Annotated in this window: 56 protein-coding genes and 2 tRNA genes (2 of these 58 cut by a window edge); 9 read left to right on the top strand and 49 right to left on the bottom strand. The window is 45.3% G+C overall.

What is annotated here, in order from left to right; all coding sequences use genetic code 11:
• Window positions 1-180 carry the 5' end (the start) of a glycine betaine ABC transporter substrate-binding protein gene (locus A8806_RS26870; protein ID WP_109730953.1) on the bottom strand. It extends 1413 nt beyond the left edge of the window, so the window shows 180 of its 1593 coding nt (coding positions 1-180); it begins with the start codon at window positions 178-180; its stop codon lies beyond the left edge, outside the window.
• A gap of 292 nt (window positions 181-472) precedes the next feature.
• The gene (locus A8806_RS09485; RefSeq protein ID WP_109730952.1) at window positions 473-1297 is read right to left on the bottom strand and encodes an AraC family transcriptional regulator; all 825 of its coding nucleotides are present in this window, start codon (window positions 1295-1297) and stop codon (window positions 473-475) included.
• 172 nt (window positions 1298-1469) lie between these two features.
• On the opposite strand from A8806_RS09485, the gene A8806_RS26150 reads away from it, so the two are divergent.
• On the top strand, window positions 1470-1646 hold the full coding sequence (locus A8806_RS26150; protein ID WP_181368647.1) for a hypothetical protein: 177 nt from the start codon (window positions 1470-1472) through the stop codon (window positions 1644-1646).
• A gap of 103 nt (window positions 1647-1749) precedes the next feature.
• Here A8806_RS26150 and A8806_RS09480 read toward each other — a convergent pair whose 3' ends face one another.
• Window positions 1750-2541, bottom strand: coding sequence for a nitroreductase family protein (locus A8806_RS09480; protein ID WP_109730951.1), 792 nt, complete (start codon window positions 2539-2541; stop codon window positions 1750-1752).
• 192 nt (window positions 2542-2733) lie between these two features.
• Here A8806_RS09480 and A8806_RS26145 point away from each other — a divergent pair, with 192 nt between their 5' ends.
• The 3 genes from A8806_RS26145 to A8806_RS09470 all read left to right on the top strand — a co-directional run bounded on the left by A8806_RS26145 (window position 2734) and on the right by A8806_RS09470 (window position 4298).
• Window positions 2734-2910 (top strand): hypothetical protein, encoded by a 177-nt coding sequence (locus A8806_RS26145; RefSeq protein WP_181368646.1) that lies wholly within the window; start codon window positions 2734-2736, stop codon window positions 2908-2910.
• Between the two features lie 257 nt (window positions 2911-3167).
• Window positions 3168-3356 (top strand): ferredoxin, encoded by a 189-nt coding sequence (locus A8806_RS09475; RefSeq protein WP_109730950.1) that lies wholly within the window; start codon window positions 3168-3170, stop codon window positions 3354-3356.
• Between the two features lie 192 nt (window positions 3357-3548).
• Window positions 3549-4298, top strand: a complete 750-nt coding sequence (locus A8806_RS09470) for an ABC transporter ATP-binding protein (protein ID WP_109730949.1) — start codon at window positions 3549-3551, stop codon at window positions 4296-4298.
• A 31-nt stretch (window positions 4299-4329) separates the two neighbouring features.
• Here the strand turns inward: A8806_RS09470 and A8806_RS09465 are convergent, their stop codons facing one another.
• The 12 genes from A8806_RS09465 to A8806_RS09410 form a co-directional block, all read right to left on the bottom strand.
• On the bottom strand, window positions 4330-6570 hold the full coding sequence (locus tag A8806_RS09465; protein ID WP_109730948.1) for a bifunctional diguanylate cyclase/phosphodiesterase: 2241 nt from the start codon (window positions 6568-6570) through the stop codon (window positions 4330-4332).
• A 121-nt stretch (window positions 6571-6691) separates the two neighbouring features.
• The gene (locus A8806_RS09460) at window positions 6692-7543 is read right to left on the bottom strand and encodes a class II fructose-bisphosphate aldolase (protein WP_109730947.1); all 852 of its coding nucleotides are present in this window, start codon (window positions 7541-7543) and stop codon (window positions 6692-6694) included.
• A gap of 20 nt (window positions 7544-7563) precedes the next feature.
• Entirely contained in the window at window positions 7564-8511 is a 948-nt protein-coding gene (gene pfkB, locus A8806_RS09455; RefSeq protein ID WP_109730946.1) for a 1-phosphofructokinase, read from the bottom strand.
• Between the two features lie 5 nt (window positions 8512-8516).
• Window positions 8517-9566, bottom strand: coding sequence for a galactitol-1-phosphate 5-dehydrogenase (locus tag A8806_RS09450; RefSeq protein ID WP_109730945.1), 1050 nt, complete (start codon window positions 9564-9566; stop codon window positions 8517-8519).
• Window positions 9567-9582: 16 nt separating this feature from the next.
• Window positions 9583-10941 (bottom strand): PTS galactitol transporter subunit IIC, encoded by a 1359-nt coding sequence (locus A8806_RS09445; RefSeq protein ID WP_109730944.1) that lies wholly within the window; start codon window positions 10939-10941, stop codon window positions 9583-9585.
• A 33-nt stretch (window positions 10942-10974) separates the two neighbouring features.
• Entirely contained in the window at window positions 10975-11256 is a 282-nt protein-coding gene (gatB, locus tag A8806_RS09440) for a PTS galactitol transporter subunit IIB (RefSeq protein ID WP_109730943.1), read from the bottom strand.
• Window positions 11253-11720: a PTS sugar transporter subunit IIA gene (locus A8806_RS09435; protein ID WP_109730942.1), complete on the bottom strand. Its 468-nt coding sequence runs from the start codon at window positions 11718-11720 to the stop codon at window positions 11253-11255. Before A8806_RS09435 ends, gatB begins: the two co-directional genes overlap by 4 nt.
• A gap of 211 nt (window positions 11721-11931) precedes the next feature.
• Window positions 11932-14019 carry a BglG family transcription antiterminator gene (locus tag A8806_RS09430; RefSeq protein WP_109730941.1) on the bottom strand — a complete coding sequence of 696 codons (2088 nt, stop codon included), beginning with the start codon at window positions 14017-14019 and terminating at the stop codon, window positions 11932-11934.
• A 36-nt stretch (window positions 14020-14055) separates the two neighbouring features.
• Entirely contained in the window at window positions 14056-14682 is a 627-nt protein-coding gene (locus A8806_RS09425) for an HAD family hydrolase (protein WP_109730940.1), read from the bottom strand.
• A 102-nt stretch (window positions 14683-14784) separates the two neighbouring features.
• Window positions 14785-15222: a hypothetical protein gene (locus A8806_RS09420; protein ID WP_146203270.1), complete on the bottom strand. Its 438-nt coding sequence runs from the start codon at window positions 15220-15222 to the stop codon at window positions 14785-14787.
• 49 nt (window positions 15223-15271) lie between these two features.
• Window positions 15272-15907, bottom strand: coding sequence for a DUF1847 domain-containing protein (locus A8806_RS09415; RefSeq protein ID WP_109730938.1), 636 nt, complete (start codon window positions 15905-15907; stop codon window positions 15272-15274).
• A gap of 19 nt (window positions 15908-15926) precedes the next feature.
• Window positions 15927-16427 (bottom strand): O-acetyl-ADP-ribose deacetylase, encoded by a 501-nt coding sequence (locus tag A8806_RS09410; RefSeq protein ID WP_109730937.1) that lies wholly within the window; start codon window positions 16425-16427, stop codon window positions 15927-15929.
• A gap of 257 nt (window positions 16428-16684) precedes the next feature.
• Here A8806_RS09410 and A8806_RS09405 point away from each other — a divergent pair, with 257 nt between their 5' ends.
• Window positions 16685-16900 carry a helix-turn-helix domain-containing protein gene (locus A8806_RS09405; protein WP_181368645.1) on the top strand — a complete coding sequence of 72 codons (216 nt, stop codon included), beginning with the start codon at window positions 16685-16687 and terminating at the stop codon, window positions 16898-16900.
• A gap of 53 nt (window positions 16901-16953) precedes the next feature.
• Here A8806_RS09405 and A8806_RS09400 read toward each other — a convergent pair whose 3' ends face one another.
• The 8 genes from A8806_RS09400 to A8806_RS09365 all read right to left on the bottom strand — a co-directional run bounded on the left by A8806_RS09400 (window position 16954) and on the right by A8806_RS09365 (window position 25058).
• Window positions 16954-17151 carry a hypothetical protein gene (locus tag A8806_RS09400; protein ID WP_109730935.1) on the bottom strand — a complete coding sequence of 66 codons (198 nt, stop codon included), beginning with the start codon at window positions 17149-17151 and terminating at the stop codon, window positions 16954-16956.
• Window positions 17152-17214: 63 nt separating this feature from the next.
• The gene (locus tag A8806_RS09395) at window positions 17215-17694 is read right to left on the bottom strand and encodes an MGMT family protein (protein ID WP_109730934.1); all 480 of its coding nucleotides are present in this window, start codon (window positions 17692-17694) and stop codon (window positions 17215-17217) included.
• A gap of 502 nt (window positions 17695-18196) precedes the next feature.
• On the bottom strand, window positions 18197-19402 hold the full coding sequence (locus A8806_RS09390) for an ROK family protein (RefSeq protein ID WP_181368644.1): 1206 nt from the start codon (window positions 19400-19402) through the stop codon (window positions 18197-18199).
• 167 nt (window positions 19403-19569) lie between these two features.
• On the bottom strand, window positions 19570-20400 hold the full coding sequence (locus tag A8806_RS09385; RefSeq protein WP_109730932.1) for a carbohydrate ABC transporter permease: 831 nt from the start codon (window positions 20398-20400) through the stop codon (window positions 19570-19572).
• Window positions 20401-20403: 3 nt separating this feature from the next.
• Window positions 20404-21318: a carbohydrate ABC transporter permease gene (locus A8806_RS09380; RefSeq protein ID WP_109730931.1), complete on the bottom strand. Its 915-nt coding sequence runs from the start codon at window positions 21316-21318 to the stop codon at window positions 20404-20406.
• A gap of 96 nt (window positions 21319-21414) precedes the next feature.
• Entirely contained in the window at window positions 21415-22755 is a 1341-nt protein-coding gene (locus tag A8806_RS09375) for an ABC transporter substrate-binding protein (RefSeq protein WP_181368643.1), read from the bottom strand.
• A gap of 79 nt (window positions 22756-22834) precedes the next feature.
• A complete protein-coding gene (locus tag A8806_RS09370) occupies window positions 22835-23533 on the bottom strand; it encodes a class II aldolase/adducin family protein (protein ID WP_242996023.1) in 699 nt (232 codons plus the stop codon).
• 40 nt (window positions 23534-23573) lie between these two features.
• Window positions 23574-25058, bottom strand: coding sequence for a rhamnulokinase (locus tag A8806_RS09365; protein WP_109730929.1), 1485 nt, complete (start codon window positions 25056-25058; stop codon window positions 23574-23576).
• A gap of 188 nt (window positions 25059-25246) precedes the next feature.
• Between A8806_RS09365 and A8806_RS09360 the strand changes: the two genes are divergently transcribed.
• Window positions 25247-26095, top strand: a complete 849-nt coding sequence (locus tag A8806_RS09360) for a class II fructose-bisphosphate aldolase (protein ID WP_181368642.1) — start codon at window positions 25247-25249, stop codon at window positions 26093-26095.
• 81 nt (window positions 26096-26176) lie between these two features.
• Here A8806_RS09360 and A8806_RS09355 read toward each other — a convergent pair whose 3' ends face one another.
• From A8806_RS09355 to A8806_RS09300, 12 genes are all read right to left on the bottom strand, one after another.
• Complete coding sequence (locus A8806_RS09355; protein WP_109730927.1) at window positions 26177-26671, bottom strand: hypothetical protein; 495 nt, start codon at window positions 26669-26671, stop codon at window positions 26177-26179.
• A gap of 66 nt (window positions 26672-26737) precedes the next feature.
• A complete protein-coding gene (locus tag A8806_RS09350) occupies window positions 26738-27274 on the bottom strand; it encodes an FUSC family protein (RefSeq protein WP_109730926.1) in 537 nt (178 codons plus the stop codon).
• 12 nt (window positions 27275-27286) lie between these two features.
• The gene (locus tag A8806_RS09345; protein WP_242996022.1) at window positions 27287-28660 is read right to left on the bottom strand and encodes an MATE family efflux transporter; all 1374 of its coding nucleotides are present in this window, start codon (window positions 28658-28660) and stop codon (window positions 27287-27289) included.
• 27 nt (window positions 28661-28687) lie between these two features.
• Entirely contained in the window at window positions 28688-29527 is an 840-nt protein-coding gene (locus A8806_RS09340) for a DAPG hydrolase family protein (protein WP_109730925.1), read from the bottom strand.
• A 45-nt stretch (window positions 29528-29572) separates the two neighbouring features.
• On the bottom strand, window positions 29573-30787 hold the full coding sequence (locus A8806_RS09335; RefSeq protein WP_181368641.1) for a lactonase family protein: 1215 nt from the start codon (window positions 30785-30787) through the stop codon (window positions 29573-29575).
• Window positions 30788-30819: 32 nt separating this feature from the next.
• The gene (locus A8806_RS09330) at window positions 30820-31701 is read right to left on the bottom strand and encodes an alpha/beta hydrolase (protein WP_109730923.1); all 882 of its coding nucleotides are present in this window, start codon (window positions 31699-31701) and stop codon (window positions 30820-30822) included.
• On the bottom strand, window positions 31688-33043 hold the full coding sequence (locus A8806_RS09325; RefSeq protein WP_109730922.1) for a hypothetical protein: 1356 nt from the start codon (window positions 33041-33043) through the stop codon (window positions 31688-31690). Before A8806_RS09325 ends, A8806_RS09330 begins: the two co-directional genes overlap by 14 nt.
• A 37-nt stretch (window positions 33044-33080) precedes the next feature.
• Window positions 33081-34034: an ABC transporter ATP-binding protein gene (locus A8806_RS09320; protein WP_109730921.1), complete on the bottom strand. Its 954-nt coding sequence runs from the start codon at window positions 34032-34034 to the stop codon at window positions 33081-33083.
• On the bottom strand, window positions 34022-35014 hold the full coding sequence (locus A8806_RS09315) for an ABC transporter ATP-binding protein (RefSeq protein WP_109730920.1): 993 nt from the start codon (window positions 35012-35014) through the stop codon (window positions 34022-34024). The genes A8806_RS09320 and A8806_RS09315 overlap by 13 nt, the downstream gene beginning before the upstream one ends.
• 11 nt (window positions 35015-35025) lie before the next feature.
• Window positions 35026-35913: an ABC transporter permease gene (locus A8806_RS09310; protein WP_109730919.1), complete on the bottom strand. Its 888-nt coding sequence runs from the start codon at window positions 35911-35913 to the stop codon at window positions 35026-35028.
• Window positions 35910-36866: an ABC transporter permease gene (locus A8806_RS09305; protein WP_109731112.1), complete on the bottom strand. Its 957-nt coding sequence runs from the start codon at window positions 36864-36866 to the stop codon at window positions 35910-35912. Before A8806_RS09305 ends, A8806_RS09310 begins: the two co-directional genes overlap by 4 nt.
• A 165-nt stretch (window positions 36867-37031) precedes the next feature.
• Window positions 37032-38669 carry an ABC transporter substrate-binding protein gene (locus A8806_RS09300; RefSeq protein ID WP_109730918.1) on the bottom strand — a complete coding sequence of 546 codons (1638 nt, stop codon included), beginning with the start codon at window positions 38667-38669 and terminating at the stop codon, window positions 37032-37034.
• A gap of 179 nt (window positions 38670-38848) precedes the next feature.
• Here A8806_RS09300 and A8806_RS09295 point away from each other — a divergent pair, with 179 nt between their 5' ends.
• A complete protein-coding gene (locus tag A8806_RS09295; RefSeq protein ID WP_109730917.1) occupies window positions 38849-39796 on the top strand; it encodes a LysR family transcriptional regulator in 948 nt (315 codons plus the stop codon).
• A 399-nt stretch (window positions 39797-40195) separates the two neighbouring features.
• Here the strand turns inward: A8806_RS09295 and A8806_RS09290 are convergent, their stop codons facing one another.
• Window positions 40196-41551, bottom strand: a complete 1356-nt coding sequence (locus tag A8806_RS09290; RefSeq protein WP_109730916.1) for an ATP-binding protein — start codon at window positions 41549-41551, stop codon at window positions 40196-40198.
• 391 nt (window positions 41552-41942) lie between these two features.
• Here A8806_RS09290 and A8806_RS27115 point away from each other — a divergent pair, with 391 nt between their 5' ends.
• Window positions 41943-42236 (top strand): tyrosine-type recombinase/integrase, encoded by a 294-nt coding sequence (locus tag A8806_RS27115; protein WP_109730915.1) that lies wholly within the window; start codon window positions 41943-41945, stop codon window positions 42234-42236.
• Between the two features lie 1424 nt (window positions 42237-43660).
• On the opposite strand, the gene A8806_RS09270 is transcribed toward A8806_RS27115, so the two are convergent.
• The 13 genes from A8806_RS09270 to A8806_RS09210 form a co-directional block, all read right to left on the bottom strand.
• Window positions 43661-43734: transfer RNA gene (locus A8806_RS09270), tRNA-Pro, on the bottom strand.
• A gap of 62 nt (window positions 43735-43796) precedes the next feature.
• Window positions 43797-43867: transfer RNA gene (locus A8806_RS09265), tRNA-Gln, on the bottom strand.
• A gap of 169 nt (window positions 43868-44036) precedes the next feature.
• The gene (locus A8806_RS09260; protein ID WP_109730913.1) at window positions 44037-45251 is read right to left on the bottom strand and encodes an LL-diaminopimelate aminotransferase; all 1215 of its coding nucleotides are present in this window, start codon (window positions 45249-45251) and stop codon (window positions 44037-44039) included.
• A gap of 16 nt (window positions 45252-45267) precedes the next feature.
• The gene (dapF, locus tag A8806_RS09255; RefSeq protein WP_109730912.1) at window positions 45268-46101 is read right to left on the bottom strand and encodes a diaminopimelate epimerase; all 834 of its coding nucleotides are present in this window, start codon (window positions 46099-46101) and stop codon (window positions 45268-45270) included.
• A 27-nt stretch (window positions 46102-46128) separates the two neighbouring features.
• Window positions 46129-46677 (bottom strand): ANTAR domain-containing response regulator, encoded by a 549-nt coding sequence (locus tag A8806_RS09250; protein ID WP_109730911.1) that lies wholly within the window; start codon window positions 46675-46677, stop codon window positions 46129-46131.
• Window positions 46678-46757: 80 nt separating this feature from the next.
• Window positions 46758-48089: a glutamine synthetase family protein gene (locus A8806_RS09245; RefSeq protein WP_109730910.1), complete on the bottom strand. Its 1332-nt coding sequence runs from the start codon at window positions 48087-48089 to the stop codon at window positions 46758-46760.
• A gap of 165 nt (window positions 48090-48254) precedes the next feature.
• Window positions 48255-48503: an HPr family phosphocarrier protein gene (locus tag A8806_RS09240; RefSeq protein ID WP_109730909.1), complete on the bottom strand. Its 249-nt coding sequence runs from the start codon at window positions 48501-48503 to the stop codon at window positions 48255-48257.
• A gap of 229 nt (window positions 48504-48732) precedes the next feature.
• Entirely contained in the window at window positions 48733-49491 is a 759-nt protein-coding gene (locus A8806_RS09235; protein ID WP_109730908.1) for a polysaccharide deacetylase family protein, read from the bottom strand.
• A gap of 94 nt (window positions 49492-49585) precedes the next feature.
• Window positions 49586-51421 (bottom strand): alpha-amylase family protein, encoded by a 1836-nt coding sequence (locus A8806_RS09230; protein ID WP_109730907.1) that lies wholly within the window; start codon window positions 51419-51421, stop codon window positions 49586-49588.
• Window positions 51411-53627 (bottom strand): alpha-galactosidase, encoded by a 2217-nt coding sequence (locus tag A8806_RS09225; RefSeq protein WP_109731111.1) that lies wholly within the window; start codon window positions 53625-53627, stop codon window positions 51411-51413. Before A8806_RS09225 ends, A8806_RS09230 begins: the two co-directional genes overlap by 11 nt.
• Window positions 53628-53705: 78 nt before the next feature.
• On the bottom strand, window positions 53706-54557 hold the full coding sequence (locus A8806_RS09220; protein ID WP_109730906.1) for a carbohydrate ABC transporter permease: 852 nt from the start codon (window positions 54555-54557) through the stop codon (window positions 53706-53708).
• Entirely contained in the window at window positions 54554-55420 is an 867-nt protein-coding gene (locus tag A8806_RS09215; RefSeq protein ID WP_109730905.1) for a carbohydrate ABC transporter permease, read from the bottom strand. Before A8806_RS09215 ends, A8806_RS09220 begins: the two co-directional genes overlap by 4 nt.
• A 15-nt stretch (window positions 55421-55435) precedes the next feature.
• Window positions 55436-56728 carry an ABC transporter substrate-binding protein gene (locus tag A8806_RS09210; protein ID WP_109730904.1) on the bottom strand — a complete coding sequence of 431 codons (1293 nt, stop codon included), beginning with the start codon at window positions 56726-56728 and terminating at the stop codon, window positions 55436-55438.
• A gap of 322 nt (window positions 56729-57050) precedes the next feature.
• Here A8806_RS09210 and A8806_RS09200 point away from each other — a divergent pair, with 322 nt between their 5' ends.
• Window positions 57051-57671: the 5' portion of an AraC family transcriptional regulator gene (locus A8806_RS09200; protein ID WP_109730902.1), read on the top strand. Its footprint extends 246 nt past the window's final position; only the first 621 of its 867 coding nucleotides appear in the window; the start codon lies at window positions 57051-57053; the stop codon falls past the right edge of the window.

The raw sequence follows: 57671 nt of genomic DNA, 5'->3' as shown, positions 1-57671 counted from the left end.
ACCGACGATCCATCTTCTGGACTTCCCATACCTGATGCAAAGGTATCCCAGAGGAATTCCTATCAGCATAGCGACAACCAGAGCCATCAGGCTGATACTGATATGTTCCCACAGACAGGTCAGGTATTCATCCATACGGTTCGAAAAATATGACTGTATATTTGTCAAAACTTCATTCATTCAACCAGTTCCTCTGTCTTTCGTAATTCTTCATATAGGATGTACTTTCCTCGTATGAAATAAGATGACAGGCTTATCTGTCAAAATACTTCACGGCACTTCTGAATATTATCTGCAGAAATCCCGCTATGATGTGTCTGTTCATCCAAATATCTTATAAATCGACAACAGACTGTAAGTGTAGTATAAAACATCTCCTTCCTGAAAGCAAGAAAATATTCGAATATATGTTCTTTTCCACATTCTCTTTAATGTAGCTTTCTGACCTGCCCGGCAGGAGTCAGACAAAAGCCTACTTCTGCCGCACCTCTCTCGGAGAACATCCGTATATCTCATGGAACATCCGGTTAAACAATTTATAATTCGTGAAGCCATGTTTTTCTGCCAGTTCCATAATCCCATCACCTGTATTACAGATATCATAATAAATATGCATCAGCCTGACCTGGTTCACATATCTGGAGAACGTAACCCCCATATTCTTTTTGAAAAATCTGCTGAAATACTCGCGGCTCAGGTAAAAATGAGAAGAAATGTCTTCAAGCAGAATCTGTTCTTTATAATGTTCTTCTATATAATCTGTAATCTCGGCAAGACGGTCCAGACCAGAATCTTTCTCAGTAACCGCAGAATCCTGCCTGCGTTCTGCAAAATGGTTGATTACCTCAAACAGGACCTCCATAGCAACTGCCTGACTCTGGAGATAATACCCCAGGGGCTGTGTAACATAGAGCGGGGGAAGACGTTTTAATAGATTACATATATCAAGGTATGCCTCCAGCTTCTCCTTTTCCAGATTTTCCCTTGTACATGAGATCTGCATTTCATCAATATCCTCCACATAGTTTTTCATCCGGTTTTTTGAATACTGGATAGCCACCATCATAGATGCCTTGGCACACTTCATCTCATGAATCTGGTTAGAGTCAACAAGCATAAACTCTCCGGCCACCATAGGATGATCCTTCCCGTCAAAGATTACATTGCCAATACCGTTCAGTATATAGATCAGTTCCACCGCTGCATGCCAGTGAGCCGGAACATATTTCCCCTTATTTGTATGATACTGAATGTCAATCCCTGTCTTCTCCAGCCTGTATAACGGTTCATATAACATTTCTTAATTCCTCCCTTCCGGTAAACTTTTATGTTCCTACCATATCAGACTATTCAAGTAATGTCAATTTTGACATAATAAAAAGTCAAATTCTTATCTAACATCCTTTAAACACGCATGATATCATTATAACTGTCAAAAGGAAATGTCAATAATGAAAGGAGAATGCAATATGAGTAACACATGTGCAGCAACAATGAATACAAGGACTTCTGTAAACTACGAGAAGAAGGCTACTTTACGTGAACGTATTAAAAAATACTTATCTGAAAACAGTGAAATGATCTGTTCCGGTCTCGTATCATTGAACGGCGGTATTTATATCCCATCAAGATATTCCGACAGATAGTGTGAACGAATATGAATCGGGAAAAAGCAGTCAAAAAACAGAAGAAAGAATAAACAGCAGGTACTCCTCAATCAGGGAACCTGCTGTTTTTCATTTACCAGTTTTATTTCCAGATAATGTCGCCCTTCTTCCTCGGAGCCGTCCTTAAATATGTAACTGCCGGATAGCCAAGAAGCATACAGCACGCCACAGGTTTATCACCAATGCCGAGCCATTCCTTCAATTCCGGGCTTTTGCTGATAATTCGCATCATATACCCGTTATATAGGGCCCCGACCCCCTCGGCTGCTGCTACATTTTCTATATTCGCCGCAGCAATCCCTCCATCCAGCTGGTTGTCTGATGTTATCACGAGAAATGCCGGAGCATTGAATAACAGTTTATCCTTTTGTGGATTTGCCTTCCACTGTGAATAAAACAATCCAAAAACCCTGCCATACAGAGGCGCCTCTTTTTTTAACCGTTCCACAATGGACGGCATCACTTCCCATACCAGTTTCCGGAATTCATCCATCCCATCCTGGACAAACGTAAATGTACACCCTTGTTGGTTTTTAGCCGTGGCAGAATACCTGCCGGCATCCAGAATACGCCCCGCCTTATCTTTTTCTATTTTGGCGGGCTTATATCTGCGGATACTTCTCCTGAACTTTACCGCATGGAGCATATTCTCCGGGTTTACATGAAAAGTCCCGGGATGATATTCTTCCACATCATCCATATCATATTCCGGAATTGACACCGCACAGACAGGACACAATGCCACACAGTGTCCGCACTCAATACAGCGTTTCGTAACTTCTGCCTTCCCGTCCTTCACAATGATTACATCGCCGACACAATCCTCCTCACAGGCCCTGCACCCTATACATAACTCCTGGTCAATATTAACCATAGCCGCACCCCCTCTTTTTTTCCATATTATACCACCATATCCTTATTTCCGCCATTCTCAATCCAGAGCAGTAACTTCTATGTCAATTCCGCCCTAATAAAAAGTCAAAAACTTATCTAATAACCGAAAAATGCATGTGATAATATAATTACTGTAATCAAGAATTCTAAAAGATCGAAAGGAGATTATATCATGAGCAATACATGTACAGCAGCAATGACTAGGGAAAATGCTTCCGTAAACTATAAAAAGAAACCTTCTTTAAAAGAACGTTTTGTCAAATATATCTTAGACAATCAGGAGTGCATCCTCGGAGGCCTTTCCGCATTAAACGGACACATCTACATTCCCGACCGTACCAGACGATAATAAGAAATGAATAAGAAACATTTAAATGGATAAAACAGCAGGATTCCCCGAATCAGGAACCTGCTGTTTTTGCGTTACTGCTTACGGGTTTCCTGAAAATGTTAACGTTTTTCTATATACAGGCTTATACTCCTTTCATTCCTTTTTATAACTTTCCATATACTGGGTATACTATATCTGAACACGCAATTTAACTGTATACTATTTCGTTTTATATACAGAAGTGCCGTGTATCATTTTGAAGGGAGAACTATTACATGAAAGCAATCATTGACAGAGATGGATGTATCGGATGCGGACTCTGCGCCGGAACATGCCCGGAAGTATTCAGTATGGCAGACGACGGACTCGCCGAGGTAATCAGTGAAGTCAATTCAGATACCGAAGAAGGGGCAAAAGAAGCAGCAGACGGATGTCCCGTAAGCGTCATAGCAATTAAGGACTAATTAATGGACTTTAAGCCAACAGAGACTGCCCCGCCGGATTCTGGACTTGCGTTGCCATCGGCGTCCACATCCTCCCACGAACCCAAAGCGCTCTCTGGTTTTCGATTTTCTTGAAGTTTGACCTGTAAACGTGTTATAGTTATTTCAGTATATGTTTTCTGTTTAAATTCAGGAAACGGACCGGAGGCAGGTATGGAGACTATTATTGAGGTTAAGGATCTGGAAAGAGATTACAATGACGGTAAGATAGAAGTTTTGAAGGGAATCAGCTTCTCTGCGGGTGGAGGGGAGTTTATTACGATTATGGGGCGTTCCGGCGGGGGAAAGAGTACTTTTCTGAAGGTTCTGGGGCTGGTGGACAGGCCTACGGATGGAAAGGTTTATTTCCGGGGTGAGGATTCGGAAGATTTATGGGATTCCCAACTCGCTGATATCCGGCGCCGCCAGATCGGTTATGTGCATCAGGACGCCCGGCTGATGGATTGTCTGACCGTTGCACAGAACATCAAGCTTCCTATGATTCTGGATAAAAAGGACACAAAGACCATGCAGGCGCGGATGGAAGAATTGGCAGAACATTTCGATATCCTGCATCTGGCCGGGAAATATCCCGGTGAGCTGTCCGGCGGGGAAAAGCAGCGGGCAGCAATCTGCCGGGCGCTGATTAATAACCCGGATATCATTCTGGCTGATGAGCCTACCGGCAATCTCGACAGCCAGTCCGGTGAAATCGTTATTCACGCACTGGAGGAGATTAATGAGGATATGGGGAAAACGATTATCCTTGTGACACACGATCCTAAGCTTGCAAGCTACAGCAGCAAGACCGTTCTGCTGAAGGACGGTTTGATTCTGGAGACACTAATCCGCCCGCAGGGAGAAAAAAGTGAAACTCAGCAGATATTTTATGACATGATCATGAAAAAAATGGAGGAGCTATGACGATGGGCTCCTCCGTTCGTTTTTTATCAATCTATTCGTTTTGCTCTCTATTATTCTTTATCCGCTTCTCATATTCGGAAACAGGCATCGGTTTAGCATACAGATACCCCTGCGCCGTGGTACACCCTACCTCTTTCAGAAGCGCTGCCTGATTTTCCGTCTCCACACCTTCGACTACAACTGACATGTTAAGCCCCTTCGCCAGCTCGACCACATTCTTTAGAACAATCCATGCACGCTGGTTGGTCTCTGCATTATTTAAAAATGCCCTGTCTATCTTCAGCACATCTGCACAAATATCCTTGATCAGGTTCAGCGATGAATAGCCACTGCCAAAATCATCAATACAAACAAGTATCCCGTTCTGCCCGAGTTCTTCTGTTATCTTCTGCAATGCATCGATATTGTCATGTATCAGGCTTTCCAGCAGTTCAATTTCAATCAGATTCGGCGGCAGGTCGTATCTGCGGACAATATTAAGTACTTTCTGTACATAATCTTTCCCGTAAACCAGAGGTTTTGACTGGTTCACGGAAACAGCAGGTGGATTGAATCCCATATCCAGCCAGTATCTCTGCATTCGGCATACCTCTTCCAGTGTATACAGATCCAGATTCACAATGAATCCGTTTCTTTCAAACACCGGGATAAAATCCGACGGGTACATCACCCTGCCGTCCCTCATCCAGCGCACAAGCGCCTCTGCACCTTCAATGGCTCCGGTATTCATATTGCACTTTGGCTGCAGGTAAACCTGAAACTCTTTTCTACTGAGGGCTCCGTGCATAACGTCCTCTATATCCTTGATACGCACAGCTTCTTCTCTCATAGTATCATTGTAGAAGCATATCTTACATTCGCTGTTCATCTGCTTTGCCCTGCGGTGGGCCATTGTTGTACGGTCGATGATTTTCCCGATATCAGTCTCATCCGGCGTAATCTTGTAAACACCTGTCGTAAATATAACATTATATCGTTTTCCACGGTTATTCTGCTGCTCCCGGAAACGCTCCCGGAAACATGCATCTCTGTTCCTTACCTCTTCATCATCTTTACAGCATACCAGACACAGAAAATTGTCATTACTCATACGCCCGTATATATCATCCGTTGATATGATCTCCGATATCATCCTGTTCATATCGAGCAGGATGGCATCTCCTTCCTGATATCCATACATATCATTAATTAATTTAAAATTATCGATATCCACCCAGACCATATACAGGGAATCAACTCCCTTTTCGATTCTTCTGGCTGCAAGCATCTTGAATCTGTTCAGGTTATTGCCCCCGGTAAATGAATCCACATATGCCAGATAAGAGAGTTTCTTATCACTTTTATAATTCTGCAATACAATCAGCACGCACAGCGCCGTGAGAAGCACTGTAGTAATCATCGCCATCTGGCGGTTTCGTACGACGATACGATCCGTATTCTCATAGACCGATGCCCTTGGCACAACAGTTACAACATACCAGTCGTTAATACCGATCTTTCTGTAGGCCCCTACTGTCGGAACATCATCCATACTATACTCTATAATGCCGTCATCGTTCTGTTCCATATCCTGTTTCATCTGGGCGATCTCAGATTCTTCCACCCCGCTTTTGTCAAGCTCCGCAAACAAATTATCAAATTGGCGGAAATCCGCTTTTCCTGCACTAAATACTACTGGTGTTCCGTCTTTCTGTATGATATAGGAATACCCCTCTCCATAAAAAGTACGGAAATTAAGAATCTCTGAGAATAAGTCCGTCTCGTTTGTTGCTATAATCACCCCGGTTAATTTCTCTGCATGATAGAGCGGCACCGCATAGACATTAATATACCCTCCCCCGATCTTATCAACAATCACATCAGAAACATTGCTTTCTCCATTCAGGGCTTTATGATAATACTCCCTGTCCTGTACGCTGAATACTTCACTGTCTGTCGAAACAGCATATCCATCCGGCGGGATATAGGCAAGCCTCTTAAAGTTGCTGCTGTGGAACTCTGCATCCAATACACTCATCGTGTAATCCATACTGAATTCATCCTGATTGCCAATAATATTCGCAATGGACTCGATATTTTCCAACTGCATGCTGACTGTATTCTTAATTGCCTGGGCACTCTGGATTGCCAGTTCAGTCAGATACTGCCGGTTCTGTTCGTCCACATCCTTTTGGGTGCCCGAGACAAAGTCACGCCCCAGCCATATAATCACTAAAATAATAATAACAAACGCAGTCCCCGGTATGAGCCATTTTGAATTTTTCCCTTCCATACCTGCCCTCCCACTATGCCATTGCCTGTGAATATTATCTTACCATTATTTATGTAAAAAGAAAAGATGAAAGAAAAAAGCAGCAGTAAAGTTATCCAGTGATAACCTACTGCTGCTGGCATTACGCCCTGTTTTGGCTCATGCAGACTTTTATTTTCTCCATTACATACTGCTTAACCTGTTCCCTGCCTGCCGCATTATATTTTTTGGGATCAATCGTATCCGGGTCAGTATCGAACACGGACCGTACGCCCTTTGTAAATGCAATCCGCAGATCCGTGGCATAATTCACTTTGCAGATTCCCCTTCTGATACACTCCTGCACCGTTTCATCCGGAACCCCGGATGTCCCGTGGAGGACCAATGGAATGGAAACAGCCTGTCTGATCTCGGAAAGCCGCTCCACATCCAGCTTCGGAATTCCTTTGTAAACTCCGTGTGCCGTCCCGATTGCAACTGCCAGTGAATCTACTTTTGTCAATTCTACAAAACGCGCCGCTTCATCTGGGTCTGTATACGGATTCCCCTCCCCTGCCTCCAAATCATCTTCTTTTCCGCCGACTTTTCCCAGTTCCGCTTCCACCGGGATTCCTGACGGATGACAGGCATTGGCCACGGCCCTGCTGACCTCTATATTTTCCTCAAAATTTCCGTGTGACCCGTCTATCATGATCGAAGTATATCCGGTTCGATATGCCTGCATGGCGAGTTCATAGCTGCTGCCGTGATCCAGATGCATGACAATGGGGACGCCTGCCTTCTCTGCCGCTGCCCTGACATTTGCATAAAAATAATCCAGACCGGCATACCTGACCGTGGAAGGCGTGGTCTGCATGATGACCGGAGATCTAAGTTCCTCTGCCGCCGCTGCCACCGCCTGCACCATTTCCATATTCTCTACATTGAATGCGCCGACAGCATATCCATTTGCCTGCGCATCCAGTAATAATTCCTTTGTTGTCACTAATGGCATTTTTCTACCTCATTTCTTTCTTATATCCTGACCTTACTTTCTATCGTTTCTATCTGTATCCGGCCAGCCAGTTCCTGTTGTACTGATTCCTCAAAGCTTCCGGTCCCCGGGGAGAGCGCAGCTGCCGTCGCAGTTGCCACTGCATATTTCAAGGCTTCCTGCGGACTGTAGTTTCTTTCCAAAGCCACCGCAAAGGCGCCTACCATCGAATCCCCGCATCCTACGGTATTGACTGCCTTTACTTCCGGCGGCCTTCCCTGAAAGATGCCTTCACTGCAGACGAGAAGGGCCCCGTCTCTTCCCAAAGAAATCACTACATAAGGGATTCCCATCCCATAGATTTTCCCGGCATAACTGACGACATCCTCAAAACCGTTTACCTGAATGCCGAACAATGCTTCGATCTCATCCTTGTTTGGCTTCACCATATCCGGGCATGCTTTAAGCCCATTTTTAAGAAGCTCTCCGCTCGTATCCAGAATCACCTTCCGGCTCGCTTCCTTTGCACAGCGAATCATTTTTTCATAGATATCCTTCGAAACTCCCTGTGGCACACTACCCGATATGGTTACAACTTCGCTATCCTTAATAATTTCAGGAAAGCGTTTTAAAAACTCTTCTTCCTCTTCTTTCGTGACAGGGCACCCCGGTTCCAGATATTCCGTAGATCCATATCCTTCATCCAGAATATTGATGCAGCTTCTTGTCTCACCTTGTATATGTACAAACTGTTTAGAAATCCCATCCTGTTCCAGCATGGATTCCAGATACGCGCCGTTGAATCCCCCTGCCAGCCCGGCCGCCTGCACGTTTTCCCCGCAGAGCTTTATGATACGCGCCACGTTTAAGCCTTTGCCTCCCGCGGTATTGCGGCAGGAGGCCACACGCATTACGGTCCCGTTTTCAATCCTGCCGTCCATGAAATATGCTTTATCAATGGATGCATTCAATGTTACTGTCGTAATCATATCTGTTACCTCTCGCTGTCAATTAGTATCTTGCCTTTCACGGTTCCCGGCGTCTTAAACAGTTCAAACGCTTCTGCAATCTGACTGAGCGGCATCTTCCTGAAAATAAAGGAATCGTCAAATTTTAACGCTCCGCTTTTAAAATAATGTGCCGCAAGCTCCCATTCCTCACCCGGAAACGGGGCACTGTAGGACATCCATGATCCAGTCAGCATAAATTCTTTCCGGTTCATATTCTCCCACTCTGCGACAGAAAAACTCAGCTCTTTTGTCGGTGTCCCTACAAAGCAGACATGGGCTTTATTTGCAGCCAGTGCGAACGCCATTTTCATAGTAGCCGTGTTTCCGGCTGTTTCATATACATAGTCAAATCCTTTTCCATCTGTGAGGGCAAGCGCTTTTTCCATAAAATCCTCATCGAGCGTATTCACTCCTGCGGATGCACCAAGCCTGTTTCCCAGTTCCAGCCGTTCCTGAGCGATATCAAATACAACAGTCTTTTTGGCGCCAAATATCTTCGCCCACTGCATCACGAACATTCCGATAGTCCCGCCGCCGAGAATGGCAACCGTCTTTCCGCCTTCATAGGGAACCCTTTTTAACCCGTGCAGTGCAACCGTCGCAGGTTCAAAAAACGCCCCCTGTTCAAAGGATACCGCGTCTTCAAAAGGAACCGCATTCTGTTCCGGAACCACGACATATTCCGCAAAACTTCCAAATTCACGGGAACCGATGAAACTGTAATTTCTGCACAGGGAGTAATTTCCCTTCTGGCAGTCCTCACATTTCATGCACGGTACAAGGGGGACCCCTGCAACCCTGCTGCCGGGAGCCACTTTCGTGACACCTTCTCCGATGGCCTCCACAATACCGGAAAATTCATGTCCGAGAACATTCGGGAAAAAGTGGCATGCATTTCCATTCACCCTCGGCACATCGGAACCACAGATCCCTGTATATTTTACCTTAATCAGCACCTGCCCCTCCTTCGGGACAGGTTTTTCAATCTCTTCATAACGAATATCATTCTTTGCGTGAACAACTCCTGCTTTCATCCACTTAAACCTCCTTTCAGGCTTCTTCATTCAGCTCGGCTGCTCTTTTTCGGGAACAGCGCACTGCGAAGACCATGCAGAAAATATAACCGATCAGAATTACTGCCATACCTGCCAGATTTTCTCTTGCAAAGATCTGGGTAAATACATATGTAATCGGACATCCGCCCTGATCCATCGCCGCCATCAGGCTGCTGCCATCTGTGGATCCCGTCGTCACGGCCAGTTTCGTCAGCCACGGTATTGTCTGGTTTGTAATCCAGATGGTGATAAACATAATGGCACTTCCTGAAATTAATGTGCGGAAAAGATTTCCTTTATGTACCGCTACAGCAATTGCAATGAAGAAACCGATTGTTGCAAGGTCACCAAACGGAAGCACCTTATTACCCGGTACGATTACCGCAATCAGCAGAGTCAGCGGGATAAAGATCAGTCCGGCTGTGACTACCTGTGCATCCCCGAGCAGGATTGCAGGATCGAGGCCGATATAATACTGTGAGTTACCAAATCTTTTATTCATCAATTCTTTGGCTCTCTCTGAAATCGGCATCAGACCTTCCATAATACATTTTACGATCTTCGGCATCAGCACCATGACAGCTGACATCTTTACACCCAGCGGAAGTGCGGCCTGCGGGCCGTAGCCTGCCAAAAATCCGACAACTGTACCGAGTATCCCTCCGATTACGATCGGTTCGCCCAGTACACCAACTTTTTCCTGGAGAGTATCGGCTGTCAGGTCAATCTTCTTCACGCCGGGAATCTTGTCAATCACAGCGTCAATCACACAGGCAACCGGCGCCATGTAAGCCGATGTCCCGTGGGGAACCGTCAGGCCGTCCAGCTCGAAGTAGTCAGACATGAGCGGTGCCCAGATATCTCCCAGCTTATAAGCAATTGCTGCGTGTACGGCAACCCCGAGAATACCAATCCAGAAATTTCCTGTCACCGCATATGCGATAGCCCCTGTAAACGTCATGTGCCAGATATTCCAGATATCAATATTTACTGTTCTTGTAAGCTTTGTCACGAGCATGATAATATTTACCAGAATAGCAACCGGTATGGCAACCGTTGCGATATTAGAGGACCACGTAATCGGAGACGCCCCCGGCCAGCCGATATCAACGACGCTTAAGGACAGCCCGAATCTCTCGGACATTGCCTGTGCCGCAGGCCCTAACTGGGCATTCATCATATCTACGATCAGGCTGAGTCCCACGAATCCGACGCCGATCATAAGCCCGGAACGGATTGCCTTGCCCACTTTAATTCCTAAACAAACACTGATAATTGCAATTACAATCGGAAGCATAACCGATGCTCCCATATCTATAATGTAATTAATCCCATTTCCTATCATTTCCAACATGATTCTTCATCCTCCAGATTATTCTATTTTGGCTCAGGCTTTCAATACATCCAGTATTGCGGCCTCTGTCTTCTCCACTCCTACACCGGAGATGAAAGGCATTCCGGTAATCAGCGGCACACCATAGTCTCTTTTTACTTTAGATGTTGTAACGATCAGGCTCGTGCCCGGAAGATTGGATTCTATCTCTGAAATACGGATCTGGCAGATTTCTACGTCAATCCCGTTTTTCTTACATAACTCTACGACCTTATTTGCTGCGATTGTTGAAGTTGCCACTGCTCCTCCGCATGCTACGATAACTTTCTTTTTCATAATGAATTCTCCTTCTCTTTTATGATTTTGATGATTTCTTTTTTCTCAGTTACTTCTAATAATTTTTTCAATACTTCTGTATCCTGAATGATTGCTATAATCTGCTGGAGATTTTCCAGATGTGCATTCGGGTCCTTTACAGCCAGCATGAATACCAGCTTCACTTGTGTTATCTCGTCATCCGTCCCCATCTGTATAAATGTCACCGGGTCCGTAAGTACCGCGATTGCAATTCCCGGTTCGTTCACATGGCTTACATCCGTATGCGGGATAGCCACCCCGATCCCGTCCACATCCAGCCCTGTTGGAAATTCTTTTTCCCGGGCAATCAATGCTTCCACATATGTTTCTTTACAATACCCCTCATTTATGAAAGCCGCTCCCAGCTGCCTCATGACATCGTCTGATGTCTCTGCCTGAAGCCCTGTGAAAATCAGGGAGTCCTTCAACTCTTCCCAAATCATATATCTTCCTCCATTCTTATGTTTTGTCTTTTAAACCTCTTTTACTTATGAAAGAATTTTGCTTGCCGGCTGTCTCTTTCTTTATATATATCCTAGCATGGTGCCCATGAGAAAAACAGTCAAAGGTCTTTCACATTTTTTGCAAAAAAATAGAACGGTCAAAATCCTTTCACAGACTCTGGAAAAGATTTTGACCATTCCTCCTAAACCTTTAGTACTCGGCCGTTCTGTATTCATAATCCTCAATAATATGTGCCGCTTCTGAAGGGGACGAACAGCTTTTGAGCTTTTCTTTAAATTCGCTGTTCTGCAGCATATTGACCAGATTGAAAAACGCTTTCAGGTGTGTCTTGTGATCCACTGCGCTTAGACAGCATACAAATTCCACCGGATCGTTTTCTTCATCGTCAAATGGAACTGGCGTCTTCAGACGGATCAGGTTCATCCCTACCTTGACACTGCCCTGTTCCAGCCCCTCGTGAGGAACCGCAAAGCCTTTGGAGATGACTACATAGGGACCGTTTTCTTCTATATTAGTAATCATTGCATCAATGTACCGCTCCTCTATATAGCCTTCTTCCAGAAGCTTCTTCGCCGACTTCTGCACAGCGTCTTTCCAGTCAGAGCATTCTATATCCAGCTGAATGTGGCTTTCCATCAAAAGGTGATGCAGGTCCGGGGAAAATATCTCCGCATCCGCCTCGGCAGACTGTTTGAAATAAGTCCTGACTACTCTGCGGATTTCTTTCATCAGCGTCTGCGCATTCTCCGGTGAAGTCTGATAGACAACCGGGGCCAGCTGCTCCAGCAGCCCTTTGGCCGTCAGTTCCCTGCTTTCCACACGGGACGGCAGATGACGGCTGTTGCGAAGGGCGTCAATCTTATTTCCCACACGGATATAGTCTTCATCATTGAGTATGGCAGAAACAATCACATATTCCAGACGGCAATCCGGAAGGGGCACCGTTGAAATAATAAAATCTGCCTGATCCGCTGTTATATTTTTTGCCTCGTGAGAAGAAATAATATCAACAATCTGGAAATTAAAGTGTTTCTTCAATTTCTCCATAAGAAGCTGTGAAGTCCCGATTCCTCCGTGGCAGGCTACGATCACATGAAACGCGATCTCTTTATTCTTCTTGCGCTCCAGCGCCGCGCATACATGAATCGTAATGTATGCGGTTTCATCCTCCGTAAGGGTTCTTCCTACATGCTGGCTGAGACTTCCGAGCTGGTTTTTTACCACCTCGAGTACATCCTGGTTATCCTCCAGCACTTCTTTAATCAGTGGGTTCTCCGGATAGACTGCCGGTTCTGCCGTAAATACGGACTCCAGATGGTTCGACAAATTCTCAAAGAAATCATAATCGCTGTTTAGATTAATCTCCAGTTCTTCGGATATTGATTCGATGAATGCCCGGGTGATCAGCTGAATCTTTACGGCCTCACGTTCCGTTGACTTCTGTTTCATATAACGAGCCATCAGCAGCATTTCGCTCAGGAACTGTACCTCATCCTCCGTTGTGTTGATCTGGCAGTACTGCGAAATATACTTCAGAATGTCCTGTGCCATCCGGTACTTGCTGTTATCCTTTTTCTTTCTGACTTCCATGTACTCTCCCTGAAGATTCCGGTTCACCATGATTCCCAGATACAGCAGAAGCTTCTGGAAGGAGTCATCGGTCAGGAAGCTTTTATGCAGATGCTCCTGCTCCCCGACAATCTTCTGGATCGTAATTTTATTTCCAGCCTGCACGCTGATATATTTCGATGCCGCATCATCCGCGTTCTGCGAATCCGCGGAATCTCCCAGATTCATAAGAAACAGACGCTTGTCACTCTCCTTGCCGTCTACGCGCAGCCCTTTATTCGGGTGGGACAGCACTTCCAGATTTCCTGACCGGATATAGTTCTTAATGTCGTCGAGGTCATTGATCACAGTAGCCCTGCTCACAAACAGATTGTCCGCAATCGTCGACAATGTGATGTATTCTGAAGAACTGATCAGCATGGCCGCCGCAATCTTCTTCCTCTCTTCTTTGGAAAGCCTGTATACATAATAGTCTTTTTCAGAAACCAGCTCCAATATCTGTCCGAAATCGTTACCTCTTTGGATTAGGCCGCCGCCCTTGAGTTCCAGCGGCATGAGATCATTTTCCTGCAGAATTTCATTAATCGCATTCAGGTCATTTCGTATCGTCCGCTGCGATACCTGAAACTGCTCCGCCAGATCACAGATCTGTACCTGTCTGTCTGGCTGATTCAATTCATTTATAATCGCCACAGTCCTTTTGTTCATTTTACGAAACCTCTCTTATTATATGTACACAGCCTTCTATACCAGCTCCATTACAGCTCCTGCAATCTCTCCCGCGTGCCTGACAACCCGGTCAGCCGAACTGATTTCATCCGGAGCATATCCATACGCACAGCCGATGACAGGAATGTGGTTCTCTCTGGCCGCCTCTATGTCAAATTTCCTGTCCCCCACCATACATGCAGATTCACAACCGAGCTTTTTAAGCAGTGCCCCCAGGACCTCCGGCTTGCTGCCGCCCATCAGCAGGGAGCCGATGACAGGAAAATACTGCCTTACCCCAATCATTTCCAACACACGCTCAATATGTTCAGGGAAGGCATTGGAACAGATTGCCAGTCCGTATCCCGCCTCCTGAAGTTTTTCCAGACTCTCTCTGACCCCCGGAAACGCCGCGGCATTTTTCTCCATTAATTCAAACTCACAGTCACGGATATCCTTCCTCCACTCTTTGAGTTCCTCATCCGGCAGACTATGGAAAAGTTTCTCTATGATCCCCGCCGGACTCAGTCCTATGCAGGAAATAATCTCACTGTCCTTAACCTCTCTCCCCCGCTTCTTCAGCGCCTTTTTATATGCCTCCAGAGCGTACAGCGCCGTCTGGTTGAGGGTACCGTCAATGTCGAAAATTACATATTTGTTCATATGGTCCTCCAGTCTTTTTGTTTTAAATATACCACGGGGCAGCAGAGATAAAAAAGCACAAATTACTGCAGTATATCTGGAAACGAAATATTCTAATATAAATTACCAGGTACTCATAAATGTAGTGATTTTGTCCCATAGCATATCGTAATTCTGAAATTTATAATATGTATCATTTACCTTGAAATATTGTCCGGGTCTCAATACATATTGTGTGCCATCCTTCATAGTAACTGTATATGTAATCGACGCCCCATTTGACTGGGCCTTTTTCTCAGATACCTTTTTTGTCAGTTTCACCTGATTCATGATCTCTATAAATTTCTCAATCTGTCCCCGCGTCAATTCAACACTGGAATCATTCTCCCCATTATATGAATCTGAGTAAAAATATCCGTGGATTTTTTCAATATCCTCACTTTTAAGCTTTGTTAAATTCAGCTCACTTTCCGGCATATTTATCTTCATGACCCTGCCTGTCCAGATTATAATAACTGCAAATACCAATAGAATTATGACAATTCGTTTTTTTCGTTTCATTTTCTGCCTCACACCATCGGATAATGTATTCATCCATATCCATTCTTCTTTAATCTTCCAGCAGACGATGATAATATGAATTCGCATTATAAAGTGCGGCTGCCGGATTATGCCCCAGCACCCTGTCTTTCACCACAAGTGTCGTTACCAGCGCCTCGGAGTACTTGTTAAACAGACTGTCGTGCCCCACACATAAACCCATCACAATGTTCAGTTCTGTTTTTTCCGCATTCAAACGCTTTGCCTGATGAATTGGGTTACACATATTTACCCCGGCCTTTTTACAGAACTCGTCTATCCCTACACGTGTTTTATCCACTGCGCCCGCCTTACATGCAACACCGAATACCTCGAATCCCTTCCTGCGTAAAATAGATGTCAGAATCCGGGATTCGTTGATCAAACCGACACAGGTGGCGATACCAAGCTTATGAAATCCCATTCTTGCAGCAAATTCGGCTGTCTCTTCCACTCTCGTCATGATGCCGTAATATTCGGCCTCCACATTGGCTGCCTGAATCATAACTCTGTGATTTTCCTCATCTTCATATAGTTTCAAAGACTCCTCTAAAATTTCTTCATCCAGATTTTCCGTTGTCAGGCAAAATGCGGGATATGATTTGTTTTGCTTACTGCAATTTATAACCCCGCAGTCAATACAGCTCCTTTTGATTTCCTTCTCCATACATCTTTCCTCTCTCACTTTACACTAAAATAGATTCATATATCTTTAAGCTCTCCTCATCAAATACGACAAAATATATATCCTCAACAGTCTCAGGAAACTGTTCCATAAACTTCTTTACCGTATCTACAGCGATCTTAGCCGCAGGCCTCTTCGGATATCCATATACTCCTGTCGAAATAGCAGGAAATGCAATCGACTTAATTTCGTTTTCCTTCGCAATGACCATTGAATTCCAGTAACATTTTCCCAGCAATTCCTCTTCTGACTTCTTACCGCCGTGCCATACCGGACCGACTGTATGTATCACATATTTACACGGAAGCTGATATGCTTTCGTAATCTTAGCCTCTCCGGTCTCACATCCGTTCAGAGTCCTGCATTCCTCTAATAATTCCTGCCCTGCCGCACGGTGAATAGCGCCGTCCACACCACCTCCGCCAAGCAGAGTCCTGTTTGCCGCATTCACAATCGCGTCTGTATTCACCTTTGTAATGTCGCCTTTTAACAACCGAATCATAAGTTTTTCCTCCTTTTATCCACCACTGCCGGACTGCCTGATCCGGACAACAGTGCCCCGTTTCCTCTGGTCTATGGGCACTCCAACCTTATAAAATATTATAACCTCTTTGCGGCTGCCCGGTAAAGCGAATTATAATAGAATGGAAAATTTTGCATTTTCACGTTATTATGTTCCTGTTCACGCTTTATTGTAGCATTTGTCGAATGATTATGATAGAATGAGAGTACTTTCAAACATACCAAGGAGTCATGACTATGGAGAACAAATTTGCTTCACGATTAAAAATTTTGAGAATGTCACACCGAATGACCCAGGATCAGGTTGCTAATTATCTGGGCGCCAGCAGACAGGCTATCGCCAACTACGAGCATGGAAAAAGAGAATGCGGAATAGACTCGCTGATTATGCTTTCCGATTTGTTCGGCGTTACCGTTGATTATCTGGTCGGACATTCTGACGAAAAAAATTGAGGGGGACCACAGACCGCTCTGTAATCCCCTTTCATGATGCAATATGTTGCTTTCTACTTTTCTTTCCTGAACAATGTACTGATCAAAGCAATCACCAAAATCGGCGGCCATAAAAAACACAATCCGCAGAGAAATCTGGTTACAAAACTCCATCCCGAACCTCCCAGTAATCCACAACCAATCACTGCTGCCAGTCCACTGAATATAAGGGCCGCGATGCTCAATACGATCTTTCCTGTTTTTGTACGCAAATAATTCTCCTTTCCGGATCGAAAATCTAATCCACTTTCCTGTCACTGCCCCCCAAAAATCTATCATAGTATTTCAAACATCGCCTCCTCGTAATCCTGAACGTAATATTTAATATTCTTACGCCCTCTCTGGATAACCGTATGTCCTTCCGCCTCCAGCTTCTCCTTCTGGGCTTCTATACCTCCCGGATACTTGGGATTCAATTCCCCATTCGCCTTCAGTGTCCGCCAGTATGGCGTCTCATCTTCTGTCCGCTGATAGCTCGCCCACGCTGCAATTGACACAAAGATACCTGCCGTTATCGGATCGGTAAAGTCTGCCTCATGATTCTTAGCAAGGTAAGAACGGATTTCCCCCACCGTAATAATCTTCCCATATGGTACTTTCTTCATAATCTCATCATACGTGCGGGGCGGGGCAAAGTACATCTTTTCACCGCCATATTTCTTAATCGTAGCCTCATCTGTGATAATCTGAATCTTAGGCATCCCATTGTCCTTCATCAGCATTGCATTAAAATTCTTTTTATCTTCATTTGCCATATGTATCACCTCCTGATTACAGGATAGACCATTTATAAAAGACATGCAATGAGACGGTTTTAAATATTCTCAGATTCCTTTAATCCTGCGATCAGTTCTTGAATCGTCTCAACAGATTCCTCCAGCTCGTCCGCAATTTCTTCCGGGCTTTTTCCTTTAGACAGCTTCTTTTATAACAGGCATAATCAAGCCCCTTCTTTATATAAACGGAACTCATCTGTTAATAATGAACTGATAATTTTGGGGGATTTCCCCTTCCAGATGGTCACTTCAGACCATTTGAATTTTTTGATTCTATGTTTTCACGGATAGAATTTCCGTAAGTAGATTTAGGATAGCATGCCTGCCGTCAAAATACAATATGCTTAGTTGATATTGAGCCAAGAAATTTGTTGGCAATGTGTTGATAACATGTGGATAATGAATGATAATAAAAAAACTGCTGTAAAATGCTTCTCTCTAAAATCCTTTAAGATAATCCACGTTTTACAACAGCTTTTCTTTATATCGTCTTCTCTACAAAGTCAAATTCTTCCTGCATAACCAGTGCCGCCGCACCTATGGCCCCTAAATCCCGGCCAAATTCAGAGCCAAGTATCTGCAGTCCTTTGTAATTTTCTTTCAGAGAGTTTTCTTTCACGCATTTTCTCAGTATTTCGAAAAACGGCTCACCAATCCTGACCATCTCGCCATAAAAAACAATCTTTCTGGGGGCGAATATATTCACGAGCATGCTGAATGTCTCCCCCAGATAGCCCGCCACCTGCTTCATCAAATTCAAAGAATCAGGATGCTTTAAAAGTACAGAATCCACAAAAGTTACAATCGTGATGTCACTCAGGTCACCGTTCACCATCTCCGCAATTTCCTGAAACCGCCCTACCCGGATTCCTTCTTTAATCTTACTCACAATCGCATAATCCGATACCTCCGTATTCAGACACCCGTAACGCCCGCATGAACAGATGCGGCTCCCCCCGCTTACTTTCACGTGACCGAGTTCCCCCGGAAATCCGTTGACACTGCTGACCGGCATGTTATTAATAATCGGCATGACACGGGCACCTGTACGGACAGATACAAACAGCATATCTTCGCATTTCCCGTTATATACCAGACATTTATATGCATATATCATACCGCTCACATTGTTCTCCATGTAGCACGGTAGCCCGAACTCTTCTTCAATCATTTTCTTAAGCGGTATATTATCCCAGCCTTTGATGTGGCTGTATGAAATAGCAAGTCCCTTCTTCTTATTGCTGTATCCGGGCACGCCCAGACCGATTCCAAGCACTTTTCCCTTTTTACCATGCAGGATGTCCATTGCCCGGTAAATATTTTCTTTCAGCATTTCCAGAACCGCATCCGCATGGGTCTGAGACTCCGCAATCTCGCTCCCTTTTGTATATATTACATTACCTGCAAAATCCAGAACAACACAGTGCATGATCCTGCCATTGAATTCCAGGCCAATGAAGTATCCTCCGTCCGGATTGATCCGCAGCCACACCGGTTTGCGCCCAACTCTTGCCTCTGCACACTCCTCCTCATAAATCAAACCTTCACCCAGCATCTCGTCAATGGTGTTCAATACTGTAGTCATACTATATGCCGTCGCTTTTTTCACATCATATCTGGAAACATCCTTTTGATAACGGATAATACTCAGCATTTTATTACGCTGATAATATTTGCGACTTTCCATGATGGATTCCCTGCTCATACCCTCAACCTCTCGGATTCATGAATTTTATATGAATTTCATATCTGCCCGGAAATACAAACAGATACTATATTTCCCATATATCATACCCTTAATCCATCCTGCATGCAAGGTTTAACGCCTATTTCTAAGGCTTTTCCGTAATACTTTTAGCCCTTCACTGCTCCCGCTGTCAGACCTTTGACAAATTGCTTCTGAACAATCATATAGAAAACAAGCATTGGTATTGTAATTAATGTCAGGGCCGCAAATAATGTACCCGGCTGGCTGAAATAAGCTCCGTTATACTGCTGTGCGATAAGCGGCAGTGTCTTGACCGAATCCTTCGTCAGCGTACACATTGCAAGAAAGAACTCATTCCACGAAGTCAGGAACTGCCAGATGACAATGACCACGATTCCCGGCTTCAGAAGCGGGCATACAATCTGTAGAAACAATCTGATGATTCCGCAGCCGTCAATCACCGCGGCCTCTTCCAGTTCCTCTGGGATTCCTACCATAAATCCCTGAAGAATCGTGATGGCGAACGGGATTCCGAGTGCTGCATATGGGAAAATCAGCCCCAGATAGTTGTTGATCCAGCCGAGCCTGCTGTTCAGCTGCGTAATCGGGACTACCAAACCTGCGATAGGCACCATCAGAGTACAAAGCAGGATATTATAAATCAGTACCTTTCCATGCACATTCTTTCTTGAAAATCCGAACACCGCCATACTCGCACAAATCGTTACAAGTGCTACCGATGTGACCGTAACGATGACACTGCCCATAAAATTTTTCCAAAGGTCCGGATTTTGTTTCAGTACATTGGCATAGTTTTTAAACGTAACGTCAGATATAAACAGCTGCGGCAGCCCGATTGTATCTGGTGTCCGAAGAGACATACTGACCATAAAAATCAGCGGAACCATAAAAATTAATGTAATGATGATAAGAACGATACTCCATATAACCTGTTTTCGTTTTTCTTTTGCCGTCATGGGTTAATCCGCCTCCTTCCGCATGAACTCTCCTGCCCCGAGCCCTTTCACCTGAAATACGGTAAGCACCAGTGCAAATAATAGTATAACGACTGACAGCGCGGATGCATATCCCATCTGCTGGTTTGTAAAGCCAGACTGGAAAATATAAGTCCCGGGCATCTCTGAGGCATGGTTGGGACCGCCCCCGGTCATGGTATAGATCAGGCCAAAGGTCTGGAGGGAACCAATTATGCCCAACATCAGAAGTGACTTATGCGTGGATGCCAGTGAAGGAAAATAGATGTATATAATTTCCTTCCATCTCGTCGCTCCATCTATTTTCGCTGCTTCTTTCATATCTTCAGAAATCTGCGACATTCCGGCCACATACATGATCATGGACCACCCCGTCCATTCCCATATGTTGGCTATAATACATCCAAAAATTGCGGTACCCGGCATCCCCAGAATATTAACCTGTCCCCCAATTCCAAGGACCGACAGATAATGTGTAATAATACCCTGATACGGCTGCAGCATTTTCCCCCATACAATAGCTACCACGACTACCGACGTAACTACCGGAAGGAAGAATACTGTTCTGAATATCCCTCTCCCTTTTCTGAGCTGTTCTTCTATAATATATGCAAGAAAGAATCCGATACCTGCCTGAATCGGCACTGTCGTGATAATCCAGAAGAGAGAATTCCTCATTGTGGTCAAAAATACTTTATCCTGAAAAATTCTGATATAATTTTCCGTCCCGACAAAAGTCATATTTTTCAGGGTAGACCAGCTGAACAAACTGCTCCAGCCTACGAACCCTATCGGATATAAAATATAAAATAGGAAGAACAGGACAGATGGAAGAATGAACAAATATCCCGGGATATTATATTTTTTCTTCACTTTTGTCTTTGCTGCCTTGTTGCTCATCTTTTCTCCTCCTTCCGGCCGAATTGCCGAAAATGTTCACGCCGTTGTGTTTAAATAGGGGAGAAGTCCATAACTATGGACAGCTCCCCCTGATTTTTATAATGCGTCCTGTGCATCCTGTACTGCCTGACATCCCTGTTCCGGTGTAAGTTCTCCTGAGCCGACACCTGCAAGTGCATTCTGCAGTGCAGTTTCAATAGTAGGCTCTCCAATTCTCTGATTCATCGCGCTGTTCAGGTCTTCTGAGAAGCTGTTATACTGCTCAACCAGATCTTTATTTAATTTATCATTCTTTGGCTCGATCCCCTTGAAAGCCGGAAGGTTGTTAACATCGTCCACACATGCCTGAATACCGGCGCCTGCGCTGAATGATTTGAGTGCTTTCCATGCAGCATCAGAATTTTTACAATTCTTTGTGATACCATAGCCGAAATCAATTCCGCCTACCGGAGTTGCCGGATTTTTAGCTGTTCCTACAGCTGGCAGATAGAAGAATCCAAAATCCCAGTCTGCAATCGTTGTTGCAGGGTCTTCTGCCGTAAATTCCTGACACCACCATGATCCAAGCGCCATCATAGCTGCTGAATCAGATACAAATGCAGGTGTCCCGTTTGTATTTGCATCCGCAGACATTGCACCCGTCTGGACAATTCCGTCATCGAACAGGAGCTTGAAGTTGCTCATTGCCTCTACAATAGAAGGATCTGTCCATTTGATTTCACCTGCCTGGGCCTTATCAAACATTGTTGTATCTAATTGTGAGCAGAGCATTGTAAACATGTTGACACACTGCCATCCGTTTGCCCCGCCAAAGAACAGCGGTGCAACTCCATTGTCATTGAGTGTTTTGCAGACTGCCTTGAATTCATCATATGTTTTCGGAATATCAAGGTTATATTTCTTAAATACGTTCTTGTTGTAAACAATAGAAATTACCTGTGCCTCTACCGGGAGAATATAATTGCCTTCATCGCCGGACTTATTTCCCATCTGGATCTGGTCTGCAATCATCTCCGGATAATTATCTTTCCAGCTTTCACCCCATTCATCCTGTGCATAAGAAGAATAATCCATAAGGTAATCTGCATATTGGGCGGTCAGGGACCCCGGCTGAAGGCCGATAATGTCCGGAAGATTGTCTGATGCCGCGGCTGCAGACAACGCTGACAGGTATTCCGGATCGTAGTTATAATATGTAAACTCAATTTCAATATCAGGATTTTCTTTTTCAAAAGCCTCAATCATTTTGTCACACGTACGTGTGATCGGAGACCATGACCACATCGTTAACTTTGTTTTTTCTGTCCCGCTGTCCTTGCTTTCGCTGCTTTTCGTATCGCCGCCCTTACTGCTGCCGTCTGAAGAACTGCCGCATGCTGCCAGTCCTACAACCATTGTCAATGCTAACAATACACTTGCCACTTTTTTCAACTTCATACTTTTTTCCTCCATCTTTTTTACATGTTTCTGCGTTTCTATGCTTCTCTTCCGGCATTGGAAGTAGAATCCTTTCCTGTTACTTTACTCTCCCTGAACGGTTTTCTTTGTAAATATCAAAAAATCTTGCTATTTCATCGACATCCAGTGAAGCTTCCCCGCCAAGAATATATTTTGTAATCAGAATCTGCTCTGCTATAGACTCACATGCTTCCACAACATTCATAGCCTCCTCCACGGTCCTGCCTACTGCAAGGCTGCCATGATTACCCAGCAGTACGATTCTGTAGCCCTCTGCAAAATAAGGTTCTGCCATTGTCATAATGAACTTTGTGCCAGGAGCCCCGTATGGTGCACATGGAATCTTATGGAAGTTGCCCATCATCTCCGGCAGTGCCGTTGTCTCCACATCCAGTCCAGCCATAGAGAATGCAGTCAGTACTCTGGAATGGCTGTGTACTACACCTCCCACGTCCCAGCCATTTTCTTCACAAATTTCATAAGCCATACTGTGCATGATGATCTCTGATGTCTCTTTCATCCCAAAGATACGCTCCCCGTCCTGATTTACGACTGCAATCTTTTCCGGTGTCAGAAGCCCCTTATTCTGCCCTGTCGGGGTAATATAGATTTTGCCGTCCACCTTTGCCGAGATATTTCCCGCAAAAGAATTTACAAGGCCCTTATCGTCCATACGTTTGGCCACGGCCAGCACCTGCTGCACCACCTCCTCCGAAATTCCCAGTTCTTTCATTCTCTCTCTGTAAGTTCCACTCATCTTTCTCCTCCTTCATTTTGCATGCCCGCATTGACATATATTATTTGCAGATTCCTTTCTCTGTCATTCTCTGCAAATCTTCCTTCCACCGCGCCCTCTTTGCGGTATCAGGCTGGTATTCCCTCATTTTAAACGAATTTCCGGACAATTGGCGGATCTCCCCGACAGTTGCCACTTCCCCTCTGGAGTACATCTGTGTCATGATGTTTCCGGCCAGTGTTGCATATGGCATCCCCCCATAAACAGGCACCCCCAGAGCATCGCTGATCATCTGCATCAGCACATAGTTCCGGCTTCCGCCATTGACTCCCGACACTTTCTCTACAGGAATCTCAAGCACATGCTTCATATATTCAACACAGTACATCACTTTCAGTGCAATACTTTCCAGTATACAGCGTACAAATTCTGCATCCGTCTGTAAGGTCTGCTGCCCGGTCCTCATAAGAAAGCTGTTGATTTTCTCTTTTGCGTTTCCGCCCGCATTATTTAGTTCTGTATCATCGGCATCGACATAAACCCGCTTTGATTCACAGGAAAGTGCCATCTCCATGACTGTCTCATACCCATAATCGTGCCCCTCGGTTTTCCATGTTCTTCTCAGTTCATTTAAAAGCCAGAATGCTGCAAAATCTCGGTACAGAATCTTACGGTCTTCGATAACTCCCGCATTTTTAAATCCACCTTCATATACCTTGTCACTGACCATGCTGTGGGAAAGCTCGATTCCCATATTAATATTGGTACCGATACTTAAGTACACCTGATTCACACCGAATCCGGGGATTCCGACTACCGCCGATGCCGTGTCATGTCCGGGCACTGCAATGACCATTGTCTCTGCCGTCCTCGTAACCGCGGCGATTTCCGGGAGAACCCTGCCTTTTATACTCCCCGTATCAACAATGTCTGTCAGCATTCTGTCCGGTATCCCCAGATACCGGAATACATCCCCCGCCCAGTCATCCTGTTCCGGCTTCATCAGTCCCGATGTTCCTGCAATGGAACGCTCAGTTGACACCTCTCCACAGAGGAAATATCCAAGCAGGTCCGGCAGAAAAAGCATCTTATCCGCCAGTTCTATGATCCGGTCTCCGTGCTCTATGTATGAATAAAGCTGCGGCAGTGTATAAGAACGGTTGGGCTGGCATCCAGTGAGTTCAAACAACTTTTTCTTAGGAAGCACTTCCCATGACTTCTCAAGGGACTGTTCCGTCCGCATATCCCGGTAATGATAAACAGGCTCCAGAAGCCGTCCCCTTTTATCCAGAAATCCATAGCTCGCCCCCCACGTATCAATACCGACCGAGACCGCCCCCTGTTCTTTGGAGTAATAATCAATTCCTTTTAATATGCTTTTATAGAGATCAAACAAATCCCAGTACAGATTGCGGTTCAGTGACAGCGGCTGGTTTGGGAAATCAAAATAATCTCCAATTTCAAGATGTTCTCCATTGAAAGATCCCCGGGCCATCTTTCCGCCGCTGGCTCCCAGGTCTGCCGCAATAGATATCTGCTTTTTCATTGGCTCCCTCCTGTTTATTATTTCTTTTTCGATAATATTATTCTATCTATTATCAACTTATATGTCAATATACAAATTTTATTTTTGATATTTTTAGTATTTTTGTCTAATATTTTTATTGTTTTCGATACAATAACGTGTTAGAATCTTATTAATTTCTAAAAAATACACAAATGGAGGAAAAGCAAATGAGTTTAGTACCTTTTCAAAAAATGCTCAATGAGGCCAGAAAATATCATTATGCCGTACCAGCTTTTAACGTCGCAGACATGGAAACCATTCAGGCCATTACACGAGCCGCAGAGATGGAAGGCTCCCCTTTAATCATCCAGTTGTACCATGCGGATCTGGAATTCGCCGGTGCTGACTTCATGACATCCCTTGCCAGAACTGCTTCGGAACACTGCACTGTTCCGGTCAGCATCAGTCTGGACCACGGGCAAAGCTATGAACAGGCAGTCAGCTGTATTGAACAGGGTTTTACGGGTGTTATGATTGATTTATCGAAGAATGATTTCTATGAGAACGTAGAGGATACAAAGAAAGTCGTGGAATATGCACATGCAAAAAATGTTTCGGTCGAGGCAGAATTGGGTACCATTTTTGATGCGGATGCTCCGCTGGAAATTAGAAATTCCGGTATGACCGATCCCGAAAAGGCAATCGAGTTCGTTCGTCTTACCGGTGTAGATGCACTCGCCGTCTCTATTGGCACTGCACACGGAGTCTATTCATCCACCCCGGTCATTGATTTTGAGCGGGCCGGACAAATCTTCCGGACCCTGCCCTGTCCCGCAGTTGTACACGGGGCCTCCTGCACACCGGATGAGGATATACTTAAGCTTTGCAGTCTGGGCGTATCCAAGATTAACGTCGGGACGGATTTGAATCATGCTTTTAACAGGGGAATCCTGCGCGGTTTTAAAATATACGGGGAAAATGCAGCGATCCGTGAATACATGGAAGAAGGGCGGAATGAGGTGATAAAGACAGCCCGGCAGAAAATACAACTGTTCCGGACTTACGCAGAACAATGATGAATACATTATTAAGTTTCACGATTCAGACTACTTTCCTTATTCAGGAATATAAAACCGGATCGTGAAACTTGTCTTTTTTCAATGTAAAAATATACCCGCTATATAGACAATGGCCCAGATGCCAAGCCCTGTCAGGCTGACCTTGATATACCGCATATACACCCGGTTCAGCCTCTTCAGTGCCCGCTCATTCCTTGCCTTTGTGTTATCATCCTGTGGTAATTTTTCGCTCTCTCCCTTCCGTTTCCAGAACATTTTCCGGTTCTGGTTCATCCCCAGTTCGCTTAAGGACACGAGTATAATAGAAAAAAACATCCATCCCCAGAATCCGGTCACGGATATATTATAAATCAGATGCGCAACTCCAAGATGGGCATCATAACGGGCAAATGCATTGATATCTACCAGAAGCATTGCCAGCATTAAAATCAGCATAAGCCAGAAAATGATTCTGGTCAATGCCGGAAGCACCGGCTGTTCATAGGTCTTAATAATAGAATTCTCCTTTTTTACAACCGCATTGGAACGGGTAACCTCTGTTGTGTCTTCTGTTTCCTTATAGCTTCCGAACATTTTCCCTCACCTCTTTTCCGAAATGTTTTACCTTATGATATATTTTACTTCATTCTTACCCACGCTTCAACTGTCTGCTGTTTTATTACGCCCTGTTTTTTGAAACGAACACCAGACAGCAGTAAGAATGAGTGCTACCAATGCCCCCGCCAGTGTTCCGATGAAACGGTTTACCGCATAGAATATGCGCCCGTTCCCTTCCGCCAGCAGTACTACCAGACAGAATGTAATCGCACTGACCCGGTCAGTTACAGGAGGCATATGGATCATCCTGCAAATAAACAGATTCAGCACAATTCCGAGCCCGCAAAGCAGGAAAAACACAAACTCTATCTGTATGACATTATCTATCAGGACTACGGCTATGCCTGCCGCCCCGCCGCAGATTACTCCCTTCATACGGGTCAGCCCCGATTTCAGGGTTCCCTGATTGATTTCCTGGGTACACATAACAACAGCGGTACACGCCGCCAGACGCTGTATCTGCGGCAGAAACCAGGAAATAAAAAGACATATGATAATCCCCACACCTATCCGAATCTCCTGATTTCCAATTCTAATCTTTGATTTTTCCCTGTCAGCGGCTTTTATACTTCCATCCATATCCTTGCTCCTCTATACTGCATTAATTTTCTTAATCCATTTCTTACTCCTGAGACGCGAGATACACCAGACCGTTTTCAGGGGATTCTCCATCTTCAGACATACGTAGACCCAGAACGGGGGCATATTGAGTACCAGTCCCGCTATAAACCCTAACGGTATGGACACAATCCATAAGAAAATATTATCTGCCACCATCAGTGCTTTTGTGTCACCGCCTCCACGCAGCGCACCTTTCGTCAGAATATGGTTTGCAGAAAGAAAAATCACCATCAGGCTCATTGCCCATAACAACTGCCTCGTAATATCCGCAGTCTCCTCTGTTAAATGGTATATCTGGATCACCGGCTCCTTTATAATCAGCAGAATTACTGCCGATGCCAGCCCAAGAACAATTCCGATCCCTAAAAATGCCCAGCCCTGACGTTCTACATTTTCCACTTCGCCGCGTCCCAGAGTGTTGCCGGTGACAACTGCACTCCCCTGGGATACTCCCTGTATGAAGATATTGCATAAACGGTCCACTACCGCGGTGATTGCATTGGCAGCCACAAATGCCGCGCCCATGCGCCCGATGATCATCATGACTACGTTATTGCCAAGGGCCAGTACAACATCACTGACCAGCACCGGGAACCCGATCCTGATATATTCCGGAAACAGGTCCCCCGCCTTCATAAACAAGTCCCTGACCCGGAATCTCAGTACATCCTCCACCACAAATAAATAGCCGCAAATCATTACAAATTCAAAAATCCTTACCAAGAGCGTACTCAATGCCGCCCCTCCGATTCCCATTGCAGGGATTCCCAGTTTTCCGAACATCAGGATATAGTTTCCCGCTATGTTGATTAAAAACGACAGGACAGAGACAATCAAGGGAATCTTCACCTTCTTCATGCTGCGCAGAATAATGGTCGTCGTTAAGGACATGCCGTAAAAGAGATAACTCCACGTACAGAATTTCAGATACTGGACTCCATATGCAATCACATCTTCCTCCCCTGTATACATATGCATAATCTGGTTCGGAATCAGCAGTGTCGTTGCAGTAAAAAATAACACCATCAAAAGACAGCACCTGAACATTATCGCAATGGTTTTCTTAAGGGACCGAAATTCCTTCATGCCCCAATACCGGGAGGCGAGCACGGATGCCCCCATGCTCAGCCCCATGCAAAAGCTGTGGAACATATTCAAATATTGTGTAGCCAGTGCAGATGCAGACAGCTGCCGCTCCCCCAGCATCCCGATCATCAGAGTGTCGGCTATATTGACGCCTATCGTGATCAGCCCCTGTAAAGCCACCGGGATTGCAATGACTGCCACTTCTTTATAAAACATCTTGTCCGGGTAAATCAAAACGCCTAATCTGTCTTTTTTCACATTTGCACGCTCCGTTCAGGGGAGATATCAGTCTGCATCATCCGGCTGGTTATGATACTCCTCATATAAGTCATTAATAAAGTCCAGAAGATGATGCCATTCAAGCAGAGTATGGTATGCCACCTTGCGCAGATATGCTTCATCACATTTCGTGCGTGTTTCACGGATCAGTTCTCCCCCCTTTGCAGGACGCCATCCAATCCATTCTACGGACCTTCTCTCAAATCCCCCTTCCGGGCACGGACGAATCTGTCCGAGTGTCAGATGTGCTCCCGGCTCGTCGAAGGACTCCCAGTCTGAGGTTTCATTTACATTGCAGCCGGAGGCCTTTATCTCTTCGATCCGCTCATCTGTCAGCCCGAATTCCCTCAGGTTAAAGGAATGCCTGATCGTATCATACTGCCTGTCACCTTCCCCGAGATCAAGGCTTTCTGTCGTATGAATGCCATCGGTTTTGTCTGTCCAGTTTACAAAATAGTGGTCCCAGTGGTCTGCCGGATTCCAGATTTTATATCTCAGGTTCCCATGTCCTAAAACCATGCTCTTAGAATGGATATTAAGCCAGTTCAGGTACCAGAATATCTTTTTCATCTCAACAGATTCCGGTATCTTCATATAAGTACAGATATACCCGCTCCCATCCGGCAGCATGCAGTATCCGTTTTCCACCTTTTCATACTCCCCGCACGGCTTGAGCCAGTCCAGAAAGCACTCTGGCTTCACCGCATCTTCCACATCCATAGGAGGCCCGAAAATCTGTTTCTTTAAATCCTCCGGCAAATCCTTCATCGGGTAATCATAATAATATTTTGCCAGCGGCATTGCTTTTTCCTCCGGAAATAATTCCGGTAATTTTGAATAACTCATGTTCAATTCCTTCTTTCTTTTACACTATTTTTAGTTTCTTAATTGCTACTGTTTACTCCCTGCTACCAGCATCCGGATTGCCGACGGTGACACTGCCTCATATTTCCTGCCTGTATATTCAAGCGTTCCATCCTTCAGGACTCTGAACACCGTAATATCTCCTGACACCATATTTCCTGATAGTAAAAACCGCTCATCCGGGGACAGACAGATTCCTCTCGGAAGCTCCCCCTCGCTACTGATGTGCTGTACCAGTCTGGGCCTGCCCTCTTCATCCAGTGAGACCGTAACGATATCGTTCAGTCCGCACAGGGTGACATACAGGGTTTTTCCGTTTGGATGCACGAGTATATCCTGCGCTCCGACCGGTTTCCCGTCTATCATGCCGACTTCTTCAAACAGCAGGGAAATCTTATCATACAGTTCCAGCCTGCCGCCTTCATCGTAACGGAAACAATTGAGCAGTGCCAGATTTTCATTGTTGGAATAGAATACCGGAAGTTCCGGATGAAAAGCCCCATAGCGCGGGAAACTTGCCACTTCTTCTACCGTATACTCATCCAGCTTCACCAGTTTCCCCTGTTCCTCATCCACCCTGAATGTAATCAGTTTATCCATTCCCTTGTCACATGCCACGAAGAAATTCTTCCCCGGCGCCCCAATGACAGCGTGCAGTCTGGAGATCACTTCCACCATCTGGATATGGTTTGTCACCGGGTCCACATTGCGCTGTGAATTGGGTCCTTTTCCCCCCGTGCCTTCCGTAATCAATACATCACATGGCGGTCCGATCGTCCCGTCTTCCCGAATTGGAAACAGGACCAGTGCAGTATCGTCAAACAGGACCTCGTTGCTGTAGCTTCCGTCCTCATGCTGCACGATTTTTGTCACATGCCAGGGGTCTGCACAATGGCATGTAATCAGGTATTTTTTATTCAGGCTCATGCACAGATACGACGGCTCCGGTGAAAGAGAAGCCTGCTCGTTCATGAGCGTCAGTTTTCCGGTTTCCGGGTTAATGGAAAAAGAAAGCACATAGCCCCCTCCTCCAATTTCGCCCCTGCGTTCCCCACATTCATTCACTGCATAGAGAACCATTCTCTCTGCATCCAGACAGAGCTGTCCGGCTGCAATATCCGGATGGATCGTCTCAATTGCTTCGAGCGTTCCGTCCTCCATATCATAGTGAAATGTGGAAATCCCCTTCGGTGCAGGAGCAAAGCCCCAGTTTCCCACGATTGTATATACTTTTTTGGACATAAATCCAAATCCTCCTTGCGTCATCCTATTCATTACGGCTTAAGTACTTTGTCCAGATAGTCCAAAACCATATCTGAAACCCAGTCCTCATGCCACCATATCCGTCCGTGGTGCGGCGCCTCATCTGCTATAAATAATTCCACCTTCTTTTCTCCTGCCGTTTTCCGGATTGTATCTGCAAACCGGACAGACTGTTCCACAGGTACAACCGCATCACGGGCACCATGCATGATAAGAAATGGCGGCATACTTCTGTTCACATAAACACACGGGTCCGCCATCCGCACCAGCTCCGGTATTTCCTTAAGCGGTGCCCCGAGAAGCTGTGACTCTCCTGAGTCTGGAAGATTGTGGTTTGGTTTTCCGGTACCGCTTTTCTTAAATGCCTCATCCATTTCCAGAAATCCACCGCAGGGACCGCACCAGTCAACCACTGCCGCAACGCTGCTGTCATATCCGCCATTCCCCATCTCCAGGTCTTCAAACGCCGGATTTCCGTGGGTTAGCGCTGTCATTGCCACAATCCACCCTCCCGCAGACGGTCCCCACAGTGCCATCTTATCCGGATCCAGATGGTACTTCGCTGCATGGAATTTCAAAAAGCGAACTGCTGCTTTTGCATCATACAGCATGGCCGGGAAACGGGATTCCTTACACTTTCTGTACTCGACGCTGACTACCGCATATCCCCTGTCTGCCGCCCTGAGCATCGGTTCCAGACTGTCTTCACGGTGACCTCCCACAACGAACCCTCCGCCGTGGAAATGAACGATGACAGGATACGGTGCCATACTTTCCTCATTGGGGTACCAGATATCCAATATCTGGGACGGAGACTGTGTGCAGTATGGGATATCAAACAGCTTTTTCTCGATGTGCCCTGCCGCTTCTATAGAAATTTCATGATTGTTCATCTTTTATCTCCCGTCCTTTTTCCCGCCGGCTTTCCAAGAGTCCGGCTATACATTCTGCCAGGGCATCTTCAATGTATCCCGGCTGAAGCCATGTATGGTTCATTCCTACAATTTCCCCTGCATACTGTTCCTTCAGGGCAAAAATATCATCCCCGTAGATATATCCCGCATTATAAAGAAGGCTTGCGTCATGGTTTACAAGAACCAGATTCTGTTCCCCGCTCCTTCGCTGTAATTCTTTACCCAGCCCGGAATATATCTCCCCACTGAACCCCATCAGGACTACCGGTCCTATCTGGAGCTTATGGACGCGTACTTTATATGGAACCGGGCTTTCGTCTTCCTTTTCCCCCGGTGTAACTGCCCACTTTATGCCGGCAGAAAGTTCGATCTCCTGCCTTGTATTTTCAATCCGCCTCACAGTTTTTCGGACATCCGCAAAATGATGTGCCGACATTGTATGTAACATCGATTTGGCGATGCAGCCTTCCTTTTCATAGGATTCGACAGGCGCGCCGCTTACCGGGTCTTCCCTGTAAACCTGGTTCGACATGACCGGGTTCAGGTCGCCTGCCGCCCCGCTGGACCATATGGCTACGCAGCCTTCATATGCCTGTTCCATATATTGACTCACATTTCCGCCCAGATCACTGGTAATGCCTACTTTTCCGCCTTCCCCGCACCCGTTCAGTATCATAACCGTATTATGGACCGGATAATTGATAAAAAATGCGATCGGCTTCCCCTGAAGAGTCTCAAATCTCATAACAAACAGCGTGTGGTCTGCCTCCCGCTCAAAGTTTGTCCCGGTTCCAAGGTAAATCCCAGTCTTCCCTGACGGGTCTGTGACTTCATAAAATCCAACGCGGTTTACATTTACGAAACTTTTCCCGTAACCATATCCGCAGACTGCCGGCACCAGCCCTTCCAAAGCTTTCTTTGCCGCAGACAGCATTTTTTCCCGAATCAATTTTTCATATTCTTTTGTAGCCTCCTGAACTTCAGCCGGTTTCCGTGCTATATAGTTCGGGCCTTCGTACGGGCGGTCACCTGTCACCGGCGCCGAGTGTGTGTGAATACTGGCAAGCAGTATGTACTCCTGCTCCACCCCGGTGTGTTGTTCAAGGAATGCCAGATTTTCCTCAGGATCAGGAACCTTATCCAGATCAAAGGATAACAGCAGCATCTTTTTCCCTTTACTCTCCAGTGCAACCGCCCTCACATACAAATCATCCACAATGCCCCCGAACTGAGAGTCCATCAGTCCGCGCAGATTTTTAAGCAGGCTCCCCGGCGGCGTTATCTTCTCACGTGCGGCACCGCAGTAAAACTGATTATCCATCTATCCACCCTCCTTAAACGTTTCTCTATCTTTCCTGTTACCCGTTAATTTCTTTCGCCCTGCAGCAGGATACAAAATGATTCGGGCTGATTTCTTCTAGCTTCTGCGGCTGATGGCACTTTTCACAGGCATAGCTGCACCTTGCCGCAAACCGGCATCCGGGTTTCGGATCGATCGGAGAGGTAATCTCACCTTTCAGTACAATCCGGTTCATCTTATGCCTGATGTCCACGGAAGGAATCGCAGAAAGCAGGGCCTTAGTATATGGGTGGAACTGTTTTTCAAATAATTCATGTGAGGAACACGTCTCTACCAGCTGTCCCAGATACATTACACAGATATCATCAGATATATGCTTCACAACAGATAAGTCATGGGTAATGAACATGTAGGTCAGGTTATGCTCCTGCTGAAGCTTTTTCAGCAGATTCAGGATCTGGGCCTGTATGGATACATCCAGCGCAGACACCGGTTCGTCACATACGATAAACTCGGGGTCCAGTGCCAGTGCGCGGGCAATCCCGACACGCTGCCTGCGCCCACCGTCCAGTTCGTGGGGATAGGACAGGCGGAGCCTCGGCGCAATCCCGACCAGTTCCATCAGGTCCTGTGTTTTCTCCAGCGCCTGTGTGCGGTTATACTTCCCCGAGATCAGCAGAGATTCCTTGATAGAGTCCTCCACCGTATAGCGCGGATCCAGAGAGGAGTATGGGTCCTGAAAAATAATCTGTGCATGTTCACGGAACTTTTTCATATCATTTTTCCCGAGCTGTGTCACATCCTCATCATTGAAAATAATCTGTCCGCCGGTGCTCTCCTCCAGATGTACGAGCATCCTTCCAAGCGTTGATTTACCGCACCCGGACTCCCCTACGATTCCCATCGTACGACCCTGTTCAATGCTGAAACTTACATCATCCACCGCATGGACCATACCCCGGCCGGTCTTAAAATATTTCTTTAAATTCTGGATTTCAATTAATCTGGACATATCTGTTTCCTCCCTACGTCTGACAGGCAGCGGCACTTATGCCCCGGCGAGATTTCTTTCAGTTCTACCTGTGAACATTTGCACTGCCCGGTGACTTTAGGGCAGCGCGGGCTGAATTTGCATCCTTTTGGAAGATTGGTCGGGTCCGGCGGCATCCCGTCTATGGGGCTTAACCACTCCACGTCCTCATTCAGTTTTGGCAGCGCCCCGAAAAGTCCAACTGTATAGGGATGTGCCGGGTTTTCAAAAATATCTTCCAGAGAACCGGATTCTACGATTTCTCCTGCATATATGATAGCAACCTCATCGCACATCTGGGCAACAACACCCAGATCATGGGTAATCAAAATTGTGGTTGTATTATTTTCCCTGTTTAATTTCTGCATCAGCTCCAGCACCTGTGCCTGAATCGTCACATCGAGTGCTGTCGTCGGCTCATCCGCAAGAAGCAGCTGTGGATTACACGCCAGCGCAATCGCAATGACGACACGCTGTTTCATCCCGCCGGAAAACTGGTGTGGATATTCATCATACCGTTCTGCCGGGATTCCTACGGTTTCCAGCATATCTTCCGCTTTTTTGCGTATCTCTTTTTTCGGTATATTATCATGCAGTGCGATTACTTCTGCGATCTGGTCCCCTACCGACATAACCGGGTTCAGGGAAGTCATCGGATCCTGAAAAATCATTGTGATTTTCTCACCACGTACCTTGCACATTTCTTCCTCTGACAGCTTAAGAAGATTCTTTCCATCCAGCAGGATCTCACCTTTTTTCAATACTGCCGGAGGTTCCTGAAGCACCCGCAGGATGGAGCGTGCGATGGTTGTCTTTCCGGCGCCGGTTTCTCCCACCAGACCGAGCACCCTGCCTTTTTCCAGTTCAAAAGAAATCCCGTTTACAGCAGATACCGTCTCTTCTTTTGTCACATATTCCACATTTAAGTCTTTCACCTGTAAAAATGTTTTTTTCTCACTCATATCGTTCTCCCCTACTTCTTAAGCTTTGGATCTAATGCATCGCGCAGACCGTCTCCGAGCAGATTCAGCGCAAGGACAACCAACATGATGCAAATACCCGGAATCAGGCACATATAAGGGAACTTCATCAGGAAATCACGGCTGTCTGCCAGCATGGCTCCCCACTCGGGAGTCGGCGGCTGAACACCAATTCCAATAAAACTCATGCTTGCCGCAAGCATAATTCTCGCCCCCACCCCCATTGTCGACTGGACAAGGATCGGTGCAAACGTATTCGGGAAAACATGTCTTAAAATGATGCGGTAACTACTGCAGTTGCTCGTACGTGCCGCATCCAGATATTCCATTTTCCGCACGTTCAGAATCGAAGACCGCATCAGTCTGGCCGTTCCGGCAATCCCTTCAAACCCAAGTGCAAGGATGGTATTAAATACGCCGGGACCAAGTACACAGGCGAGTGCGATGTTCAGGATCAGACCGGGGATTGACTGGATGATATCGCAGATACGCATGATCAGATTGTCGGCCCATCCGCCATAATATCCCGAAATTGCCCCGATAATAATACCGAAAACAGCACTGAAAATGACTGAACCGATTCCGATCAGGAGTGAATACCTTGCACCATACAGGACACGGCTCAAAATGTCACGGCCCATGTGGTCTGTTCCAAACAAGTGGGCCAGACAGGGGGATAAGAAACGGTCTTTAATATTAATCGCGGCGTAATCATATGGCGCAATCAGAGGGGCGAAAATAGCCAGCAGCAGAACTGCTAAAAACAGAATTCCGCCGAACACGGCGCCTTTATTATAAGAGAGCCTTTTTAAGACCTCTAAAAACTGACTTTTCTTTTTTACAGGTTCCTGGTTTGTTTTCACATTTATTGCATCCGTCATTTTTTCCTACCCCTTTTCTTACCACCGGTAATCTGCGCTTTTACACGCGGGTCAACATAAGCGATCAGAAGATCCGTAAGCAGCATGATAATGGAGAATGTAATTGCCAGAAGAATTACCCCTCCCTGTACAACCGGATAATCGCGGTTGTTTACTGCGTTGACTATGTAAACACCCACTCCGGGGATTGCAAAAATTGTTTCTGCTATCAGCGTGCCGCCGAGTGAAGTACCAAAACTCATGCTTGCAACTGTGATAACAGGTATGAGGGCGTTTGGCAGGGCATGTTTATAAATAACGGAGCGTTTCTTTACCCCCTTTGCCTTTGCCATTGTGATATAGTCCGAATGGATCACTTCCAGCATTCCTGACCGCATCTGCCTTGCCATTGTCGTAATTCCGGCGAACGCAGTCGACGCAATCGGCAGAATCCAGAATTTCAGCCCGCCTGTCCCGTAAGCCGGGAGCCAGCCCAGTTTGCCGTTGAAAAACAGAATCAGCACTAATGCAAACCAGAATCCCGGCAGGGAGGTACCAATAAGCGCCAGCGTCATGGAACCATAATCTGCGACACTGTTCTGATGTACTGCCGCCGTCACTCCCAGAGGGATGCCGATCACCAGAGACAGGATCATTCCCGATACCGCAAAAATGAGAGTCTTCGGAAAACGCTGTGCAAGCTCTAAAGTAATCGATACATTGCTGATGTAAGAGGTTCCAAAATCAAAACGGATAAATACATCGTATATGTACCTTCCAAGCTGTACGATATACGGATCATTCAATCCCATCTCCTGCCGCAGTGCATTAATCTGCGCATCTGTAGCCGTTGTCCCCAGAATCACCTGTGCCGGATCACCGGGAGTCAGCTGCATTAAGGTAAAAACTAAAATTACAACACCTAAGATAACAGGTATCATCAATAAAATTCGTTTTAAAATATATTTACCCATAAAGTCATTACTCCAGTTTTCTTGTACTGTATCCTTGAGATCCAGTATCATATGTATTCCGCCTCAAAGTATCCGATTTTGTTCTACCTTTAAATAACGGGATATGGCCCTGTAAGCTCATCCCATACCCCGTTATTTTAGACTTATGGCAGCGGTCCAGACTCATTATTTACTTAAGGCAATTGTATTTGCACGGATAAATCTGTTCCAGTCTACAAAGTAGTCGCTGACAGCTTCTTTGTCATATGCCGCATACTCAGGAAGGTCATAAATCCTGTAATAATATGCATTGTCTGTTATATATTCATAAAAAGCATTAATGTTGTCCTGTGTGTATCCATCTGGCGCGGCAATCTTATCATACAATTCCTGAAGCTTATCATCCTTTGCCCCGGCCCATGTTGCTCCTGACGCATAGTTTTTGCGGTTAAACAATGTATTCCATAAATCAGATGTTACATATCCGCCATTACCCGGTCCTGCGTATGCCAGTTCATACTGTCCGCTTGTACCGTCACGGTAGGAGCCATATGTGGTTCCTTCACATACATTCAGTTCCGCATCGATTCCTACATCCAGCAGGTTTGCCTGGATAATCTGCCACATGGTTGTAATTGTTTTATTATTATTGCAGAGCAGTCTTAAGTGCAGTTTCCCTTCATCATATCCTGCTTCTTTCAGGAGTTCTCTTGCTTTATCCGGGTCATAATCATATGGTTTTGTCTCCCATGATGAATCATAACCGATTGTCAGGTCGGCATTCCCACACGTTACGATAGAAGGAGAACCATAACCGTATCCGCACGCCTCGGCAACTGCCTCGTTGTCGATTGCATACAGGACTGCCTGCCTCAGGGCAAGATTATCATAGAACGGGCTGTCTTCTGTCATACAGAGCATAATACCGCGGTCCTCAGAAGACGGTACCATACACAGTTCCAGATTGTCTTTTGCGGCAACCTCATCCAGGAGGCTGGGGTCTATGTACTGTGCAAACTGGATTCTTCCTTCTTCTACAGCAAGTGCCATCTGTGTAGGTTCTTCCAGAATGTCAAACTGGATTACCTCTGCATTTGCAGCGCTTCCGGGATAAATCAGACTCTCATCCGTCTGCCAGTATGTGCCTGTTTTCCTTGCAACAATTTTAGTCCCGTTTACATAGTCTTTTCCGCCGGCCACTGTATACGGCAGAGTACCGCAGGATGTAGATGCAAACTGGTCTGCGCTGTCATTGTATGCTTTCTCACTTGCAATCGGCACCTTACATACAATATACTCAAAAGCTCCTGCTGCCGTTGTGTTCAGCTTCAGTTCCACATGGTAATCATCCTTTGCCGTAACCGCTTCTACTGTTGTTGCCCAGTTCTGCATATATTGTTCAAAACTAAAAACGACATCAGCTGCTGTAATGGCATTGCCTTCTGCGTCTTTTATGTAATCATAAATTTCTACATCAAAAGTGTTGTCATCTACTTTTTCATATCCTTTCATCAGGATATTGTCCAGATCCTTTGAACCGCTCTGACAGCTTGCGAGTGTCTCATAGAGCACATATGTAACCATATCCTTTGTAATTCGTCCGCTTGTCCAGGGGTTCAGGGAGTCTAACCCACCGTAGATTCCTACGACAAGGGCGCCTTCTTCAGCATCTGCAGCCACAGTTTTCTGATCTGCTGCCCCGTCACCACTGTCTGTACTGCTCTTTGTGTCTGCATCTTTGTTACCTCCGCAGGCCGCCGTCGAAACAACCATTGCTCCGGCCAATAAAACTGCCAGCATCCTCTTCACTTTTTTCCCAGCCATTTTTGTACCTCCACTTCGTACATTTTCCTTTCTGTTTTCACAGAATTAATTTTTAGTTACTGTTTATAGAAACAGTATCAGTTTTTGAAAATAATAAACTGCATATTAAGCTTTCACTTGCGCCGAAAATTCTTTTGATGTTACAATAAATGAAACACTTTGGCAAAGGATGAATCCATATGAATTTTTTAAACATCAAATATTTTATGGCAATTGCAGAAGAACAAAGTATCAGCGCTGCTGCACGAAAATTATTTGTCTCCCAGCAGTCCTTAAGTGAACATCTCAAGAAGCTGGAAAGCGAGATCGGAGTGCCTCTTTTCAACCGTGAAACCCCATTGAGTTTAACTGTTGCCGGTGAGTGCTTCTTCGAGGGTGGTAAGGAGCTCCTCAGTGCCTATGACCGGATGCTTGCCAATATTGACAACGTGACAACGAAACGCCGGAGCAAGATTACGATTGGGATCTCGACCTATGATGTTCCCCCGTTCCTGCCCGACCTGCTGATGCGTTTCTCCGAAAAGTACCCACAGTATGATGTCAGTGTTGTTAAACGCCTGCATACGGACATTTCCCACAACATGCGCGGGGTTGACCTGTACATCAGTTATCTGCCTCTGGATGAGGAACTGGAGCATGTGATTTTGATTAACCATGATCCTTACCATGCCATATTCCACAAAAGCCTCGCAGAGAAGGTATACGGTGACCGCTGGCCTTCCATCGAAGAAAAACTAATAGAGACCCGTGATCTCTCCCTTTTAAAGGAGATGCCGTTCCTTGTCCTGAAAGACCGGCAGGGACAGCTTGCGCGTGACCTGAACAGCATCTTCCAGCAGTACAATTTCACACCCGAGATAGGGTTCCTCTCTGAAAACGGAGACCTCAATGCCGAGATGTGCGTAAAGGGAGCCGGATGCCTTCTGGCACCGACAGATTTCATGAACCGGCGCTTTTTTGCTTCCCCCTCCCGGCCAGCAGATAATTTGCTTCATTACCCGATCGATATCACGGGATTTGACCCCAAGCTCGCTATCTGCTATGAGAAAGGAAAACACCTGCATACCGCCGAAATCTGTTTTCTTAAAGAGGCCCGCCTGCTTTTCACTGAATCGAAAGACAAATAATTTTCTTATATGCATTTTTACTATTTCTTTAATAAAATACTAACCTTTTTAGCACACTTTGTCTAACACAGAAACACTTTGCAAGTTACAGGCAAAAGCCTGTGGGTAATTTTGCACAATTTTAAATTTATATATGACCTGATTTTATCCTTTCTGAAAACAAAGCGAATCTGTGTGATTCCCACTGTTTGTCAACTGAATTTTAAGATATTGCAAAAAAACACAGAGTACGACTTTAACTCATACTCTGTGTTTTTTCTGCGTAGCGTCCTTTTCTAATATATTCATCGCAATTACCATTTACCGAGAATTAAAAACTGCCAGAGTAATATCATCTCTGGCAGCCGTCTTATCTCTCAATATTTTAAAATGCCTGAAAGGCAATTATTTGTTAATAAATCATCTGTCATTAAAGTTTAATTTTCCTGCCATATATATTGGCACTGTATATTTTCTCCCCTCCGCTACACCGCCATAAGTGTCTCCTTTCAATAAGAACAGATATCTGATCTTCCCCTCTTTCAGCATCCGGTTTGCTGTTTTCCCGATATCTTTCCCTGCCTTCACTTCTATTCCGTAGACACATTCGTCCTGAAGGCTCTTCACAATAAAATCAATCTCACCGCCCTTATACAGTCCAAACATAGGCGACCGTCCTGCCACTTCCATCTCACGAATCATCTGTTCTATATAACGGCATACAAAGCTCTCATTAATTATCCCTTCAATATTTCGTCGATCTGCACCTGCCATCTTAAGAAACAGACGTGCAACACCTATGTCTTTAAAATAAAAACGGCAGTTAAAGGTCACATCCAGAATATCTCCTTCATTCACTCTATCACAATATCCTATGATATTTGAACGGTACAGCCATGCAATCGCATTGTGGATGCTTGTCTTCGTTACTTTGTTCGATTCTTCCTTAAAAATAATCTTCGATAAGTCCGTCATCAGGTCTTTTGAGCCTTTTTTCTCTCGTACCATAGTCTGGGCTATTGCAGGAAATATCTGTTCGAAAAGGTTCATCTCCAGTACATTGTCAAAATACCACTCTGATTCTTCTATAAAAATACTGATCAGCTCCTGCAGAAGTTTCTGGCATTTATCCAAATCTCCCGACTCAAAATATTCATTCACTACTGCAGGATATCCGCCAATTTGGCAATATATGTCATATAGCTGCTTTAATTCATCGTATTTTTCATGGCTGCCCCTTCCAAACAAATCCAGTCCGTCGTAGATGTCTCTTTTTCCCGCCGCCTCCAGAAACTCTTCATATGATAATGTCTCCAGAGTCATGGTTTCAATATCTCCTGCCGGAAGAAAATATTCTTTCTGTACGGTCTTTCCAAGGTAACTGCCAGTCACGATAAAATGCGCCGCAAATTCCCGGGAGAATTGCCGGATGAGAGAAAATACTTTAGCAGATTCCTGTATTTCATCTATCAGTATAATGGTTTCGCGGTCATCTGTAAATTCCTGATCAAACAGTTCCAATGCCTTATGGATTGGTTTCTTTATCCTTTTCTGCCCCGGCTCCCATTCCGTCGCTTTATCCAGACAGGAGATAAACTCCTGCCCGGATGTCTGCATCATATTAATGTAAATAAAATTATTATAATTCTCCTCGGCAAACTTGGTCAGTATATATGTCTTGCCAACCTGTCTCGCCCCATTAATTTCCAGAACCTTTCCAGAATCTCTTTTTTTCCACTGCAGCAGATTTTCGTATATATCTCTCTTTAAATCCATTTTGCACTCCTAACAATCTTTCTGGCTTTTTAATTATTGTAACAAATCATATGCACAATGGCTAGGTTAAGTTTTATTTCTACAGGGCAATGTAAACCTTCCCTGACTGTCTGTTATATGCATATATGCTGTTTCCCAACTGCTCCTTTTCTTAAACCTGTGATTCATTGATTTCTACAACCATTGCTTTCAACATTTCAGGACAATTTTCCACCATTGGGATATATTTTATGCACTCGCATTGGGAAGGATATATTCTAAATACCAAGCATATAATATACGCAACACTGCATTATGGATTAAGACGATCAGAGGTATTTGGTATAACAGAAAAGTCGCTGGATTTTAAAAGGCATTTACTGAAAATTGAACGTACTATCTTACACAAGAAATGGAATCTTTCTTTAAAGGTGTAGTACTAAAAAAGGAAGAAAACAGATTATTTTATGGAGATACATATGTCGACAATAAGGAGATATTCGTATGGGATGATGGACATTCTATACGCCCTGATTATGTTTATCACCACTTTAAAAAGTTAGCAGAGATTTTTGGCAGACCCGATATGACCTTCCATTCACTTAGGTATTCAACGGCTTCCATATTATTCGAACTTGGATGGCATCCAAAAAAAATACAAGAGTGGCTGGGACAACCCTCAAAAAGAATGTGCTCCACCATATAAAGCTACGGTATAATCACACAAAAAAATACCGGTATCCCCATCTTACAAAGGATTCCGGTATCTTACACAGTTAATCGGAGTGACGTGATTCGAACACGCGACCCTAACGGTCAGAAAGGAAAACTTGTATATCCGTATATTAAAAACCAAAAATGACAGTATGATGTTCATTCATTGTATTGTCATTTTCATACCTATTAAAATTTTAACAGCTAAGTATCATTTGACATTTTGCAAGATACTTGTTAATATATAAATATAAAAGGCGTTACCGATAGACGGTTGCCCAATTTTAATTACTTATTTAAAAAGTAACCTATCCTTGGTCGGTGGCGGTTACTTTTTTGTATGGTTTATGTATGCAACTAATATCGTAACAATGATTCCAAGAACCATGAATACGATGGAGAGCATTTCAAAATCACTCATACGTCAGCCCTCCTTTCCAAGATTTCCAAATCAAATAAATTCAATTTAGGATTTCTATGTAATCAGAGGGTTCAGTCCCTCTGATAGAGGGCAAACCGCCTATTCCGTTTATGGTAACACCTATTTGTATTCTAACAAAGTAACTGCTAAATATCAATTCTTTTAGATAATATCTAGTAATTAGTATACTGTCTTAATATAACCCTTTAAAAACTCCAAATTAGAAAACTATATATTATAAGTTATAGATGGGCAATAGCCTGTTCTTGTGTCAAGCCTATTTCATTTTGCAATCTTTCCCATGAAGTTTAATCTTTCCGTGCTCTGCTTCATACTCTTCTATTTCTCTGATAATCAGATACTCTATCTCTTTGGTAGTTGTCCGACACTCTTTTTCTGCAATATATGCGATTTTATCAATATATTCTTGATTTGTCCGTAATGTAAATCTTGGTAAATTTGATGGCATTATTATTCCCTACACTTTCAAACTAAGTGACGCAAAGGTGTTGACACCCAACAAAATTTTATAGGTAAGACCAAAACAAAGAAATCAAGAGCCTATCCAATAGACAGGCAGATTACTGATTTATTGGCACGTATCAAGCAAGTTCAGACAGAACATGGAATTTTATGCGAATGGATTTTCACAGATGGTAATGGGGCCATACTCACGCCAGAAACATTACTGACTGCATGACAAGAGTATGCAGAGAGAACAAGGTAAACGGCGGCGGTATTACCAAACTACGGAAAACTACCCGTTCTGACTTGCAAACGAAAGGTACTCCCAAATCAGTTGTGGCAAGTATGTTAGGACACACTACAGAGATCAACGAGAAGCATTATACATACGACACATCAAACCTTGATGAAAAGAAAAGGATTATCCAAGAACGAAATGCCAAATTTAAGAATCTGGCACATACTGGATAATCCCGACCAACTTTTTTAACCTCTAAAAAAACGAAAACCCGCATAAAATGCGGGTAAAATCGGAGTGACGTGATTCGAACACGCGACCTCTACGTCCCGAACGTAGCGCTCTACCAAGCTGAGCCACACTCCGATATGTATGAACTTGTCTTCTCGTAAAGAGAAAATTAAGAATCTGCTTTCGCAGATTCTCAACTACGGATGAAGGACTCGAACCTTCACAAACAGAGTCAGAGTCTGTTGTGCTGCCATTACACCAATCCGCATCAGCATTTTGTTTTGTCTTGTCCGACGCAACATCGTTATTATATCAGACTCCCCGAAAAAATCAACCCCTTTTTTTAATTTCCATCAAAAAAAATTTTCTATGGTTATTTTCAGAATATTCTGAAAACGGACTTCAAAAGGGTCAGACCCCTTTAAAGCCCATCTGCTTTACAGTGCCTTGATTCGTTCCATCGCCGCCAATGTGTTTTCGTAACTGCCGAATGCGGTCAGTCTGAAGTAACCTTCTCCGCTTGGGCCGAATCCTGAGCCCGGTGTGCCTACTACATTCGCTTTCTCGAGCAGGTAATCGAAGAAATCCCAGGAACTCATTCCTTCGGGTGTCTCTAACCAGATGTATGGTGCGTTGACACCTCCTGAGACGTTATACCCGGCATCTTTTAATCCGTGATAGATGATTTTCGCGTTATTCATATAGTATGCTATCTGTTTTTTCAGTTGTTTTCTGCCTTTTTCGGAGTATACTGCTTCTCCTGCTTTCTGAACGATATAGGGGGCGCCGTTGTATTTTGTGCCGTGTCTTCTTGCCCAGAGGGAGTGCAGGGTTACTTCGCCGCACTTCAGGTCTTTTGGGATAACCGTTGCTCCGAGACGCACGCCTGTAAAACCGGCGTTCTTGGAGAAGCTTCTTAGTTCGATTGCACACGTCCTTGCACCTTCGCATTCGTAAATAGTATGTGGCACATCCTCCTCGGAGATATAAGCCTCATATGCGGCGTCGTAGATGATGACTGCCCCCACCCTGTTTGCATAATCTACCCAGTCCTGAAGCTGTGATTTTGTCAAAGTGGATCCAGTCGGGTTATTCGGGAAACACAGATAAATAAGATCCGGTGTTTCTTTCGGAAGTTCCGGGGCAAAATTGGTGTCTGCAGTGCATGGCATATAGATGACATCACTCCATGTTTCTGTTTTTGCATTGTAAATCCCGGTTCGTCCGGCCATCACATTTGTATCTACATAGACAGGATAGACGGGATCACATACTGCTATTTTATTGTCAGTGCTGAAGATCTCCTGAATGTTTCCGGAATCACACTTTGCACCGTCTGAAATAAATACTTCGTCTGCTGCTATGTCACAGCCGCGTGCCTGATAATCATTTTTTGCCATTGCGCTTCTTAAGAATTCATACCCAAGATCCGGCGCGTATCCGTGAAATGTCTCTGCGTTCCCCATTTCGTCTACTGCACTGTGCAGGGATTCGATAATTGCAGGGGCCAGAGGCTGTGTGACATCCCCGATCCCCAGACGGATAATAGATTTATCTGGGTTTGCCTCTGTATATGCATTCACTTTTTTTGCGATCGTTGAAAACAGATAGCTGCCCGGTAATTTCAAGTAATTGTCATTGATTTTAAACATAACTTCCTCCTTTGCTTTATTGATTCCATTCTCCTTCGAAAACGACTTCCGCCGGACCGGTCATGTATACAGTGTCTTTCTCCTTGTCCCATTCGATCAGAAGGTCACCGCCGAGAAGCTTCACTGTAACCTTATCTTCCGTCAGACCATTGAGGATACACGCAACAGCAACAGCACATGCACCAGTTCCGCATGCAAGTGTTTCTCCTGAACCTCTTTCCCATACCCGCATCTGCACGGTATGTCTGTCCAGAACCTTTACAAACTCGGCATTAACGCGGTTTGGAAAGCGTTCATGATTTTCAAACTTAGGCCCTGTCTTTTCGATCTCCAGATGCTCAATATCATCCATATAAACGACTGTATGAGGGTTCCCCATAGACACTGCTGTCATTCGGTATTCTGTTCCGTCAACCAGAATCGGCTCATCCAGAACAATATCCCCTTCAGATACAACCGGTATCTTTGCCGGCTCCAGAATTGGTTTTCCCATATCGACTTTAATTCGGACCGCTTTTCCATTATCAATTGTCAGGTCCAGATATTTGATCCCGCCCAGTGTCTCGACTGATATCTGTGTTTTATCGGTCAGGCCATAATCATAAACATATTTTGCCACACAGCGGATTCCATTGCCGCACATTTCGCTTCTGGACCCATCCGCATTGTACATCTCCATTTCAAAATCAGCCACCTTGGACGGATTAATCAGTATTAGCCCGTCTGAGCCGATTCCGAAATGCCGGTCGCTGACTTTCACTGCCAGTTCAGACGGATTTTCTATCTTTTCCTCAAATCCATTCACATAGACATAATCATTGCCCAGTCCCTGCATTTTTGTAAACTTCATTTTCCTGTTCTCCTTCATCCCTTTTGGTTATTCTTCCATGATTGTCAGAACCATACGCGCGGTCTCCGGCATATTGGTTCCGCTGTCCATACTGCATTTCTGCAGATACCGGTGTGCCTCTTCTTCCGTCATTTGATTGCGTTCCATCAGCAATGACTTTGCCTGATCTATGACCTGCTGCTGCGCCGCATTTCTGTTTTTTGCCGCTTCCCGCCTCTTCCGGCGCCGGCGCTGCATGTTCTGAAGCATCATTTCTATCGTATTCAGTAAATCATATACTTTGATCGGCATAGGGAGCCCGATTACACCTTTTACAAGACCCTGCCCCCATTTGTCCGCAGAGGCAATTAAAAGGACTTCGAAGTTCTCCGGGAGGCATTCCCTCAATTCTGAATATAACATATCCTGCATCTTATATCCACATATGATAATCCCCTCTTCCAGATTATCCGCAAACTGGAGCGTCTGGGCACCGGTTGTGCAGATACCGGCAACTTCGATTCCCCCCCGCATTAAAACATTGCGGATATTAACTGCCGTTTCTTTTTTCGGAAATACAACTACAATACTGCCCACACTTCAGCACACCTCCTGTCCCTTTGTTTCCGGTTTTCCCGCCATAATCTGACAGGTTTCCTATCTGTTACAGACAAATTTTATAACTTATGGAGGTAATTGTTGATTTCCCATTCTGTCACCTGCATGCAGTATTCATGATACTCATTTTTATGCGTCTCTATCAGTTTGGCAGTCAGGTCAGCTCCGAGCACATCCTGGATAAAGGTGTCTTTTTCCAGCTCGCTGACCGCCTCCATCAGGTTCTTCGGAAGCGCTTCTATGTTCAGACGTTTTTTCTCCTCATCCGTCATGGACTGTACGTCGGCATCCACACTTTCCGGCGGCATGATTTCGTTTTTTATCCCGTCCATGCCGGCTGCAAGCAGAACCGCCAGCGCAAGATATGGGTTCGCCGACGGGTCGGGACTTCTCAGTTCTATCCTTGTACCGTCCCCCCGCATGGAAGGAATCCGGATAAGCGGCTCCCTTGTCTTAGCAGACCATGTCATATAAACCGGGGCCTCATATCCGGGCACAAAACGTTTGTAAGAGTTCACGGTCGGGTTCGTAATGCATGTGATTGCTTTCATATGTTTCATCAGTCCGCCCATAAAATAATAGGCTTCCCTGCTCAGCCCATTTTGATCAGTGCTGTCCTGAAAAATATTTTTCCCGTCCTTTGCCAGAGAAAGATTGATATGCATTCCGGAACCGTTGACCTCGATCTTTGGTTTTGGCATAAAGGTCGCATGGAGCCCGTGGCGTTTCGCGATCGTCTTGACTACCATCTTAAAAGTCATGATATTATCTGCCGTTGCAAGCGCTTCGTCATAGCGGAAATCGATCTCATGCTGTGCAGGGGCGATTTCGTGATGGGACGTTTCTATCTCAAACCCCATATCCTCGAGTGTCAGCACCATATCCCGTCTTGCATTTTCGCCAAAATCCAGCGGGCCTACATCGAAGTAGCTGCCCTGCTCATGAGTAATTGTCGTAGGCAGCCCGTCATCATTTGTGTGAAATAAAAAGAACTCACATTCCGGTCCTGCATTCATAGTATATCCCATTTCCGCAGCTTCCCGCACAACCTTTTTCAATACATATCTCGGGTCGCTCTCGTAAGGTGTCCCATCCGGCCGCCGCACATCACAGATAAACCTTGCCACTTTTCCCTGCTGCGGCCTCCAGGGGAAGATTGCAAACGTGTCAAGATCCGGATACAGGTACATGTCGGATTCCTCGGTCCTTGAAAAACCTTCAATAGAAGATCCATCAAACATGCACTTATTGTCCAGCGCTTTCTTAAGCTGGTTCATCGTGACTGCCATATTTTTCATTGTTCCATAGATATCAGTAAACTGGAGACGGATGAACCCTACATCCTCTTCCTCCGCCATATTCAGGATATCTTTTTTCGTATAATTATACATCTTTATCCCTCCTGCCTGAAAGTACAATATAAAAATGGGCGCTCTTCCTCTAAAGAAAAACGCCCTTGTTTCGTCCTATTATAACTATCTGTTTTAAAAATGTCAATTCCCGGTTATATATTCTCGTGTATGCCGATCACATATCCTGATGTAACTGACATCCTTTTATCTTGTGAATTTATAAATCTTCTCTCTAAGTCTGTCAAAATCTCCGCTATGTACCTGAAGTTCCATCTCTTCCTGCATATTGAGACTGCAGATTCCGAGGATCGACTTGGCATCTACAACCATTCTCCCCTGAACAAGATCAAGGTCTCCTCTATAATCCTTGATTGTCTGCACAAATTCCTGAATCTCGTTTACATTTGAAAATCCCACTCTTACTGCATTTAATGTCAAAGTTTCCCCCGGCATGGCTGTTCCCTCCTGAATATCTTAGAGTATTCCATCTATCCTGATGGAAATTATTTAGTTACTGGCAATAGTCGCCACGGTTTAATATTGTACACTAATTATGCGGAAAAGAATAGTGTAAAAATTAACGATATTTACGATATTTTTTAATGTAATTCAGCACTTTCTAACCACTTCTCATGCTCCATATTCCGGTAGATACACGGCTGTCATATCCTAAGAGCAATATTTAATTTTTAATCTGTCTTCCTGACGCATCCAGATGGTATCCGTCTTTATAGATAAGTTCCGACACCGGTACGATCTCAAATCCCTGCTTTTTCAGCCCCTTAATCACCTCCTCCAGTGCTTCTGCCGTGTATTTTGCCCCATTGTGGCACAGAATAATGGAGCCATTTTGGAGCGCTTTATTGCCAAGTATTGTATCAATGACGCTCTGTCTGCCATAATCCTTCCAGTCAAGACTGTCCACATCCCACTGAATCGGATAATACCCGCATTCCTGCACCGTCTTAATGACAGTATTATCATAATCCCCGTACGGAGGCCGGAAAAGTTTCATTTCATATCCTGTAAGTTCTTTCACCTTATTATGTACTGTCATAATTTCCTTTTTCTGTTCCTCCTTTGACAACTGGCTCATATTCTTATGGCTCTCACTGTGATTGCCCAGATCATGTCCTGCTGCCAGTATAGCCTTCACATCATCCGGATACTGCTCCACCCAGCCGCCGGTTGCGAAAAACGTGACATGGATCTTCTCCTTTTCCAGAATATCCAGAATCTTCTGCGTGTCCTCATTTCCCCATGCTGCATCAAATGTCAGAGCCGCCTTCTTTTCATTCGTCTCTACAGAATAAATAGGGAGTTCCCTGCCGCTGACATTGCTGGATACCGTTACATAGCCGGAAAGATACTTAAATGAACAGCCCAGCAGCATAACCGCCAGAAAAGTTCCCAGACTTACTTTAAAAAATCTTCTTCTCATAAAAACTCCTGAGCATATATCGTTAGTACAGTATATGCGAAAGAGCAAAGGGGTCAGACCCCTTTGCTCTCCATTTTCAGAATTTTCTCAAGTTTTATTCGACTAACTTTGTCCAGACAAACCCGCTTCCGGGCAGTCTGACATCCTGAAGTCCCATGATTTCCCCGTTTAGCAGGTTTCTGTAGGTTCCGGGCAAGATAATATGAACTGTTTTCTCGGTATCATGAAAATTGAAAATTCCAATGATTGTGTCTCTTCCTTTTGTTCTTTGTATACACAATACGGAATCGTCTCCTGTTTCTATCACCTGCATTTCTGCATCTGCACCGAATACGTTTTCTTGTCTGCGTATATGTTCAAGCCTGCTCAGTCCCTGAAATATTTTTCCCTGTATGGTGTCTGTATCCCCGCAGTTTTCCACAAGCTCCCAGTGGAATTTCCCACGGTGTATGTAGCGGGAGTCTTCTCTTTTTGCGGGATCTTCTTTATAGGTGTAGTCATTGACCTGCCCAATTTCGTCACCGCTGTAAAGCATAGGAATGCCGGACTGCATGAACATATAGGCATGAAGCATCAGGTCTTTTCTGACAGCCTGCTCCATTTTTCCCTCATTCCCCTCGAAACCGGCGCTTTCTATCCCGCACATGGATGCTGTTGTTCCGCAGAATCTTGCATCACCTGTCACAAGGTCTTCGTTATACAATTCCCCCCTGCTTACACTGCCCTCAGTTCTTCCTGTAAAGTAGTCATTCAGGAACTTTTTATGCGGCACCTCTCTCATACCCCAGTATTTTAATGTATCATAGTCCAGCCCCCAGCCTATATCATCGTGGCATCTGAGATAGTTCAGGAAGGTATATTCTTTCGGGAGCCGGCTAATCGTATTTAACTGCATTTTCAGGAGCCTGACATCCCGCGTGGCCACCGAGTTCCAGGTTGTCGCCATTGTCGTTACATTGTACAGCATATGGCATTCCGGCTTATCCACGGTGCCGAAGTAAGGAACCACTTTTTCTGGCTCCATCACGACTTCCCCTAAGAGCACGACACCCGGGCAGACAATCTCGCTTATCATCCGCATCATACGGACAATTGTATGGACCTGCGGCAGATTCCGGCATGATGTCCCAAGTGATTTCCAGATGTACGGCACCGCATCAATCCGTATCACATCCATCCCCCTGTTTGCCAGATACAGGAAATTGTACATCATCTCATTAAACACACGTGGGTTGGAGTAATTCAGGTCCCACTGATACGGATAAAACGTTGTCAGCACATGATGTCCCGTTTCGGGCAGATATGTAAAATTCCCCGGAGCTGTCACCGGAAATACCTGCGGTACTGTCTTTTCATATTCTCGCGGAATCTCATAATTATCATAAAAGAAATACCGGCTCATATATTCCCCGTCACCAGAGCGTGCGCGCTGCGCCCAGATATGGTCCTCTGATGTATGGTTCATAACAAAGTCCATGCAAAGGCTTATCTGGTTCTTATGGCACTCATCGGCCAGAATCTCCAGATCTTCCATCGTACCAAGCGATGGTTTTACCCTGCGGAAATCTGCCACTGCATAGCCGCCGTCAGACCTCCCCTCGGGGGAATCCAGAAATGGCATGAGGTGGACACAGCTGACATTACATTCCTTCAGGTAATCCAGCTTCTCCCCCACCCCTTTCAGGTTCCCGGCAAACTGGTCAATATACAGCATCATGCCAAGCATGTCATTTCCCCTATACCAGGAAGGATTGTTTTCCCTCTTCCTGTCGAGCCTTTTCAGGCTTTGCCTCCGGCCCTGGTAAAAGCTGTACATCTGGCTGCATAATTCAAAAAACATATCATCGTTTCCATATAGCTCCATATAAAGCCATTTCAATTCATCATGGTGTCTGTCCATCCGTTGTCTGTATCTTTCATCAACTGTCATGTCCTGCTTCCTCCCGAACCAGATGTATCTGATAAGCTAAATATTCCCCCAATTCCACCGGTAATGGCATCCCGGCTTCTGTCAGGGCGCTTCCACTGTACACTGCCCCGCTGTTTTCGTCTTTGTACATGGCTCCTTCATCCAGCCCGCGCAGCCGTACATAATTGACTGTCATATTGCCGTGTTTCGCCAGCATGACGACATTTACGAGCACCTCACCCTTGTCCTCTGCCAGAAATTCCCATGCCCCAGCCTCTTCTTCGAACGGATTGCTCAGTCTGTAGTATGTTCCGTTCTGGATCAATTCTGCATATTTGTGATAATCTTTTATCTGTTCTCTGACTTCCTCTTTTTCTGTTTCCGTCAGTCTGCACAGGTCCAGTTCATAACCGAAGGTTCCGGCCATTGCCGTGACGGCCCTCGTCTTCATGGAAGTATGCCTTCCTGTCTGGTGGTTTGGGCATGCGGATACGTGTGAGCCCACGGCGGATACCGGGTACCCGAATGAGGTTCCGTACTGGATCCTTACTCTGTCAATGGCATCGGTATTATCACTGCACCAGATCTGCGGTGTGTAGTACAGCATTCCTGCGTCAAAACGTCCGCCCCCTCCGCTGCATCCCTCGATCAGAATATCCGGGTACCGGGTGGACAGCCTTTCAAGGAAATCATACAGTCCGAGTATATAGTCATACATTACCTTCCCCTGGTTTTCTGCCGCCGCGGAATAAACATCCGCAATGCTCCGGTTCATATCCCATTTGACATACTCAATATTTCCCTGATCCAGTATCCCGCAGATCTGCCCGTAGACTGCGTCCACGACCTCTTTTCTGGAAAAATCCAGTACCAGCTGGTTTCTGGACCTCTGCGGCTTTCTGCCCGGTATCGTAAAGGCCCAGTCAGGGTGGGTCCTGTACAGCTCGCTGTCCTCATTGACCATCTCCGGCTCGATCCAAATACCAAACTTGACGCCCAGCGCGTTTATTTTCCCAATTAACTCTCCCAGCGTGCCGCCAAGCTTATCCTCGTTCACCTTCCAGTCGCCAAGCCCCCTGTTGTCGTCATCACGGCTGCCAAACCAGCCGTCATCCATGACAAGCAGTTCAATTCCCACATCGGCCGCATGTTTTGCCAGCTCACAGATCGTATCGCCGTTAAAATCAAAATACGCTGCCTCCCAGCTGTTTACCAGAACAGGCCGCACCGCATCTCTGTATTTCCCGCGGCAGATATGTTTTCGGATGCAGGTGTGCAGATTCTGCGACAAACGATTCAGTCCGCTGCCGCTGTATGTCAGGATCACCTCAGGCGCGTAAAATACTTCTCCCGGCTCCAGCGGGTAGGAAAACTGTTCGCCCTGAAGCCCCAGAACTGCACGGGTCTGGTTATACTGGTCTTTCTCAACCTCACCCTGAAAGCCCCCGCTGTATACAAAAGACATCGCATAGCAGTTTCCGGAATCTTCCGTGGCTTCCTTATCTGCCAGAATCATCATCGGATTATACTGATGGCTCGATGTGCCCCTCCTGCTTCCGATCATCTGGCTCCCATGAGCAACCGGAACCCTCTGGAAATTCCGTTCCATTGCATGCCGCCCGTAAAAACTGATAAAATCATAATTTCCGGTCACAAAATCCAGACAGGCCGACTGGACCTTCTCCAGAAAAATCGTTTCCGGCACACCGTTTTCACCACACCCATGATTACAAATCACCACGCTCCTCGTGATAATATCCGGCTCCGGCAGCACCCCGTACAGCAGTGTTACCGCAATCCCCTGATTCTGGTCCTCCAGCTCAATCTTTAGTGTCTCAGCCTCGTCTTCGCCCGCGTAAACAGCCGGAAGCCCTTTCAGGCCATACTTTCCCTTCGAAATCTGGTATCCCTTATAGCGAAGATCACAGCCATAAGTCCCTGCCCTGTTTTTCAAAATCAGGGCAGGCGTCCGGTAGTCCCCATTCCCGGCACAGGGGAACTCCTGCGGCAGCGCATCCATCGAATATGTCCTGTCATTTCCCGCATCATAGGGATTCCCGGAGAATCCCCTGTCATAATATGTCAGAAGATAATCCATGCACCCCTGTACCTTTTTTCCATAGTAAAGATGAAGTAAAAAACCATATTTATCAACCTGCATCTGATACATCGCAGATTTTGTATGCAGTGTAAACGTCTTATTCTTTTCGTCAAATGTAATTCCCATGATGCCGCTCCTTTTCCCGTTACAGTTTTTCATTCTACATTTCCTTCTGCATCCATACAATTCCTGATTTTACAGTATCTACTTCACAGCCCCGTTTACAACACCATTCAGAATCTGCTTCTGGCAGATGATATAGAAGATCAGGATTGGCAGCAATGCCAGCAGATAGGATGCAAATGCCAGATTGTAATTCGTACCGAACTGTGTCTGGAAATTCAACTGTGCCAATGGCAGTGTATTCTTTCCGCTTCCCGACATAATAACAAGAGGTGTCATAACGTCATTCCATGTTCCCAGCGCTGTGAGTACAGCCACTGTTGCATGCATAGGCTTCATGATCGGGAAAATGATCTTCCAGTAGGTTCTCCATGTACTCGCCCCGTCCACACGTGCCGCTTCCTCGAGTGCAACCGGGATATTTTTCAGGTATCCGGTATACAGAAGCACATTCATAGGCATATAGAACACTACATAGAGAATAATAACACCAAACCAATTCGCGATTCTAAGCTGCGCCGTCTGCTTTACAAGGGGCATCATCAGGATTGCAAACGGTACGAACATTCCGCTGACAATATATAAATACGCAAAATTATAAAATTTACTGTGTGTCTTGTTTCTGCCAATCGCATACCCGATCAGAGAATGAATCACAATAGATATAAGTACAGTAGCCAGTGTAATCAGGATACTGTTTCCAAGGGAATGCCAGAAGTCTGTGACCCGCATTGCCTCGGCAAAATTAGCAAAACTCCATGATTTCGGCAGGGATAGGATTCCCGAGATACTGTTCGTCATTTCCGAAGGCTGCTTGAATGCAATTACGATCGTTAAGTACATCGGAAATGCAACTGTAATCAGGCCCACGATCAGCATAATCGTAACCGGCCAGTTCGTTTTTTCTTTTACTTTTACCTTAGCGCCCATCATAACTGCTCCTCCTTCTTTCCTAAGAAATTCATCTGGAATACGGAAATAAATACGATCACAATAAAGAAAATTACTGCATTCGCACTCTGGAATCCAAACTGCCCGCCGCTCATACCGTTGTTGTAAATCAGGTAGGAGATAGATTCTGTACTCTGTGCAGGCCCGCCTTTTGTCAATGACATGATCTGGTCAAATACCATCAGGAAATCTTTCATACAGAGGACCATGTTAATCGTAAAAAATGGAAGAATCAGGGGGAATGTCAGGCTTTTGAACTTCTGAAAACCTGTTGCCCCGTCAATCGCGCCCGCCTCGTACACATCCTCCGGCACCGTCTGCAGACCCGAAATATAAATAATCGTGTTCATCGCAATCGCCTGCCATGCACAGACAATCATAATTGCAACCCATGCCCATTTCGTGCTTGACAGCATGCTTGCCCCGTTTCCCGTAAGAGCCTTTGCTATGACAGGAAGGATATATGTAAAAAAGTAATTGAAAATGTAACCTACAACCAGTGCCCCTAAAATCTTCGGTATAAAATACAGACCGCGCAGTGCACTCTTTCCCTTGATCTTGCTGTTTAGTCCAAGTGCCAGCAGAAGACTGATAATATTGACCACGATAGTCGTTACAATCGCCAGCTTAAACGTGAACAGGTATGATTTACCGACCCTCACGTCCTGGAACAGATCGACATAGTTTCGAATCCCTACCCAGTCATAGGCGCCATAACCTTTATAATTTGTAAAACTGTAAATAACACCCTTTATCAAAGGCAGTGTGTTAAAACAGAAAAACAGTGCCAGGATGGGTATTGTAATCAGCAGAAATGTCAGCTTCCTGTTATTCATTTTCCTCATAGTTCCCTCTCCTCCCTATTTTGAAGAACCCTTGTTTGCTTCATAATCTTCTACCTTACGGATGATATCCCTGTTATATCTCAGCCAGTCCGTATCAAACTTCTTCAGGAACGCATCTGTATCCTGTTTGAGCAGGAACGTTTGTATCTGTGCATCGACCGCCATTTCACTCGGGTAATAGTGATCCTGGTAGTCCGTCATCCTGCCTTCCTCTATGAAGGACTTTACCCCGTCCAGCATCGGAGCCAGATCGAAATCGCCCTCTTTACACGGAACCGCATTCTGCTCGTCGAGATATTTCTGCACATTTTCATCCTTCAAAAGAAAGTCAAGAACCTCATACGCCGCTTCTTTATTTTCACTGTCTTCCATCACACAGAATTGCAAATCCACACCTGAGTTCAGCACATTCTCGTCTGCCTCGCTGCTCCCCGGCATCACGAAGGAATCAATATACATATCCGGGTTCACTGATTTAATCTGCGGCACTGCATAACTCCCGATCGTGTACATCGCAGACTCTCCATTTGCAAATGCGGTACATGCATCGTTATATCCATATGCGAACGGGTCCTCAGGACCGTAATCCAGAAGTTCCAGCATTTTCTCCGAAACCTCCCGGTACTCATCCTTAAATTTTGTTTCCCCTTTGTTGACCTGACTGCACACATCTGCCGGAGCCAGATCCACTGCCAATGCATTCCACGGTGCCAGGCAAGTCCATGTGTCCTTAAAACCAAAGGAAAGCGGGCGGATTCCGGCTGCTTCTATCTCTTCACACAGGGCCGTGAATTCTTCCCAGTTTTCCGGGATCTCCCATCCGTGTTCCTCAAACATCTCCCTGTTATAAAGCACTCCGGCGGCATTTGCCACATAAGGGACTCCGTAAACACCTTCCTCCGGTACAAACTCGAGGGCTTTCAGAATGTCCTGATAAGCAGGCTTGATATCGCTTAGCCCTTCATAATCCGAGATATCTGCCAGCATATCGGAATCCAGAAAATAGGAATAATTAATATCCCCTCCGATGCCGATAATATCCGGAATGTCTTCCCTTACGAATCTGGTCTTCAGAATTGTCATTGCTTCATTTGGCGAATCAATCGTCAGATGGATATCATCATGTGATGCATTGAATTCTTCCTCAAGCTCCTTAAAAACCTCTACGGCTTCCGGTTTGTACTGTACCAGTTCAATTTCTACTTTTCCGCTGTTTTTCTCACCGGACTGGCATCCGGTAAGGGCAAGGGCCGCCAGCATGGTACCCGCCGTGAGCAGGCTTAATCGTCTTACACTTCTTCTTTTCATCTGCCACTACTCCTTTCAAAGATAACCCACTTATGTGTTTCCAGTTCCTGACATACCGACCTTTTCCTCAGTACAACTGTTTTCATGTTCTCCTTTTTCTCTTCCCTTTCATATCTTTTTGCATGGTTTAAATACTGCCGGCACCCTTCAAACCATCCTTTTTTTGGATTAACTATATTATAACATCTCATTATGCGTCTATAAATATCCATATATTTGCGTTTTTATACCTTTATGCAATATTTAGGAAAATAATTTGAAGTCACCTTGCATTATGGTATATAATGAAAAAAACATCCCATCCCGAAAGGAGCCAGGTATCATGAGTGATATTTTATTTTCTGTATTTCCGAATGAAAATTTCATAGACTTAAGCCTCTACCAGTTCGGCTGGGAACACTGCGCCCCGGCACATTCTTACGGACCGGCTGCCCGCAACCATTTTCTGTTCCACTATGTCATCTCGGGAACCGGTACACTGATGGCAGATGATGCGAAAGGTATGACACAGACTTATCAGGTAAAAAGCGGTCAGGGGTTCATGATCTTTCCGCAGCAGATCAACACCTATATTTCCGATGCAGAATATCCCTGGGAATATGTCTGGCTTGAATTTGACGGGCTCCGTGTGAAGGAAGCCATAGAAATCGCAGGACTTGGCCGTGATAATCCTGTCTACCACGCGCATTCAAAGGACCTGCGTCAGGATATGATGAACGAAATGCTATACATTGCCCAGCACGGAGACGCGGCTCCGTTTCATCTGATCGGGCACTTATTTCTGTTTCTGGACTTTCTGACCCGCTCGGCCGCCTCCATGCACCTCAACCAGGGCGGGCGGCTGCGTGACTTTTATATACGCGAAGCACTCGCTTTTATCGAGCAGAACTTCCAGAATGACATCTCCGTCGAGGATATTGCTACAACATGCGGCCTGAACAGG

The sequence above is a fragment of the Faecalicatena orotica genome (assembly GCF_003149245.1).
Classification (GTDB): Bacteria; Bacillota; Clostridia; order Lachnospirales; family Lachnospiraceae; genus Faecalicatena_A; species Faecalicatena_A orotica.
Note: the sequence above shows the minus strand (reverse complement) of the source record. Positions and strands in the feature narration are given on the sequence as shown.

Excerpts from the sequence above, each read along its gene's own strand:
- A8806_RS09485 (WP_109730952.1), bottom strand. The coding sequence starts at position 1,297 with ATGTTATATGAACCGTTATACAGGCTGGAGAAGACAGGGATTGACATT.
- A8806_RS26150 (WP_181368647.1), top strand. The coding sequence starts at position 1,470 with ATGAGTAACACATGTGCAGCAACAATGAATACAAGGACTTCTGTAAAC.
- A8806_RS09480 (WP_109730951.1), bottom strand. The coding sequence starts at position 2,541 with ATGGTTAATATTGACCAGGAGTTATGTATAGGGTGCAGGGCCTGTGAG.
- A8806_RS26145 (WP_181368646.1), top strand. The coding sequence starts at position 2,734 with ATGAGCAATACATGTACAGCAGCAATGACTAGGGAAAATGCTTCCGTA.
- A8806_RS09475 (WP_109730950.1), top strand. The coding sequence starts at position 3,168 with ATGAAAGCAATCATTGACAGAGATGGATGTATCGGATGCGGACTCTGC.
- A8806_RS09470 (WP_109730949.1), top strand. The coding sequence starts at position 3,549 with ATGGAGACTATTATTGAGGTTAAGGATCTGGAAAGAGATTACAATGAC.
- A8806_RS09465 (WP_109730948.1), bottom strand. The coding sequence starts at position 6,570 with ATGGAAGGGAAAAATTCAAAATGGCTCATACCGGGGACTGCGTTTGTT.
- A8806_RS09460 (WP_109730947.1), bottom strand. The coding sequence starts at position 7,543 with ATGCCATTAGTGACAACAAAGGAATTATTACTGGATGCGCAGGCAAAT.
- pfkB (WP_109730946.1), bottom strand. The coding sequence starts at position 8,511 with ATGATTACGACAGTAACATTGAATGCATCCATTGATAAAGCATATTTC.
- A8806_RS09450 (WP_109730945.1), bottom strand. The coding sequence starts at position 9,566 with ATGAAAGCAGGAGTTGTTCACGCAAAGAATGATATTCGTTATGAAGAG.
- A8806_RS09445 (WP_109730944.1), bottom strand. The coding sequence starts at position 10,941 with ATGTTGGAAATGATAGGAAATGGGATTAATTACATTATAGATATGGGA.
- gatB (WP_109730943.1), bottom strand. The coding sequence starts at position 11,256 with ATGAAAAAGAAAGTTATCGTAGCATGCGGAGGAGCAGTGGCAACTTCA.
- A8806_RS09435 (WP_109730942.1), bottom strand. The coding sequence starts at position 11,720 with ATGATTTGGGAAGAGTTGAAGGACTCCCTGATTTTCACAGGGCTTCAG.
- A8806_RS09430 (WP_109730941.1), bottom strand. The coding sequence starts at position 14,019 with ATGAACAAAAGGACTGTGGCGATTATAAATGAATTGAATCAGCCAGAC.
- A8806_RS09425 (WP_109730940.1), bottom strand. The coding sequence starts at position 14,682 with ATGAACAAATATGTAATTTTCGACATTGACGGTACCCTCAACCAGACG.
- A8806_RS09420 (WP_146203270.1), bottom strand. The coding sequence starts at position 15,222 with ATGAAACGAAAAAAACGAATTGTCATAATTCTATTGGTATTTGCAGTT.
- A8806_RS09415 (WP_109730938.1), bottom strand. The coding sequence starts at position 15,907 with ATGGAGAAGGAAATCAAAAGGAGCTGTATTGACTGCGGGGTTATAAAT.
- A8806_RS09410 (WP_109730937.1), bottom strand. The coding sequence starts at position 16,427 with ATGATTCGGTTGTTAAAAGGCGACATTACAAAGGTGAATACAGACGCG.
- A8806_RS09405 (WP_181368645.1), top strand. The coding sequence starts at position 16,685 with ATGGAGAACAAATTTGCTTCACGATTAAAAATTTTGAGAATGTCACAC.
- A8806_RS09395 (WP_109730934.1), bottom strand. The coding sequence starts at position 17,694 with ATGGCAAATGAAGATAAAAAGAATTTTAATGCAATGCTGATGAAGGAC.
- A8806_RS09390 (WP_181368644.1), bottom strand. The coding sequence starts at position 19,402 with ATGGAAAGTCGCAAATATTATCAGCGTAATAAAATGCTGAGTATTATC.
- A8806_RS09385 (WP_109730932.1), bottom strand. The coding sequence starts at position 20,400 with ATGACGGCAAAAGAAAAACGAAAACAGGTTATATGGAGTATCGTTCTT.
- A8806_RS09380 (WP_109730931.1), bottom strand. The coding sequence starts at position 21,318 with ATGAGCAACAAGGCAGCAAAGACAAAAGTGAAGAAAAAATATAATATC.
- A8806_RS09375 (WP_181368643.1), bottom strand. The coding sequence starts at position 22,755 with ATGAAGTTGAAAAAAGTGGCAAGTGTATTGTTAGCATTGACAATGGTT.
- A8806_RS09370 (WP_242996023.1), bottom strand. The coding sequence starts at position 23,533 with ATGAGTGGAACTTACAGAGAGAGAATGAAAGAACTGGGAATTTCGGAG.
- A8806_RS09365 (WP_109730929.1), bottom strand. The coding sequence starts at position 25,058 with ATGAAAAAGCAGATATCTATTGCGGCAGACCTGGGAGCCAGCGGCGGA.
- A8806_RS09360 (WP_181368642.1), top strand. The coding sequence starts at position 25,247 with ATGAGTTTAGTACCTTTTCAAAAAATGCTCAATGAGGCCAGAAAATAT.
- A8806_RS09355 (WP_109730927.1), bottom strand. The coding sequence starts at position 26,671 with ATGTTCGGAAGCTATAAGGAAACAGAAGACACAACAGAGGTTACCCGT.
- A8806_RS09350 (WP_109730926.1), bottom strand. The coding sequence starts at position 27,274 with ATGGATGGAAGTATAAAAGCCGCTGACAGGGAAAAATCAAAGATTAGA.
- A8806_RS09340 (WP_109730925.1), bottom strand. The coding sequence starts at position 29,527 with ATGAGTTATTCAAAATTACCGGAATTATTTCCGGAGGAAAAAGCAATG.
- A8806_RS09335 (WP_181368641.1), bottom strand. The coding sequence starts at position 30,787 with ATGTCCAAAAAAGTATATACAATCGTGGGAAACTGGGGCTTTGCTCCT.
- A8806_RS09330 (WP_109730923.1), bottom strand. The coding sequence starts at position 31,701 with ATGAACAATCATGAAATTTCTATAGAAGCGGCAGGGCACATCGAGAAA.
- A8806_RS09325 (WP_109730922.1), bottom strand. The coding sequence starts at position 33,043 with ATGGATAATCAGTTTTACTGCGGTGCCGCACGTGAGAAGATAACGCCG.
- A8806_RS09320 (WP_109730921.1), bottom strand. The coding sequence starts at position 34,034 with ATGTCCAGATTAATTGAAATCCAGAATTTAAAGAAATATTTTAAGACC.
- A8806_RS09315 (WP_109730920.1), bottom strand. The coding sequence starts at position 35,014 with ATGAGTGAGAAAAAAACATTTTTACAGGTGAAAGACTTAAATGTGGAA.
- A8806_RS09310 (WP_109730919.1), bottom strand. The coding sequence starts at position 35,913 with ATGACGGATGCAATAAATGTGAAAACAAACCAGGAACCTGTAAAAAAG.
- A8806_RS09305 (WP_109731112.1), bottom strand. The coding sequence starts at position 36,866 with ATGGGTAAATATATTTTAAAACGAATTTTATTGATGATACCTGTTATC.
- A8806_RS09300 (WP_109730918.1), bottom strand. The coding sequence starts at position 38,669 with ATGGCTGGGAAAAAAGTGAAGAGGATGCTGGCAGTTTTATTGGCCGGA.
- A8806_RS09295 (WP_109730917.1), top strand. The coding sequence starts at position 38,849 with ATGAATTTTTTAAACATCAAATATTTTATGGCAATTGCAGAAGAACAA.
- A8806_RS09290 (WP_109730916.1), bottom strand. The coding sequence starts at position 41,551 with ATGGATTTAAAGAGAGATATATACGAAAATCTGCTGCAGTGGAAAAAA.
- A8806_RS27115 (WP_109730915.1), top strand. The coding sequence starts at position 41,943 with ATGGAATCTTTCTTTAAAGGTGTAGTACTAAAAAAGGAAGAAAACAGA.
- A8806_RS09260 (WP_109730913.1), bottom strand. The coding sequence starts at position 45,251 with ATGTTTAAAATCAATGACAATTACTTGAAATTACCGGGCAGCTATCTG.
- dapF (WP_109730912.1), bottom strand. The coding sequence starts at position 46,101 with ATGAAGTTTACAAAAATGCAGGGACTGGGCAATGATTATGTCTATGTG.
- A8806_RS09245 (WP_109730910.1), bottom strand. The coding sequence starts at position 48,089 with ATGTATAATTATACGAAAAAAGATATCCTGAATATGGCGGAGGAAGAG.
- A8806_RS09240 (WP_109730909.1), bottom strand. The coding sequence starts at position 48,503 with ATGCCGGGGGAAACTTTGACATTAAATGCAGTAAGAGTGGGATTTTCA.
- A8806_RS09235 (WP_109730908.1), bottom strand. The coding sequence starts at position 49,491 with ATGAGAAGAAGATTTTTTAAAGTAAGTCTGGGAACTTTTCTGGCGGTT.
- A8806_RS09230 (WP_109730907.1), bottom strand. The coding sequence starts at position 51,421 with ATGACAGTTGATGAAAGATACAGACAACGGATGGACAGACACCATGAT.
- A8806_RS09225 (WP_109731111.1), bottom strand. The coding sequence starts at position 53,627 with ATGGGAATTACATTTGACGAAAAGAATAAGACGTTTACACTGCATACA.
- A8806_RS09220 (WP_109730906.1), bottom strand. The coding sequence starts at position 54,557 with ATGATGGGCGCTAAGGTAAAAGTAAAAGAAAAAACGAACTGGCCGGTT.
- A8806_RS09215 (WP_109730905.1), bottom strand. The coding sequence starts at position 55,420 with ATGAGGAAAATGAATAACAGGAAGCTGACATTTCTGCTGATTACAATA.
- A8806_RS09210 (WP_109730904.1), bottom strand. The coding sequence starts at position 56,728 with ATGAAAAGAAGAAGTGTAAGACGATTAAGCCTGCTCACGGCGGGTACC.